Raw genomic sequence first — 56828 nt, 5'->3', positions numbered from 1 at the left:
GCAGGAAACACGCCGGCTTCCGATGCCGAGGCGATCGAGCGCATCCTCGACGCCGCCGACAAGATCATCGACGAACGCGGTTCGGCGCTGCGGATCGCCGACGTGGCGCGGGCGCTGGGCGTCACCCGCCAGACCGTCTATCGATACTTTCCCGGAACCCAGGCCTTGCTGGTGGCCTCCGCGATGCGTTCGGCCGACGGTTTCCTCGATCGCATGGCGGCCCATCTCGACGGTGTCACCGACCCGGTCGTGGCGATCACCGAGGGAATGGCCTTCGCCGTCGAGGAGCTGGCCACCGACAATCAGGTCGAATTCGTGCTCAACCAACGCCATCACGGCGGCCAGAAGGTTTCGATCATCTCCGACACCGCTCTGGCCTTCGGCCGGTCGATGCTGCATCGCTATGACATCGATTGGGAGCGTTACGGTTTCGACGAGGCCGGCCTGGACGAGCTGAACGAGTTCTCGCTGCGGGTCCTGCATTCTTTTCTCGCCGACCCGGGTCGGCCGCCCCGTAGCGGCGCCGATCTGCGGCGCTATCTCACCCGCTGGATCGGACCGGCGATCGCCTACCCGCAGATGGTCCGCGCGATGGATGCGCTGGGCACCGCCGAGCCGCCGCGAACGCGTCGGCGCTCGCCAAAAGCGTCCTGACCGGACCGTCGGAGCCGCCCTGCGGTCGGGCCCCAACCGCGGACCAGCGGACATATCCATTAAAATGGATGGTCACGACCCGCCGAGCCGACGCTCATCGCGCCTCCGTCGCGGTGCCGATCATCGCGTGCACCTGATCCACCGACCACGGTCCGGCCAGATGGTGGTCGCGGTAACCCAGCAGGCGAGGCGTCTGGCGGTCGAAACTGCCGACGAAACCGCCTGCGGCGACGAGGATCTGGCCGGTCACGTCACGGGCCAGGTCGCTCGCCAGGTAGGCGTAGACCGGGGCCACGAATGCCGGCGGGGCGCTGTCGAGCGAGGCCCGCATGGTCATCTCGTCGAGCAGCCCGCGCCGGTGCAGGTCTTCGATGTGTCTTTCGTACTCGACACCCGTCGACAGGCGCGTCCGGGCGCCCGGGCACACCACGTTGGCCCGGACGCCGTGCGGCTTCAGTTCGGCGGCGATGGCCATCGTCAGGCCGTTGACGGCGCCTTTGCCCGCCGGGTAGCCGGTCCCGCCATAGTCGCCCAGAAAGGCCACCGAACTGGTGTTGATGATGGATCCGTGCCCCTGCGCGGCCATGACCGCAGCGGCCACCCGGCACGTGTGAAACGCCGTGCCCAGGTGGGCGCCGATCAGCCGGTCGAACTCGGCCGCCGAGATCGTCAGGATCGACGAGCCTGGCGGCTCGGCGATGCCGGCACAGTTGATCAGCGTGTCCAGCCGCCCGAACGTGCCGACGCACGCGTCGATGAGCGTTCGGGCCACCCGCTCGTCATCCGCGGCCCCCACCACCGCGGTGGCACGCCCACCCGCCGCGCCGATCGCGGCGACCGTCTCCTCCACCGCGTCCCCGTCACGCCCGTTGACCACCACGCCGGCGCCCAGGCTGCCCAGCAGTTCAGCGACCGCGCGTCCGACGCCACGGCTACCACCGGATATCGCCACACCGCGCCCGTCCAGCAGGGCGTGCGCACCATCCCCGCTCACCGGGAACTCCGGCAGGTGGCTACCCCGCGTTCGGCGTAAAGCGTTGCGCGCGAATCGCTCTCGGCATTTGCGCGAAGCGTACCGCTCGCGGGGGTGATGGACATTAGGCGAACGATACCGAAACGAGGATTGAAGCCGACAGTCTCACGGCCACCCCGGCAGCAGTCCGCGCCCGAACCGGGGTGTTTGCGCCGGTTGCCTACCCGCTACCCCGCTGGGGGCAGGGTTCGTTGGCTGCTCACCAGCGCACCTGCAACCGGGTCGCAATCAGCGGGCGTGGGGCGTGTTTTTCGTTTGCCGACGAGGCCGTGGCCCGCGGCGTCGGGCCGGGCGCGGGTGGCAACACCGCAGCTCGATGCGGCGCGCATATTCCAGCGCATCGGCGCCGCCAAACGGACGAAGCGTTGCTGAGCCGCCGGGAATACACAACGGAAACAGTTAAGTGATGGAACGAACCCGCCGCCGGAACCGATCGCCGGGCGATGCGCGGGGGCGTATAGTCTCCACTGAAGTCCGTTTTCGGACCTGTCGCCGTTTAGCTCAAAGCGGCCAGTCAGCCCCACGGCTACTGAGCTCGGTACTGGTTCCGGCGATCACAGCCCCGAGAGTCATCTTCCCGTTGGTAGCGCGTGTGCGGTGGGCGAACGACAAGTCCTGCGGATCAGGATGCAGTGGAGGCGACTGTGCGGATTTCCGCGATGTCTTTCTGCATAGACTCAGGAAAGTGAGTCAGCAATGCAAACTTGTTCTCGCGCAGGTGTTTACACGATTTATCGAGTGAACACAGGGTGCGCCACCCGATGACCAACACGATTGCCCCTACCCCTCCGGCGGCGGCGCCGGCCAGACGTTCCGACGATTCATACGATGACGTCGTCGACATGTTCGTGGCGCTGCATCAGATGCCGGCCGAATCGCATGAGTACGCCCGCCAGCGCGAACGCATCGTGGACCGATGCCTGCCGCTGGCCGACCACGTGGCCAGCCACTTCGCCCGCCGGGGCGAAGGTCTCGAGGATTTGATTCAGGTCGCGCGCCTGGGCCTGATGAACGCCGTCAACCGGTTCGACCCCGCGAAGGGCCCCAGCTTCATCGGGTTCGCGGTGCCCACCATGATGGGCGAGGTTCGGCGTTACTTCCGCGACTACAGCTGGGGGATGCGTGTCCCGCGTCGGCTGCGTGAACTGCACGTGCAGATCAGCAGGGCCACCGCCGATCTCGCCCAGCAGCTCGGGCGCGCACCCAACGCCGGCGAACTCTCACAGATGCTCGAGGTGCCGCGGGAGGAGATCGTCGAATGCCTCGTCGCGGGTGATGCCTACCGGCTCGATTCCCTGGACGCGCCGCTGGGCGCCGATAGTTCCGGAACATCGCGCTCGGTGGCCGACTCGGTGGGCGACATCGATCCGCAGATCGAGCACATCACCAACCGCGAGGCGCTGCGCGTGCTCGTTGCCACCCTGCCGGCGCGCGAACGCGAGGTCTTGCACATGCGGTTTTTCGAGTCGATGACGCAGAGCCAGATTGCGGAGCAAATCGGGGTGTCGCAGATGCAGGTCTCGCGCATCCTGGCAAACACGTTGCGCTGCCTGCGCGACCAACTCGAGTAGCCCGTCCGGCTCCCACCAGTACGCTCCGCGGCGTCGGCCGCCGCGGGGCAATGTACTGTGCGATTCGAAGGACGGCCCCGACGTAGTCGCCGGGAAGACCTGGAAGGGAGCTCGATGCGATGAGGATGTCACGAGCGCTGATAGCGGGTGTTGCGGCGACGACGGCGTTGGCGGTATCGGTGGCCGGTTGCGGCAACAACAAGCAGCAACCGTCGGCCTCGAAGACCGGATCCGCTACCTCGGCAACCTCCGCCACCAGCAGCCCCGCGGCACCGCCGTCATCGTCGGCGGCCCCGGCACAGCCCAACGAGTACGCCAAGCTGCTCATCCAGGCGAGCGACATCAACGCGCCGGTGCCCTTTACCGCCGCTCCGCCCACGAACAATCCCAATGGGCAACCGGGCGTGGCGACAACCTTCAAGGACGACGACGGCAGCCATGCCATCAAGGTCACCATCAGTGTCTACGACGACCCCGAAGCGGCGACGAACGCGCTGAACGCGGCCAAGGGCCAACAGGGCGGTGTCATCAAAGACCCGACCACGCAACCCTCGAACGTCGGCACCGGCGGAACGATGCTGATGGGCAACGCACCCGACCGCAGCAAGGGTGTGGTGGTCCTGCTCTTCACCGAGGGACGGGCGCTCGCCACGCTGCAGTTCGACGGCCCGACGGACACGCTGGCCCCACCAGATTTCGTCGGCGATGTCGGCCAGAAGCAGGATGCGGCCATCAAGAAGGGTCTCGGCGGCTAGGCGGCGCGCGAACCGCAAACCAGGGATGCCATGAACGTCATCAACGGGATGCCGGCTCACGCGCTATTGCTGCATTTCGTGTTGGTGCTCGTTCCGCTGACCGCGGTTCTCGAGATCGTGTGCGGGCTGTGGCCGGCCGCCCGGCGCGGGCAACTGATGTGGCTCACGCTGATTTTGGCGGCGGTCACGCTCGTGTTGACGCCCATCACCGTCAACGCCGGAGCGTGGCTCTATGACCGCCAGGCCAACCCCAGCCCGATCCTGCGCGAACACGCCGCCCGGGGCGGCGTCATGACCTACTTCTCCGCCGCCCTGCTCGTGGTCGCCGTCCTGCTCATCGCGCTGCGCGTCATCGAGCGCCGCTCCGATCGGCGCCGCGTCGTACTGCACGTCCTCGTCGCGATCGTGGTGCTCGCGACCGGCGTCGCGTCGACGCTCCAGATCTACCGCGTGGGTGATGCGGGCGCCCAAGCGGTCTGGGGCGGCTAGGCGTGCTCTGAGGGGCGGTGTCGATCGAGTTTGCCCAGTCCGGTGATCTCCAGGCTGACCGACTTACGTTGTCCGGCAGCGCCAAGCATGAAAAGCATGTCGGCGACCGGTGCGCCCAACCAAAACCGCCAGAACCTTCTGCGGAAGATTGTCCAGGCGTAGCTTCCGCCCCCGATCGTCCAATGCAACGCCATCGTGATCAGGTAGTACACAGCGCGTTTCGGGCGCGCGGTAACCATCTCGAGATTCATCTCCCACGCCTCGAGACCCCAAGCGCGGTACCGCCATTGCAACTCGTACTTGTTCTGGAACTCGTAGAACGCCAGCATTTCGCCATTCGTGACGAGATATTCGTCAAACACAAGGATCGATCCCTCGACGAAGCGATGCTTGCAGGTTTCCAGCGCGTGCAGGCAGCTCTCGTACGTATCCAGATCCATATGGAAAAGCCTGATGGGGGCGCCGGGCCGGTCGGCCAGGAATGGGGCCAGCGTGTCGTAGGTGCTTCCCCTGACGAACTCCACCTTGCGGCCGAGCGCGTCAGGCACGCCGTCGTGCAAGCTGACGCCGGTGTCCCGCAGGAACCGCTTCGCCACCGGGTCCGCCAGTGAAAAGGTCCCGCGCTTGATGACGGTGTGGTCGTCGATTGGCCAGTCCTCGACGAGTCCCGAAAAGGTGTCGAATCCGTACACCGTGCGGTCGGAGGCGTCGGAGATGAGCCGCGTCGACCACCCGGCCCAGACGCCTAGGTCAAGCAGCAATTCGTCGGAGTTGCCGCGGCTGGGCGGCGCCAGGCGCGAGGCCTCCCACAGCAACGTGTGGCCCCCGATCTTGCACTGACGCAGCTCGGTGAGCGTGCGGTCGATAAACGAGCGGTATGCAGCGTCATAAATGTCGATGTCCCGCGCATACAAATTGGGGATATACCGACCCCGGCCCTTATAGACCAAGCGCGCGCACAACAGCGACAGAACAATCGCGGCGACCCCGATGAGGAGAACTGGCTTGAAGTAGCATGCCGCAAACGCAATGAACGCGATGCCGATAAGAATCGCTTTCCATATGCGGTGAAGCCCCGTCCGATCCACGGTCCGCGTGTCGATTGCGACCACCGGTTAGCCTCCCGATTTCTCGTCCGGATTACACATCGCAGGACCAATTTCGTCAAGGGGCGGTGGCACGGTTCCCACGCGGTACGCCGGTAGCAGGGCTTTTGTGGCGTTAGCAGCCGTGCATGACAGCGTCCGACCTGCCCGGATGCGGAGATCCGCTTTCCCGATCAACTAACCGGCTTGGCGAGGACGAAATTCGCCGACGGCAGCGCCGCGAATTCGAATTCGACGGTCTTCCGATGCCCCCGGCCGCGGCGGGCTTAGAGAACGATGTCGGCGAAAAGAATCTGGCGATTAAGAAGGGCCCCGGCGGCCGGATGTCGGCGGCGCGAGCGTCGTCACGATCAGGTGAGCGGCGTCAGAAGAAACAGCCGGAATTGGCGCCGGCCGGCGAGATCTTGCGCCACCCGATAGTTCGGCCAATGATCCAGCACCGCGCCCCAGGCATCGTCGCGCTCCGCGCCACCGAGCAGCCGCACCTTCGCCACGAATCGCCTGCCTCGCCTGCGCGCGGTGACCCGTTGTGCTGCTTTGAGATTCGCCGACCACGAGGGGTGGCTGTCTCGCCCCCAGTTCGATCCGACCAGCAGTAGGCCGGCGCGAAAGGGGACGTACTGCACCGTCACGCTGCGGGCAAGCCCCGTCTTGCGGCCCGCGGTCGTGATGCGCACGTTGGGCAGACCGACGAGGTCCAGGACGCCGAGCCGCCCGCTCGTCGCGAACCGAAGCAGCGACTCGAAGCGTTCGACGATCGGCGGTCCGCTGCGCATCAGCAACCGGTAGACCGTCGGGTTGCGGGCCACCCGACGCAGCGGATTCATGCGGCGACTGTATTCGTCGGGGGCCGCATCCGGGCGTCGGGCCGATGAAATATCCCTGACGACCCGGGTATCGGGACGACGCGCCATTTCGCGGACCACGACTAAATAAACTGCTTGATTTAATAAGGCGGCCGGTGTTCACTGAGGCGATGACCGCCGAGCGGATTGCTCGTTCCGAAAGGTCGACGGGTACCCGAGAGGCGCTCTTGTCGGCCGCCGAAGTGTTGTTTGCCGAACGCGGCATGTATGCGGTGTCGAACCGGCAGATCAGCGAAGCGGCCGGGCAGGGCAATAACGCCGCGGCGTGTTATCACTTCGGGAGCAGGGTCGACCTGTTGCGCGCGATCGAAGCCAAGCACCGCGAGCCGATCGAGGAGTTGCGCGCGCAAATGCTGGTCGCGGTCGGTGACTCCGCCGAGCTACGGGACTGGGTGGGCGCGTTGGTGCGCCCGCTGACCGATCATCTGTCCGCGCTGGGCAGCCCGACCTGGTACGCGCGGTTCGCCGCCCAGGCCATGGCCGATCCCACGTATCGCCACGTGGTCACCAAGGACGCGCTGGCCTCGCCGTTACTGGTGCGGACGCTCGACGGGATCGACCGCTGCCTTCCCGAGCTACCCAAGCGGGTGCGTTCCGAACGAATGGTGATGGTGCGCAACCTGTTGATGCACACGTGCGCCGAGCACGAGGGCGCGTTGGCCGAGCACGGGCCGCGATCTCGTTCGGCCTGGCCGGTCGCCGGCGAAGGGCTGATCGACGCGATCGTCGGTCTGTGGCGTGCGCCGGTCCACGTGGCCGCGGCCGGCGGCCAGCCACCACCGACGACGACCGCGCAAGCCGACCACTGAGGAGCACGATGACCGAAGGATCCACCGCCACCGATATCCCGGAGTTTCCGCTGACGCGGGCGCCGGGGTGCCCGTTCGCCCCGCCTCCGAAGGTGTTGGAGCTCAATGCCGACAAGCAGTTGAGTAGGGTGCGGATCTGGGACGACAGCACCCCGTGGCTCATCCACGGCTACGACGCGATCCGCGCGCTGTTCACCGATTCCCGCACCAGCGTCGACGACCGCCTGCCGGGCTACCCGCACTGGAACGAAGGCATGCTGGCCACGGTGCACAAGCGCCCGCGCTCGGTGTTCACCTCCGATGCCGAGGAGCACACCCGTTTTCGCCGGATGCTGTCGAAACCGTTCACGTTCAAGCGGGTTGAAGCGCTGCGGCCGGCGGTGCAGAAGATCACCGATGACCACATCGATGCCCTGCTGGCGGGTCCGAAGCCGGGCGACGTCGTCAGTGCCTTGTCGCTGGCGGTCCCCTCGCTGGTTATCAGTGAACTGCTCGGCGTGCCGTACGAGGACGCGGAGTTCTTCCAGACACACGCCCAGCGCGGCGTGAGCCGCTACGCGACCGAGGAGGACACCGCCCAGGGCGCCGCCTCGCTGGCCAAGTATCTGGCCAACCTGGTCCGGACGAAAATGCAAAGCCCCTCAGAGGATTTGGTGTCCGACCTCGCCGAGCGGGTCAACGCCGAAGAGATCAGCGTGCGCGAGGCCGCGCAACTGGCCGTCGGCGTGCTGATCGCGGGTCACGAGACCACGGCGAACATGATCAGCCTGAGCATCGCCGCGTTGCTCGAGCATCCCGATCAGCGGAAGCTGCTGTGCGACACCGATGATCCGAATGTCATCGCGACCGCGGTCGAGGAGCTGATGCGCTACTTGAGTATCATCCAGACCGGCCAGCGCCGAATCGCCGTCGAGGACATCGAGATCGGCGGCGAGACGATCCGCGCCGGCGATGGCATCATCCTCGACGTCGCCCCGGCGAATTGGGATGAGCGCCAGTTCCCCAACCCGGATCGCCTCGATCTGCTGCGTGAGGACGGCCCGCACGTCGGATTCGGCTACGGTCGCCACCAATGCGTGGGACAGCAGTTGGCCCGGATGGAATTGCAGATCGTCCTGCCCACGTTGCTGCGCCGCGTCCCGACGCTGCGGCTTGCCGTGCCGCTGGACGAACTTCCGTTCAAACACGATGCGTTGGCCTACGGCCTCTACGAGCTGCCCGTGACATGGTGAAGCCCGATCTCGCGCTGAGCGTTCCCGATCTGCGCGGCAAATTCGCCGTCGTGACCGGGGCCAACAGCGGTTTGGGCTTCGGCCTGGCGAAGCGGCTGACCGCGGCGGGCGCCGACGTGGTGATGGCCATCCGCGACGGGGACAAGGGCGAACGCGCGGTCGCCGACATCCGGCGAGACGTACCGCAGGCCAAGCTCACCATCAGGCAGCTCGACCTGTCGTCGCTGGAAAGCGTGGCGGCGCTGGGTGAACAGCTCACCGCCGAGGGGCGTCCGATCGATGTTCTGGTCAACAACGCCGGCGTCATGACCCCGCCGCAACGGCAGCAGACCCGCGACGGTTTCGAATTGCAGTTCGGGACAAACCATTTAGGCCACTTTGCGTTGACCGGGCGGCTGCTCTCGTTGCTGCGGGCGGCGGAGTCCGCGCGGGTCGTCACGGTCAGCAGCCTGGCCGCGACCCAGGGCAAGCTCGACTTCGACGACGTCAACGCGCAGCGTGGCTATAAGCCCATGCATTCATACGGGGTCGCCAAATTGGCGCAACTGATGTTCGCCGTCGAGTTGGATCGGCGCAGCCGCCAGGGTGGTTGGGGGTTGATGTCCAACGCCGCCCACCCCGGCCTGACCAAGACGAATCTGCTCAGCGGCGCCTCGTACGGCCGCGCGAAGCCGACATTGCAGGCCCGGTTGACGCAACTGACCTGGCGCGTGATGCCGTTCATGTGGCTCAACGTCGACGAAGGCATCAAGCCGACCCTGTATGCCGCGGTGTCCCCGGATGCGCAGGGTGGCAAATACTACGGCCCGCGCGGCTTCTACGAAACGGTCAGGGGCGGAGTCACTTTCGCGGGCGTCCCGCGGCTGGCGCGCAGCGAAACCGATATGCGCCAGCTGTGGCAGCTTTCCGAACAGCTCACCGGCATCCGCTATCCGGATTGACATCAGAAAGTGGTGAGAGATGGCGTTCGTCGGTCGCAGTGACGTCAAAGATCCGGGTGCACAGCAGGACCAATGGGAACGCCTGGCGCGGCGGCGCGAGCGGTTGTACACCGACGATGACCAGTTCCGCACCACCCGGCCCGACGACGACATCGCCGCGGCCGCACGCGCGCCGGGGCTGCGGATCGCTGAGGTGATGGCGACCGTCCTGCAGGGCTACGGCGGGCGGCCGGCGCTCGCGCGACGTGCTCGCGAGGTCGTCACCGATCCGGAGACCGGGCATTCGGCGCTGCGCTTCCTGCCGCGGTTCGAGCCCGTCACCTACGCCGATCTGTGGGCCCGCGTGCGAGCCTTGGCGGCCGATTGGCATCACCACGAACGGGCCCCGGTCGGTGCGGGGGACTTCGTGTGCGTGCTGGGATTCGCCAGCATCGACTACACGGCCATCGAGTGCGCCTGCATCCACCTCGGTGCCGTGGTGGTGCCACTGCAGACCAGCGCGCCGGCCGGCCAGCACGCCCCGATCCTCGCCGAAACCCGACCGCGCATCCTGGCCGTGGGCGTCGACAACCTCGCGACCGCGGTCGAGGCGGCATTGGCGGGCACCCCGCCGGAGCGCTTGATCGTCTTCGACTACGAACCGCGCGACGACGACCAGCGCGCCGGCGTCGAGGCCGCACGGGCGCGACTGTCCGAAGCGGCCAGCCCGCTGACCCTCGAAACGATCGATGCCGTCGCCACCCATGGTGCGGTCCTGCCGCCCGCTCCCCTGCACGTCGCTCCGGCTGGCGAAGACCCCTTGGCCTGGGTGTTTTACACGTCGGGCAGCACCGGAACACCCAAGGGCGCGATGTTCACCGAAAGCCTGTGCATCGGCACCTGGCTCGCGCAGTCCGACCAGCCGGTCATCACCCTGAGCTACATGCCGATGAGCCACCTGATCGGCTACGGCTATGTCATCTTGACTTTGGCCAACGGCGGCACGAGCTATTTCGCCGCCAAAAGCGATCTCTCGACACTGTTCGAGGACCTCTCGCTGGTGCGGCCCACGTCGATGAGCCTGGTGCCGCGCGTCTGCGAGATGTTCTATCACCACTACCAGCGCGAACTGGACCGCCACGTCATGGCCGGCGCCGACCCCGATACCGCCGGTGCACAGATCACCACGGCCATCCGCGAGGAGATCCTGGGCGGCCGCGTGCTGGCGGTCGGTTGCGGCTCGGCCGCGTTGTCTCCCGAAATCAAGGACTTCATGGAAGACGTGCTCGATCAGCACCTGCTGATCGGCTATTCGTCGACCGAGATCGCCGGTGGGATGATCGTGGCCGACGAGCACGTGCTGCGGCCGCCGGTGATCGACTACAAACTTCTCGACGTTCCCGAGCTCGGCTATTTCAACACCGACAAGCCCTATCCGCGAGGCGAATTGGCGGTGAAGTCGGCCCGCTTCATGGCCGGCTACTACAACCGGCCCGACCTGACCGCCACGATGTTCGACGAGGACGGCTACTACAAGACCGGTGACATCATGGCCGAGGTGGGCCCGGACCGGTTGCGTTATGTCGACCGCCGCAACAACGTCATCAAGCTCGCCCAGGGTGAGTTCGTGGCGGTCTCGCGCCTGGAGGCGCTGTATTCGACCAGCGCCCTGGTCCATCAGATCTACATCTATGGCAACAGCGCCCGCTCGTTCCTGCTTGCCGTGGTCGTGCCGGCCGACGGCAGCGCGGACCCGTCGGCGATCGCCCGGTCGCTGCGGGAGATCGCCCGCGACAACCAACTCAACGGCTATGAGATCCCCCGCGACTTCCTTATCGAGACGGAGCCGTTCAGCCTTGCCAACGGATTGCTCTCCGGCGTCGGAAAGTTCCTGCGGCCCAAGCTCAAAGCCCGCTACGGAGACCGCCTGGAGGAGCTGTACACGCGCATGGCCGACGATCAGCTCGGCCAGCTTCGCGCGCTGCGGACCGGCGGCGCGGATCAGCCGGTGCTCGCGACCGTCACCAAGGCCGTGCAGGCGACCCTCGGCGTGCCCGCGGCCGACGTGTCCCCCGAGGCGCGGTTCGTCGACCTGGGCGGCGATTCCCTGTCGGCGCTCACCTTTTCGACACTGCTCGCAGACATTTACGGCATCGAAGTCCCGGTCGGCGTGGTGATCGACCCGACCGGCGACCTGCTCACCATCGCCGGCCACATCGAACGTCGGCGCACCACGGGCGCGGCCGCGCCCACATACGCGTCCGTGCACGACACCGACACCGCCGAGGTGCGCGCCGAGGACCTGACCCTGAACAAGTTCATTGACGACGACATCCTGAAAACCGCGACGCAGCTGCCGAGGCCGACCGCCGAGGTTCGCACCGTTTTCCTCACCGGCGCAACCGGATTCCTCGGCAGGTTCCTCGTCATGGAATGGCTCGAGGGACTCGCGCGCCTGGGTGGCACTGTGATCTGTTTGGTCCGGGGCGCCGATGCCGCGCAGGCCCGTGGGCGCATCGAGGCGGCGCTGGGTTCGGACCCCGCACTGCTGGAGCGCTTCCGAGCCCTGGCCGGCGAGCACCTCGAGGTCGTCGCGGGTGACATCGGCGAGCCGGGGTTCGGGCTGGACGAGGTGACGTGGCGACGCCTGGCCGAGAAGGTCGATCTCGTCGTGCACCCGGCAGCCCACGTCAACCATGTGCTGCCCTATCGCCAGTTGTTCACGACCAACGTAGTGGGCACCGCCGAGATCGTCCGGCTGGCAATCACGGCCAGGCTCAAGCCGATTCACTACGTCTCCACCATGGGCGTCAGCGCCGTCGCACATCAACTCGTCGACGAAGACACCGACATTCGTCGCTCGGTGCCCACCTGCGCCGTCGACGACGGTTACGCCAACGGCTACGGGATCAGCAAGTGGGCCGGCGAGGTCCTGATGCGCGAGGCACACGACCTGTGCGGGTTACCCATTGCGGTGTTCCGGCCCGGCATGATCCTGGCCGACAGCCGCTACGCGGGACAGCTCAACGTGCCCGACATCTTCACCCGGTTGCTGTTCAGCCTGGTCGCCACCGGCGTCGCGCCGCGCTCGTTCTACCGGGGTGACGGCGGCCGTCCCCATTACGAGGGGCTGCCAGTCGACTTCCTGGCCGACGCGATCGCCGCGGTCGGGCCACGGCATGGCAGCAGCTTCCAGACCTACAACACGACCAATCCGCACGACGACGCGATCTCGTTGGACACCTTCGTCGACTGGATCATCGGGGCGGGATATCCGGTCGAGAAGATCGACGACTACCCGACCTGGCTGTCCCGGTTCGAGACCGCGATGCGCGCGCTGCCGGAGAATCAGCGAACGCACTCGGTGCTGACGGTGTTGGACGTCTACCGTGAGCCCATGACCGCGGTCGCCGGGTCGCCGGTGCCTGGAGACCGATTCCGGTCCGCAGTCGAACACGCGGGTCGCACCATCCCCCATGTCTCGCAGCAGTTGATCGAGAAGTACCTCGCCGACCTGGAACGGATCGGTGTGCTCCGCAGGTGATCGCAACGAAGGGACGATGATGTCCAGCCCAGCCCCAACCCTCTACCCCGACGGCGTGATCGGTGCGCCCAAGGACCGTCGCGGTCACGCCGCGGAGTTCAGCACCGGCCTGCCGGCCGGCACCGAAGTCTTTTCCGCTGACAACCACATCTCGGTGGCCGACGACATCTTCTACGAGCGATTTCCCGACGAGCTCAAGGGTCAGGCCCCGCGGATCTGGTATGAGGACGGCGCGTATCTGCTCGGCCCGGCCGGGCAGTCGATGGTGGTCGGCGACTTCAGCGCGGTGCTCATGCAGTACGACGACCTCGCCGGGGCGGCCACCAACAACGTCGAAGCCCGCGTGCGCGAGCTCGCCGAAGACGGCGTGGACAAGGAACTGGCGTTCCCGAACGCGGTGCTCGCGCTGTTCCATCATCCCGACCACGAGATCCGCGAGCGGATCTTTCGGGTCTACAACGAGCACATCGCCGAGGTGCAGGAGCGCTCCGACGGGCATTGCTACGGAGTCGGTTTGATCAACTGGTGGGATCCGGCTGGCGCCCGCCGCACGCTGACCGAACTGAAGTCGCTGGGGCTCACCACGTTCCTGATGCCGATCAGTCCGGGAAACGACCGCGACGGTCGACCCATCGATTACTCCAGCACGCCGATGAGCGCGGTATGGGACGAGATCGAAGAGGCCGGTCTGCCGGTCACACACCACATCGGCGAGAGTCAGCCCAAGTTCCCCAGCGAGGTCAACAGCGTGGCGGTGGCCATGATGGTCAACATCGACTCATTCCGAGAGATGTTCTCCAAGTACATCTTCGGCGGCATCCTGGACCGGCACCCGCGGTTGCGCATCGGCTGGTTCGAGGGCGGGATCGCCTGGGTGCCCACGGCGCTGCAGGACGCCGAGCACGTGCTGGCCTCGTATCGGCACATGCTGGCGCACCAGCCCGAGCGTGACGTCCGCCATTACTGGGACACGCACATGTGCGCCTCGTTCATGGTCGATCCGGTGGGCCTGCGGCAGATCGACGAGATCGGCATCGACAAGGTGATGTGGTCGTCGGACTACCCGCACAACGAAAGCACTTTCGGCTATTCGGAGAGGTCGCTGGCCGCGGTGGTCGAGGCCGTCGGGCCCGAGGACGCCGTGCGCGTTGTCGGCGGGAACATCAAGAAATTCCTGGGAATCTCCGCATGACGAACTCGGCGACCGCCCTCGGCTCGGTGCTCGACATCCCCGACGAGCCGGATTTTCCCCGCATGCGCACCGAGACGGGAGCGCGGCTGCGGGCGGCGATGGCCGAGCACGGCGTCGACGCGCTGATACTGCTGCTGAATGGCTATGTCGGCTACGCCACGGGGGCCAGCTGGCCGCTGTTGGATGCGGGCCTGTCCCACGTGGAGCGCCCGGTTGCGGTCGTGCTCGCCGACGACGTGCATCCGCACCTGTTCATGCCATTCCGCAGCGGAGCGTCGGTGGAAGCGCCGGTGCCCGACGACCACTTGCACGGCCCCGCCTACCTCGAATTCGACCATGGTGTCGAGGATTTCGCGCGACGCCTGGCCGGGATCGTCCCGCCGGGCGCCCGCATCGCCGTCGACGAACTCACCGGGGCGATGCGGCGGGCGGCGCCCAAGCTTTTCCCGGCGGGCCCGCCGACGGATGCGGCGGTCGTGGTCGGCGCGGCGCAGTTGGTGAAGACCCGCGACGAATTGTCCTGTCTGCGCAGGGCGGCCCGCATCACCGAGCAGGCCATCGTGGGCGTGCAGCAGGCGTTGGTGCCGGGGGTCCGCCAGATCGATCTTTCGGCCACCTTCGTCCGGCGCGCGTTCGAGCTGGGCGCCACCACCAACATGCTGGAGGCGATCTGGCAGGTAATGCCGAGTTCCCGGGAGGCCGGGGTGTGGACCACGCACGGAGACCTAGCGCTACCGCTGCTGCCCACCGATCGCGAACTGGCGGCCGGCGATGTGTTGTGGACCGACATCAGCATCACCTACGCCGGATACTGTTCCGACTTCGGCCGAACGTGGGTGGTCGGCGAGCGGCCCACGCCGCGGCAGCAGGACCAGTTCCGGCGGTGGCGCACCGTTCTGGACGCGGTGCTGGCGGTGACGAAAGCCGGTGCGACGTCTGGTGATTTGGCCCGCGCGGCGATCGCCGCCAACGGCGGGCGCAAACCGTGGCTTCCGCATTTCTATCTGGGGCACGGCATCGGCACCTATCCCGCCGAGGCACCGATGATCGGAACGGATCTCGGCGAGGAGTTCGACGACAACTTCGTCTTCCCGCATGGCATGGTGTTGGTTTTGGAACCAGTCATGTGGGAGGACGGCACAGGAGGCTATCGCAGTGAGGAGATCGTGGTGATCACCGAGGACGGCTACGTGCCGATTACCGACTACCCCTACACGCCCTATGGCGACTGAAGTTCTGCCCGACCCCGGGGCGCTGCGGTCCGGGCGCCGGGAACGGGCGCTGGCCCAGATGGACGAGCACGGTCTCGACATCCTGGTGCTCGGGCGACAGGCCAACATCCGATACGTCACCGGCGCGCCGCAGCTGTGGATCGCCGGGACACGACCGTTCGGGCCGATGTGTGTGCTGGTGCGTGCCACCGGAGACATCTACCTCAACAGCACCGACGATGAGGGGGTCCCGGAGGAGATCGACCACGATCACCTCTACGGCCTGGCGTGGAATCCCGTGACGCTCGTCGACGTGCTGAAGAAGGTCGACGGCGCCGAGTCGGCCCGGCGGGTCGGAACCGACGCGATCACACCGACTTTCGCGGCGCTGCTCCCCGGGGCGTTTCCCAACGCCGAACTCGTCGACGCCGAACCGGCGATGCGCGAGGCGCGGCGCATCAAGACTCCCGACGAAATCGCCGCGATGGACGCGGCCCTACGCGTCGCCGAACACGGACTCGCCACGGCACTGGGCGAACTGGCGCCGGGTGCATCCGAGCGGACCCTGGCCGGCGTCATGATGGAGGCGATGGCCGCCGGCGGGGTGAGCACGCCGGCCACCCAGGACGCCGCGTGGGTGACGTCGCGGGAACAGCCGTGGCGCCGCGCTGACGCGCACGAAATCCGGTCGGGCGACCTCGTCGCGTTCGCCGCCGGCGCGCTGGCGGACGGCTACGTCGCCGAGGTGGGACGCACCTGGCCGGTCGGCGATACGGCCGACGCCCGCGCGCTATTCGAACGGTCAAACGCGTTGTACGACAGGATGCTTGCCGCCTGTCGTCCCGGCGCGCCCACCCGTGACCTGCTGGGCGCCTACGAGGCGGTCGGTGAGCCGATACCGCCGATGCCGATCGCGCACGGCCTGGGGCTGGGCTTCGACCCGCCCGTCGTGTCCGAAACACTCGTGGCCGCGGGCGAACACGACCACCTCGAGGCGGGCATGGTGTTGGCGATCACCGGCTACGTGTGGCGACACGGCGTCGGGGCGGTGTTCCGCCGCGACACCGTCCACATCACCGAGGACGGTCCCGACGTGCTGACCCACAGTCCGGTTTGGGCGTAGCTTAACGGCGGCGGGCGCTCCCCGCCTCGCGCGGGCGCGATTACGGATATCGGAAGCGTATACCGAAATACCTTGTGTCACTGTGGTTTCAGTAGTCACAATCCGGGGTTTTCTGTCGGTGGGTGTCGTTGTTTGGCGGTGTGAGTCCAACTGGTCTGCCCGATGTCGATGCGGTGTTCGACGCGCTCGATGCCGAGGTGGACCGCGCGTGCGGGTTGGTGCTTGATGCGTTGACCATCCAGCAGCAGCTGGCGGTGTTGGAGCGCTGTGAGAAACTCCGCCGGCGCCTTCCGGTCATCGAGCATCCGCTGCTCAATTCCCTTGCCCGCCAGGTCCCCTCCCGAGAACTGGGCGCCGGGCTCTCCCACGCGTTGACCGAGCGCACCCTGATCAGCCGCAACGAAGCCTCCCGGCGCATCAAAGAAGCCGCCGATTTAGGTCAACGCCATGGCCTGACCGGTGAACCCTTGCCGCCCGCCCTGGCCGCCACCGCCGCCGCCCAACGCGCCGGCACCCTGGGTGCGGGCCAGGTGGCGGTGATCCGCAACTTCTGCCACCACCTACCCGGCTGGGTCAGCGCCGCGGCCCGCGAGGTCGCCGAAGCCCAACTGGCCGATCTCGGCACCCAATTCGGCCCCGAACACCTCAAAGAGCTGGCCCGCGGACTGGCCAATGCCCTCAACCCCGATGGCTCCTTCACCGATGAGGACCGCGCCCGCCAGCGCGGCCTGATCCTGGGCAACCAACACGCTGACGGCATGTCGCCGTTGCGGGGCCTGATTTCTCCAGAATTGCGCGCCACCCTCGAAGCCGTGGAAGCCAAACTCGGCGCCCCGGGCATGTGCAACCCCGGCGACCCGACCCCCTGCGTGGATGGCACGCCCAGCCAAGAAGCCATCGACGCCGACACCCGCTCGCGCGCCCAACGCGGCCACGACGCCCTGCTGGCCGCGCTGCGCGCGCTGTTGGCCTCCGGGAAGCTGGGCCAGCACAACGGGTTACCGGCCTCCATCATCGTCACCACCACCCTGCGCGAGCTCGAAGCCGCCGCCGGGCGCGGCCTGACCGGGGGCGGCACCATCATGCCGATGAGCGATGTGATCCGCCTGGGCCGCCACGCCAACCACTACCTGGCGATCTTCGACAAAGGCAAAGCGCTGGCGCTGTATCACACCAAGCGCCTGGCCTCACCCGGGCAGCGAATCGTGTTGTACGGCAAGGACCGCGGCTGCACCGCACCCGGCTGCACCGTGTCCGGCTACTACTGCGAAGTCCACCACGTCACCGACTACAGCAAGTGCCACACCACCGACGTCAACGACCTCACCTTCGCCTGCGGCCCCCATCACCGCATGCTGCAACCCGGCGGCTGGAGCACCCGCAAAAACGCCAAAGGCGACACCGAATGGAAACCACCTCCAGAATTCGACCGCGACCAACCCCGCACCAACACCTACCACCACCCCGAACGAAACCTGAACTACGACCAAGACGACGACCCCGTTTGACGCTACGGCAGCACTTCTTCCAGTAGCTCCCCCACGCGGTGCCATTCCCACAAACTCAGCAGATTCGACAGCATCTGCAGCGGCGCGCGCACGCCTTCGTCATCCCGGATGCGCGGATCCTTACGCGTGGCGGGCACGGTGTCGAATCGCTTGCGGATCAAGGCCGGTACGTCCAGCAGCCAGGCGACCCCCATGGCCGCCGCATAGAGCAGCATGTGCCGACGCAACCGGCCGGTCTCGAGTTGCGGACCGCCGCACCGCTCGTATTCGGTGACGAACAGGTGCAGCAGATCGTCGAGATGGCCGTCCCACATCTCGGTCTCGGCACCGGACATCGCGCCCCACAGCGCCATGCCCAGGTTCATCTGGCCGACGCATCCCCAGTCCATCAGACCGCAACGCAACGTGCCGCCGGAGTCGCGCCAGAACCATGCGTTGTCGATGTTGGCGTTCCAGTGACACAGCGCGACATAGTCGGAGTCGTCGGCCAATTGGCGTGCGATCGCCTGCTCGTGGAGCGCCACGCGGGGCACGTCGTCCCGCAAGCGGGTCAGGAATTCCGGTGAGCAGACATTCGCCGGCAGCAACCCGGGATGGGTCTGCGCGAATTCGGCGAGCTGGCTCACCCTTCGGTCCAACTTTTCCGCGGACGCCGGCGTCCGCTCTCCCACCGTCGCGGCCTGCACGTCCACCGGAAAGGGCGCGGTCAATTCCGCCGGGAGCCGGCCGGAGCGGTGGGTGCCGGCGAGGCGAGCGAGCGCGGTCAGTAGTGCGCGGTAGTGCCCCAGGGGTTCGGGCATTTCGTAGTCGAGGCACTTGTGGTATTGGTGCTCGATCCCGTTGCTGCCGAAGCTGATTCGCTCGGTGATCAGCAGGCCGGTGCCGGTGGGACGGTGGTAGTCGGCGAACAGGGGGCTGGGCACGGTGATGGGAAATTCCGCGGCGCGCGACAAGGAAGCGAAGCGGACCTCGGGCTCCATCTGCGTCTTGCCGCGGTCGCGCACGGGATTGTCGAAATCGCGTGAAAACTTCACGAACAGATCGGTGTGCAGATCGGGTGCGGGACGGTCGTATTCGACCGATAGCACCACTTTGCGTCCCGTGCTGCCGCCGCTGATCTCGCGATAGTCGCTGATGCCGATAACGCTGTTGTCGCCGAGTGTCCCGGCGGCGCGAAAGGCCTTGGTGAGCAACGATGCTCCGCCGCTGAGCAAGGTCGCAGGGTCCGCCGGGATCGGCAATCCATACTGATCACCGAGCACCCAATGCGAACTCACACCGCTACCAGGTCTGTTCGGCGGCGCGGACCAGCATGTGGTTGACCGCGACCCGCCGGTCGCGGGTGATCATGAACAGGACCGCGTCGGCGATGTCCTCGGGCCGCAGCATGACCATGCCGGACGTCTGCTTTTCGAAGGCCTCCCGCGAGGATTCGGCCAGATGGCTGAAGATTTCGGTATCGACCGTTCCGGGGCCCACCACGCCGACACGCACGCGCTTGCCGAGCACCTCTTGGCGGATGCCTTCGCTGAACGCGTTGACCCCGAACTTGGTGAGCGAATACACGGCGGTGTTCGGCCGGGCCACCCACCCGGCGGTGGAGCTGATGGTGACCAGGTCCGCCACGCCGCGTGGGGAGTCGGCGGCGGCGTCGATCAGGTGCGGTAGCGCCGCGCGGGTCGCGTAGAGGACGCCCTGCACGTTGACGGCCACCATGTTGTCCCAATCCTGCAGGGCGGCTTCGGTCGCCGGCGCCGGCTGCATCAGCCCGGCGTTGTTCACCAGGGTGTCGAGGCGCCCGAACTCCGCGACGGTGCGCCCCACGGCGGCCGCGACCTGCTCGGCGTCGGTGACATCGGCAGTGGCGACGAGTGCTGTGCCGCCGGCGGATTCGATCTCGTCTTTCAGCTCGGCCAGCCGGTCGCCGCGGCGAGCGAGGAGCGCCACCGTCGCGCCCTCGGCGGCCAACGCTTTGGCCGTCGCCGCCCCGATCCCACTGCTGGCGCCCGTCACCAGAGCCGCGGTGTGCGCCAGTGTCGTCATGATCCACCCATCGGTCGCGATCCGGCCGCGCGTGAAGGCGCCCGCAAGATCTCGTGTAGAACGTAGTCCGTATCCTCGCCCAGGTCCGGCGCGCCGCGCGCGATCCGCGCGGGGTTGCGCGTCATCCGCCAGGCCGGCCCCAGCACCGGTCGCTGGCCTTCGCGATGATCCGAAACGAATCGATACAGTCCGCGGTCCCAGAGCTGTTGATCGGCAATCACATCCATGGCGGTGGCGCTCTTGGTGGCCGGCACTCCCGCCGTCCGTAGCCGGTGCGCGAGTTCCTCGGCATCGAGATTGCGGGTCAGTTCCGCGAGATCGGCGTCGAGGGCGTCGGAATGCCGGTGCCGGTCCTCTGAGGTGAGGTAGCGCGGGTCGTCGGCCAGTGACGCGGCACCGAGCACGCCGCACAACCGCTGCCATTCGATGTCGTTGGTGACGGCCACGCTGACCCAGGAGCCTTCCGCGCACGGGTAGCAGCCGTGCGGGCACATGTCGGGGTGGTGGTTCCCGTCGGGCCCGAGTCGTCGCCCGGTGAGGCTTTGTTCGAGCAGGCAGTCCCCGATCATCGAGGAGAGGGTTTCGACGGCAGACACGTCGACGAATTGCCCTGCGCCGTTGAGCTCGCGATGCAGCAGCGCCACCATGGCAGCGTAGGCGGCCGCCGCGCCGACGGTGGAATCCCCGTAGCGCATGCTGGTTCCGAGCGGGGGCCCACCGGGATAGCCGACCAGCGGCGCAAGTCCGGCGAGCGCGGCGAAGCAGGGCGCATAGCCGGTCTGATGCCCTAACGGTCCGTCGTTGCCCCACATTTTGATCGATACCGAGATGATGTCGGGTTTGATCTCGGTGAGCTGCCGATACCCGAGGCCTTGGCGTTCCATCGCCCCCGGCCGCAGGTTGTTGATGACGATATCGCTGCGGGCGATCAGGTCCCGCAGTTGCGCCATGCCCTTGGCGGACTTGATGTCGATGTCCACGCTCAAGATCTCGGGGTTGATGCTCAGAAAGAACGGCGCGTGGTTGACGTCGGTGCCGCCGTAGGCGCGCATCTCCTCGGGCATCGCCGCAGTTTCGACCTTGATTACCTCGGCGCCCAACAGCGCCAGCAGCTTGCCGGCATACGGGCCGGCCCAGACCTTGGTGAGCTCGACGACGCGCACGCCCTCCAAGGGTCCCCCACGCGGTGTCTTCGGCGGCTTCAGCTGCGCCGCCCTCGTTGCCGGTGGCGCGTGCGGGGCATCGAGGCGGTCCAGGACCGAGGCGGTGTGCTGACCGAGAGCCGGTGCCGCAGAGCGGATTTCCGCCGGGGAAGCGCTGAACAGGTACGGCACCGTGGGGTATGCCGCATCGCCCACCACGGGGTGGCTGACGTCGGAAAAGAACCCGCGGTGGAGGTACTGGGGTGAGCGGTGCAGGTCGGCGGCCTCGTTGACCGGCACCAGCGGCACGCCCAGGCGCTGGGCCTCGTCGGCCGCGGTCTCCTTGGACAGATCGCGGACCCATGCCGCAAAACCCCGCTGGAACGCCGCGACCTTGGCCGGGGTGACGGAGAACTCCAGCCAGTCGTCGTCGAAGTCGTCGAGCCAACCGGGGTGGCCCATCAGCTGTTTGACGCCGAGCCAGTGGGCGCGGCTGGTCATGTACAGATAGACGAAGCCGTCGGCGCACGCGAAGAACGACGCCGGGCCCTGCTGGTCGTAGTCGTCGCGGGCGCCGAGGGCGGGGACTTCGCCGGTGACAAGGCGTCCCAGAATGCAGTCGGCGCGCGAGACCAGGACGGCGTGCTGGGAGACGTCGATGCCCTCGCCCCGGCCGGAGTGCAGGCGCCCGAACAACGCCGCCGCGATGCACAGGGCCGCCTCCAGCCCCGCCTCGTAGTCGGCCAGGAACCGGCCGGGCCCCCGCAGCGGCGGCCTGGTCGGGTCCGGATGACTGGGGGTGTGATAGCCCCAACCGCTGGCGTGGAACACGTTGATGCTCTTGGCATTCGCGTACTCGGCGGAAGCATTCCCGCCGAACGGTGTGATCGAGCAGAACACCACGCTCGGGTGCCGCTGCGCCCAATCCGTGGCGCCGTCGTCGATGACCGCGTCGGCGGTGTCGATGAGCTGTCGCAGCCGTTCGGCATCCACAACCACCGATTGCTTGTTCGTGTTGAGGTACGCGAACAGGCCGCTGCCCTCGCACCCGTCGGCGAGGCGGGGCGCCATGGCCCGGGTGGGGCTGCCGCGCCCCGGCGCCTCGACCTTGATCACCTCGGCGCCGAAGTCGGCCAGCAGCTTTCCGCAGTACTCCCCCGCGACCGATCCCGCCAACTCGATGACCCTGAAGGCCGTCAGCGCCGACATGCGCGCCCTCGCAATGCGGTCAGGGCTTCGCGCGCCCGGAGCGGCTCAGCCGCCACTCCGGCGGGAAGTTCATGTCGTTGTCCTTGACCACGTTGTTGAGGCCCTTCTCGAAGGTGCCCGCGGTCAGGTCGACCTCCTGCGCATCATTGGCGATCATCGGCAGCATGCCCTCGACCATGCCGGTCAGCAGGCTGCCGAAGTACTCACCCTTGTGCTGCTTGTAGAGCTCGAGGAAGGTCTTCTGGACGGCGACGGTGTCGGTCGGGCGGGCCTTCGAGCACGCCAGCGCGTACTTGAGGGTCTCGTCTTCCAGCTTGTCGCGGGGCACCACGCTGTTGACGAAGCCGCAGTCGTACATCTCCTTGGCACTGAACGGCCTTCCGGTGAACAGCATTTCGGAGAACTTGCGCAGGCCCATCGTCTCGGCCCACCACCACAGCCGGGGTCCCCAGCCCACGTACCGGAACGCCGGGTGGCCGAAGAGGGCGTCGTCGGAGGAGATCACCAGGTCGGCGTCGCCGGCCTGGTAGAAATGCCACCCGTAGCAATAGCCCTTGGCCTCGATGATGCTGATCTTCCGAAGTTCTTGCAGCGGACGGTTTCCCGCCTTGGCCTTGGCGTAGAAATCGGTGACGGTGGAAAGGTAGCGGTAGGAGCCGCCCGGCGGGTACTTGACGTCGTCATCGTTGATCGCGAGCTCGTGCAACAGCGGCATGCCCGGGTTCTCCAGCATCCCACGCTGCTCGGGCAGGTCCCCGCCGCTGCCGAAATCCTCACCCTCGCCGCGGATCACGACGACCTTGACGTCGTCATCGACGTTGCACTTGTGGATCAGGTCGGCGTAGTTCTGCCGCATCCCCAGCGTGGTGGAGTTCTGCGCGTCGGGACGGTCGAAGGTGATGTAGGCGATGCGGTTCTTCTTGTCCTTCTCGAACTTGATGTACTGCTCGGCTTCCTTCTTCATTTCTTCGTAGTCGTATTCGGGCATAGTCTTCTTCCTTCAGTTGAATTTGTGTTAACGCCTACTTGAGCAAAGCGCCCGCGTCGACGGGTAGCGAAACGCCTGTGATGTAACGAGATTCGTCAGAGGCGAGGAACAGGACGGCATTGCTGATGTCGACCGCTTCCACCCACGGTACCGGCAACATGTGCATCATTTGTGAGAACGGCGCGAAATCGTCCGGCCCGGGATTTTCCAGGTCGGGCCGGAACAACCGGAACGTCACCTCGTTGATCGTCATCGGGGTGTTGACCTGGCTCGGGTGTACCGAGTTGACCCGAATACTGTGCTCGCCCAGCTCGACGGCGAAGGCCCGCATCAACCCCATAACCCCGTGCTTTGCGGCGATGTAGTGGCCGGTGTGGGCCATGGCCTTATGCGATCCGACAGAGCCGGTCAACACGATGGAACCGCCGCGTCCACCCGCGATGAGGTGTGGCACACCGGCTTTGACGGTATGCCAGACGCCGGAGAGGTTCACGTCGATCATGTCCCGCCAGATGTTCTCGCGGATCTTGTGCAGCTTGTTGCCGAAGGTTCCGATGCCGGCGTTGGCGACGATGATGTCGAGTCGGCCGAGCTGCTCCACCCCGCTGTCCACGGCGGCCTTCAGCGCGTCGTAGTCGCGGACGTCGACTTGTGCGGTCACGATGCGGCGGTCGAGAGCCTTGACCAGATCGGCGGTTTCGTCGAGGTCTTCCGGTGTCGAGTGGGGATACGCCAGGTTCTCGATCGGCCCGCAGACGTCGATGGCGATGATGTCGGCGCCCTCTTGCGCCAGGCGCACGGCGTGGCTGCGGCCCTGACCGCGGGCAGCGCCGCTGATGAAAGCTACCTTCCCTTCGACCCGCCCATTCACCCGACTTGTCATCGCGACACCAGCGCCGGCATGCACTCCCAGCCCCGCACCGTGGAGGTCGGGCTGAGGGTGGCTTTGCTCAGATCGACCTCCCAATCGGGGAACCGCTTGAGAATCTCCTCCAGGGCGACGCGGCCCTCCAGGCGCGCCAGCGCCGAGCCCAGGCAGAAGTGCGTGCCCATGCTGAAGGTGAGGTGCGGACGGACCGAACGGTGGATGTTGAATTCGCCCGCGTCGGGCCCGAATTGGGCCTCATCGCGGCATGCCGATCCGATGAGCATCATCATCACGCTGCCTTCGGGCACCGTTTGGTCGTGCACGGTGACGTCGCGGGTCACATACCGGGACACGTGCGGGGCCGGCGGCTCGTAACGCAGCAGCTCTTCGATGGCCTGCGGGATGAGTGCGGGGTTCGCGACGAGATCGCGGCGCTGGTCGGGGTGCTCGGCGAGAACCTTTCCGGACCAACCGATCAGCCGTGTGGTCGTTTCGTTGCCCGCGCCGGCGACGACATTGAGGTAGACGAGAATTTCTTCGCGGGACAGCCGCCGGGTCGTGCCGGTCTCGTCGACGAACTCGACGTTGAGGAGTTCGGTCATGATGTCGTCGGACGGATGCTCGGCGCGCCAGTCGATGTACGCCTCGAACTGCTCGCCCACGGACAGGCCGTGCTGGGCCGCGTCCATGGGCTTGCCGGCCTCCGTGCGCAGCTGCGCGTTGCCCCGGTCGCGGATGTACTCCTGGTCGTTTTCGGGGATGCCGAGCAGCATGCTGATGACCTTCATCGGCATTTGCGCGCCCAGGTCGGTGACGAAGTCGAAGTGTCCCGAGCCCACCAGCGGATCGAGGAGCGCAGCGCAGAAATCGCGGATCATCGGCTCGAGCGCGGCGATCCTGCGTGGGGTGAACATCCGCGAGAGCAGTTTGCGGTGCACGTCGTGAATCGGCGGGTCTTCGAAGATCAACATGCCCGACGGGATCTCGAGGTTGGCCTTGATCAGCTCCAGGATCGCGCCGCGCGCCGAGCTGTACGTCTCGTGATCGACGAGCGCCTTGCTGACGTCGGCGTAGCGGCTCACCGCGTAGAAGTCGAATTCGGCGTTGTAGTAAAGCGGCGCCTCTTCGCGCAACCGCGCGAACATCGGATACGGGTCGGCGATCAGCCCGACGTCGTATGGATCGAAACGAACATGGCTGTCGGTGCTCGCCGTCACGAAACCCCTCCTACCGCCGCAGTTTTGGATACCCGCATTACCGTCCCCAGGGCTCGCGCTGCCAGCGTGGCAGCGCTGGATTCGGTCCGGGGCAATTTACACACTCCGCTTAATTGCGTCGCTCTGGCATGTGCACAATTTCGGCTGAAAACGGCGCATGAACGTGGGCTCACTCTATTCTCGTAGAGAACCATACTGCGGGTGCCGTGGCAAGGCCCAGACGCCCGCGCGCCATATCCGGCCGGGGCGCTCATCGGGATCCCGCCGCCCCGCCGCGCAGCACCCGCAGACCGCCCGCCTGGGTGAGCCGGCCCTTGTCCGAACTCCTCAAGATCCCGGCCGCGATCGCCGACAAGACGCCGTCGAGCTGTTCGGCGCTGTCGACGATCCGGTCACCATGGGCAAACCGCTGCAGCAGGCCGTTGATGAACGTCAGCGTGACGTTGCTCAGATCCTCGACGACGGCCGGATCCAGGTCCGCGCCGTGCGGCATGAGCTGCACGAGGATCTCCCGGTGCAGCTTGGTGAACTCGTCGGTGGCCTGCTGCAGGATCGCGGCGAGCGCGGGGTCGCGGGTGGCCTGCATGGTCAGCTCGTATCGAGCCCTGGTCCGGTACAGCTGCGGGTCGCTGCCGGCCTGGATGACGACCTGCGACAACCTCGAGGGTGTGGCAGCCTCATCGTCGGCGTCGGAGCTGTCCGCGATCGCTTGCAGTTCGGCGAGGTCGAGCTCGGCCGAGCGCTCCGCGACGGCCCGCAGCAGCGCCGACCGGGTGCGGAAATAGAAGGACGTGGTGCCGTCCGGTACGCCCGCCTTGCGGTCCACCTTCAAATGGCTCAGTCCTTTGGCCCCGTCATCGGCCAACAACCGAATCGCCGCATCGCATAGATCGCGGCGGCGCTCGGCGGGATTAGGCTTTCGTCGTTTGTCCATTGCTATTCAGGATGGAGACCCTACTCTATATTCGTAGTGTCAGTAAAGGATGGCTTCCGCGGAGCGCGTCGACGCATCGGCGGCGGCCCGGTAGGCGCGTCCCGGCGGGCTCGCACCACGCGTCGCCAAAGAAACTGCGGTGCAAGAGTTCCGAGGTTCCGACGAATACCTGGGTAGAGTGTGTTTCGATGAGCCCCCGTCGAGTTCGCGTGTGCAATGCCGTTGCCTGGCTTGGGTCCATCGGTCTACTTGCCGCGTTGACCAGCGGCTGCCACCAGGCACACCCGCCCGCGCCGCCCAGCACGGCGACCAAGGCGCCCACCACTTCCGCCCCGCCGCCCGCGCCGCCGCCGATCGTGAAGATTGCGCCGCTGCCCGTTCGGCCGGTGACGAAGTCACATCCGACAACGCCCGCCACGAAGTGCCCGGACATGGGTCCGGACGTTCCGGTCGCCCCGACCGACGTCCTCAACACCTGCGACACAGGCCGGGCCAACGTGTACACGCTGGGTCCGGAAGCCCTGCAGCTCGGGCTGATACACGTGGAACCGCCCAAGGCCCTGACGGCGGATTTTTACGAGGTGACCCTGGTGCTCGACCCGCCGTCGACGGCGGCCTGGGCGTCGTTCACCGCCGCGCATCTGAAAGACCACGTGGCCTTCATCCGGGACAACCTGGTGCTGGAAGCGCCGATCATCGAGGAACAGGTCACCTCCGGGCGGATCGTGTTCACCACCCAAACGGCCGACGGGGCAACACAATTGGCCCAGCTGGCGGGTCGCCCCGCGTGACCGCGACGGGGCGTTTCGATCGCCTCGCCCTCGGCATGCTCAGCGTATTCGGTCTTCCTCCAATCGAATTCGTGGATCTGGCAGCGCAGCTCGGCTGCCGTCACATCTCGGTCGCCGTTCAGGGGATGCCGCTGGTGCCGCTGGGCTACCCGCCCTTCTCGCTGAAGGACGACGCGCTCAGGAAGGATCTGCTCGCCGCGATGGATGATCGCGGCGTCACCATTTCGCTCGGCGACGGATTCCTCGTGCTGCCCGGGGCCGACGTGGACGCGCTGCAACCCGACCTCGACGTGCTGGCCGCGCTCGGCGTCCCCCGGATCAACGCGGTGAGCCTCGAGCCGGACCTTGCGCGCACCCTTGACCAGTTCGCGGCGCTGACCGAGTTTGCCGCCCAGCGCGGCATCGGTACCGTCGTCGAACCGGTGCCCGGCCTGACCATCGGCGACCTGGCGGCCGGCCTGGCCGCCACGGAGTACGTCGGGCGAAGCGAATTCCGGCTGCTGATCGACACGATGCACCTGGTGCGCTCCGGCGCCGGGGCCGCCGAACTGGCCGCCGTCGATCCCGAGCGCATCGGCTATGCCCAACTCAACGACACGACGCTGCGGCCGCGCATCGACAACACCTACATGGAGGAGGCCATGTTCGAGCGCATGGTCCCCGGCGAGGGGGAACTGCCGCTGCGCGACATCTTGTCGGCGCTTCCCGGTGACACAGTCATCGAGATCGAAGTCCCTCGAAGGTCGTTGGCGCTGGCTGGGGCGAGCCCGATCGAGCGCCTGCGCCCCTGCGTCGAGGCGGCGCGCCGGCTCCTGGCCGACGTTCCGGCCGGATAACCCAGCGCAACGCGCACAACGCACGGACAACCCTGTCGCCGGAGCGTTCCGCAGTTTAGAGTCGGCGTATGGGGCAGGTAACGGACCGCTGGCGGGCCGCTCGGGTGGCATCGGCGCTATATAACACGGCGGCGATGAATGACGGTATCGCTGCGGTGGGCGCAAAAGCGTTGTGGGGATTGGCGTTACCCGATCTGTTGGCGGTGGTTGAGCGCGTCGCTGATGCTCCCCCCGGCGCCCATGTACTTGACATCCCGTGCGGTGGGGGCTTTGCCTTCCGCGGCTTGCGCCCCGGCCAGGACTGCCACTACGTGGCCGCTGACATTTCCCCGGACATGCTCGGGCGCGCGCGCAGCCGGGCAGCTCAGTTGGGCGTGGCGGCCCTGATGGAGTTCACCGAAGCTGATGTCACGGATTTGCCCTTCCAGGACAACACCTTTGACCTGATCTTGACCTTCAACGGTCTGCATTGTCTTCCGGACCCGCACGCCGCGGTCGTCGAGCTTGCCCGCGTGATGAAGCCGGGTGGAGTTCTTCGCGGCAGCACGTGTGTGCGCGGCCGCGGCTGGCGCCAAGATCGTTTTGTGACGGCGCTGCAGGCGGCCGGCTTTTTTGGGAATACGCCCCAGGCCGGTGACGTGGAGCGCTGGCTCAGGGATGCGGGACTCGACGTCGTGGCCGCACGCCACAGCGGTTCAGTCGAGTTGTTCGAGGCCGTCCGACCCAGCCCCGCCGCCACCTAGAGCTCGGTGTCGAAGACGGACACCGGGTCGAGGATCACGCCGGTTTCCTCGACGTAGCGATCCCACAGCGCCACCAGCTCGGCGAGCTTGTCGGGATGCGACGTGGCCAGGTCGTCGACCTCGCCGGGGTCGGACGCCAAATCGTAGAGCTGCCAACGGCCCGGGCCGTACGGCGCGGGCAGGTGCAACGCCTTCCAGTCGCCCTGCCGGATGGCGCGTCGGCCGAACAGCTCCCAACCGGTACCGGTGTCTGCGTCGTGCACGCTCTCCGCGTCGCCGTTCAGATACTCCACCAGGGAACGGCCGCGCATGGGCGCCACCTCGCGACCGCGGTAGGACGTGCCCGGATGTGCCGCGCCGGCCAGCTCCAGCACGGTGGGCGCTATGTCCATGACGGTGCTGAACGCCGTGCCGATCTGCTGTTGCCGGGCGAAGCCCGGCCACGTCATGAAGCCCGTCACCCGGATGCCGCCCTGGGTGGTGAACGCCTTGTGCAGCCGCGACGGCGCGGTCGCGGCTTGCGCCCAGCGCGGCCCGTACCAGATGAAGGAGGTGGGCCGGCCGAGGTTGTCGAGGCTGTTGTCGCAATGCTTTTCGATCTGCGCGGCGATCTCGGCGCCCCGCAGCGGCATCGCCTCCACGATCGCGCCCTCGGCGCCGTTGTCGGACAGGAAGATGACCACGGTGTCGTCGAGTTCGCCGCTGGCCGACAGGTAGTCGATCACCCGGCCGACGTTGTGGTCCATCCGGTCCACCATCCCGGCGTAGACCTCCATGCTGCGGGCCGAGCGCGCGCGCTCCTCGTCGGTCATGTCGGCCCACTCCGGCGCCCCGTCGGCCACCACCGGGTGCGCGGTGACGTCGGGTGGGCACAGGCCGAGCCGCTTGAGGGCGGCCAACCGCTCCTCGCGCAGCGCGTCCGGTCCCTCGTCGTAGCGGCCGCGGTATTTGGCGACGGATTCGTCGGGCGCCTGCAGGGGCCAGTGCGGCGCCTGGAACGGCAGGTAGGCGAAGAAGGGGCGGTCGTCGTCGGGCGCGCGCTCGCCCAGGTACCGCAGCAAGGTGTCGGTGTAGGAGTCCGACGAGTAGAAGTCGTCGTCGACGGTGACGAATTGGTCGTCCTCGGTGTAAAGCGTTGGCACGGGCGAAAACCCGCGCGCCCCCGCACCCCCGTAGTGGCTGGCGCCGGCGGGCAGCAGCGCGAACGAACGCTCGAAACCACGCGCCCACGGCGACCTCTCGATGGTGGCGCCCAGGTGCCATTTGCCCGACATCAGCGTCAAATATCCGGCGTCGCGCAGGAGTTCGGGCAACGCCGCCACCCGGTCGTTCAGGTAGCCCTCGTAGCCGGGCGCGCCGCGGAACTCCGGGGACGCGACCTCGAGCATGGTGCCGATGCCGGCGATGTGATGGTCGGTTCCGGTCAACAGCATCGCCCGGGTCGGCGAGCAGGCCGGCGCCGAATGGAAATCGGTGAGCCGGATCCCGGCGTAGGCCAGCCGATCGAGGTTGGGGGTTTCGATCTCGCCGCCAAATGCACCGAGGTCGGAAAACCCGAGGTCGTCTGCAACGATCACGAGGAAGTTGGGGCGCTTCACGCTCAAGCATCCTGCCAGGTCGACGGGCGGGGTGGAATGCTGGCGCACCTGTCGCACCGCCGATATCCGCCGATATTGTCGAGGCATGGAGACGTTGGCGCAGTTCGGGATGTCCATTCCGCTGGTTGCGGCCCCCATGTCGGGGGGACCGACCACGCCGGCCATGGTGTCGGCCGCCGCCCGTGCGGGCGCCCTGGGCATGCTGGCCGCCGGCTACAAAACCGTGGAGGCCCTCGAAGCCGAGATCAAAGCCGTTCGCGCCGAAGGGATCCCATTCGGGGTCAACGTGTTCGCCCCGAACCCCGTGCCGGTCGACTTGCAGCGCTACCGGTCCTACGCCTCGATCATTCAGGCCGAGGCCGACCAGTTCGGCCTGACGCTGCCGGCCGAGCCGATCGAGGACAACGACAGATTCGACGAGAAGATCGAATTACTGCTCGACGACCCGGTTCCGATGGTGTCCTTCACGTTCGGAATCCCACCGCGCGACGTGATCGCGGCGTTGCAACGGGCCAAGAGCGTGGTGGTCCAGACGGTCACCACGGCCGAGGAGGCGGCGCAGGCGCGCGATGCCGGGGTCGACATGCTCGCCGTGCAGGCGGCGGACGCCGGCGGGCATTCGGGCACCCTGTCGCCGTTGCGACCTGTGGCGCCCGTCGGGATTGTCGACCTCGTCAGGCAGGTCGTGGCGACGGTTCCCCTGCCGGTGCTGGCCACCGGCGGGATTGCCACGCCTGCCGCGGTGGCCGAGGTGATCCGGGCGGGGGCGGCCGCGGCCGCCGTCGGGACCGTGCTGCTGCGCGCCACCGAAAGCGGCGCGTCGGCCACTCATCAGGCGGCACTGGCCGATCCCGCGTACACCGAGACGGTGCTGACCCGGGCCTTCACCGGCCGCCCGGCCCGGGGCCTGCGCAACGCGTTCATCGACGCCCACGAAGCCGAGGCGCCAATGGGTTATCCCGCCATCCACCACCTGACCAGCCCGCTGCGCAAGGCGGCCGCGGCGGCGGGGAGGCCGGACTACGTACACCTGTGGGCGGGCACCGGCTTTCGGCACGCCACCGCCGAACCCGCGACCGACATTCTGCGCCGGCTGGCATCCGACCTGTGACAGTTCAGTATGCGAAGCGGTTGAGGACGTCGTAGCCGCGCCCGCCGCTCACCCACGTGACGTGATAGAGCAACCGCACCATGCTCGACGGGATGTGCTCGTAGCCGGCCAGCGCGGGCGTCTGCTCTAGGAACCGCAGCCGGGGATGCCAGGCCGCCATCCTGCGCGCATCCCGAATGCCCCAGGTGATGATGCCCCTGGTGAAGACCTTGGACAGCAGCGGCGCCAGGGCCGAGAGCGTATCGAAATGCATTTCGCCACCGGGGAATCGGTCGATCAGACGCTGCAGCAGGCGACGGACTTCCTCTTCGTGCAGATACATCAGCAGGCCCTCGGCCACCACCAGGGTGGGACGCCCGGTGGGGACTTCGTCCAGCCACTGCAGTTCGGTCACCGACGAGCCGACCATCCGGTAGCGCTCGGTATCGTCGTAGAGCTGCCGCCGCAGCCCGATGACGCTGGGCTGATCGACGTCGAACCACGAGACCCCCGGCGGTACGTCGAGCCGGAAGGCTCGACCGTCAAGACCGCAACCCAGGTGCAGGACAACGGCTTCGGGATGACGGGCGAGGAAATCGGCGCTCCAGTCGTCGAATTTCCTGGCGCGCAAGGCGACCAGGTACTGGTTCGAGGCGGGCAACGTGCTCCGCCGCATGCGCTGGAAGTCGTAGCTGATCCGGTCCACCGCGTCCGCGGCTACCCTGTCCCCCAAAACCGGCTGCTTCGAACGACTTTCACACGCGCGCAGATACAACGTGACGAGGTTCGTCCATTCCACCGAGCCCCAGGCGACGGAGGTGAAGTCGACTTTGTCCGTTGCGGTCATCGCTGCTTCCTTTTCGCGCGGTATTCCGTCCACATTTCCATGAGCTGGTCGCGGTAGGCCTGCGTGCAGAACTCGCAGAAATCGCGGAAGTCCTCGACACGTTGCCGTTGTTCGGCGCGGTCGTCTCCCAGCACGGACAGCGCGAATTCGGCGGGTTCGATCCCCCGCCGCATCAGCGACAACTGGGTTTCCAGCACGCTGGTGAACCCGCCCGGCGTGACCCGGTAGAGGTGCTGGCGATTCGGGCTCGGCAACCGCTCCACCATGCCGCCCTCCAGCAGTTGGCGGGCAACGGTGCTGACCGACGCCTTGCTCACGGATAACGCGGCGGCCAGCGCGGTCAGCGACTGCTGCGGCGGATCGCAGATCAACAGCCACCCGTAGAGCCGGCCCATGGTGCGGGTTGCCCCCAGCAGCTCGAAGAACAGCCCGAGGCGGTCGACGAACTCGGCCTCTTCCGGCGACATGCGACTCCATCAGATCGTTCAGTACATACTAAACGTAACGTACACCAAGCGGCCCGCGCACGGAACCCCGCCGGGAACTCAGGGTTCGGACCGATACGGTCCGAGTCAGAACGCCTCGGGATCCTGCTGCACCGCGACCGGCACCGGGTGCCGATACAAGCGGGATGCGTTCTCCCAGGTGAATTTACGGATGACGTCGGGCGGCAGGTCGCCGATCTGTTCGTGGATGGTTTGTTGGGTGTGCGGCCACGTCGAGTCGCAGTGCGGGTAGTCGGCCTCCAGCATGATGTTCTCGACACCGATCCGGTCGCGCTGCACGAACGACGACTTGTCCTCGACCGCGCAGAACCAGAAATTGCGGGTCAACACCTCCGCGGGGGTCAGTCGCTCACCGAGCGCTTGCCAGGTGCCATACATCGCGTGATAGCTGAGCATGTGGTCGAGCCGGTCGAGCAGCCCTGCCACCCAACCGATTCCGCCCTCGGACAGACAGATCTTGAGATCGGGGAACCTGCTGGGCAGTCCCGAGTACAACCAGTCGACGGCCGCGGAGATGGCATAGGCGAAGAACAGCACGCCTTGCACGTCGGGGGGTGCGTCCGCGGTGGTGGACGGCGACGAGCCGGACGAACCGATGTGCAGGTTCACCACCGTGCCGGTCTCGGCGCACGCGGCCATCATCGGATCCCAGTGGTCGGTGTGGATGCTCGGCAGGCCGAGCATCGCCGGGTTCTCGCTGAACGTCACGGCGTGGAAGCCGCGCTCGGCGTTCTCGTAGATCATCGCCGCGCCGAGCTCGGGATCGAGCAGCCAGGGCAATTGGCATCCGATGATGCGGTCGGGGTACGAGCCCGCCCAGACCTCGAAATGCCAGTCGTTCCACGCCCGGACGGAGGCCAGCGCCAGGTCGCGATCGGCGGTTACCTGCTGTAGCCGCTGTCCGGCGAAGCCCGGCAGAAACGAGGGGAAGTTGAGCGAGGCGTAGATCCCGTTGAGGTCCATGTCCTTGACGCGCTCGTGGATATCCCATGCGCCCCTGCGCATCTCGTCGAACCGGACGGGCTCGAAGCCGTACTCCGCCACCGGCCGCCCGACCACGGCGTTGAAGCCGACGTTGGGCAGCTCTCGGCCGTCGTACACCCAGGTTTGTCCCCCGGTGTCGGTGTCGACGACCTTGGGCGCGCGGTCGGCGAATTTTCGGGGCAGGCGGCCGGTGAACGTGTCCGGGGGTTCGACGATGTGGTCGTCGACCGAGATCACGGTATAGCGGCGTTGCGCCTTGGGTGGGTCGGGCAACAAGGTGACCGAACGCTCGGCGCCGGTCTTCGCCGTGGTGAACGCCAAGTCGGTGGCCAGTTCGTCGATCGATTTCACGCGTCACTCCCGTGAGGTGGCCCGAGGGCGTTAGGTGAGCACATCGGGATCGGCCTTGATCGTCATGCGTGCCGCGCCGGCCCAGTACACGTCGGCGGCCCGTTCGATCAGCGAGCGTTGCATGCCGGCCATGTCCGACCACTGCATGGCCACCGGCTCCTTGCCGGTGAGCATGACGTCGTAGGCCAGCTTGCAGACTCGTTCGATCGAGGCCGCGCGATACACGGCTTCGGACAGGTTGCGGCCGGTCGCGATGACGCCGTGGTTGGCCAGAATGGTCAGGTTGGCCCCACCGATGCGGGCCGCGAGATCCGCGGCCCGTGTGGGGCTGTCGATTTCGCCGTCGTAGGTCTCGACCAGGCACAGGTCGTCGAGAAACAGCGCTCCGGTTTGGTGCACCAATTCCGGCAGCCTGCCCAGCGCGGCGAGCACGCACACGTAATACGGGTGGTTGTGGATGACCACGCGGGCGTCGTCGCGGACGCGGTGCAGTTCGGTGTGGATGTGGATGGCCGGGGTGACGTCCCAGCGACCGTTGACCACGCGCGCATCGACATCCACCACGCAGATGTCGGAGGCGGTGATCTCCTGCCACCACAGACCCCAGGGATTGACGAACATGTCCGTCTGGCCGTCGAGCTGCCAGGTGATGTGTCCGGCCATGTTCTCGGCGAACCCGATCCCGGCGAGGTGACGGAACGCGACGGCAAGCGCCTGCTCGTAAGAGAGCTCGACGCCGATCGGCGGAACCACCGACGGCGCCCAGACTTCCAGCCCGCCGCGGCGTGCGTCAGGTGCGTTCATGACCAGCCTCCATCCTGGCTCCAATATCCTCGCGAAGTCGGCCTTTGGCTATCTTTCCGCCCGACGACCGGGGCAATTCGTCGAGAATGATGAGCCGTTCGGGCAGCAATTCCTTGGAAACGCCCAGCGCCAGCAGGTGTTCGACGAGCTCGGGGAGATCGAGGCCGGCGCCGTCGGTGAGTTCGGCGTAGAGGCAGACCTTTTCGCCGAACACCGGATCGGGCATGGCGACCGCCGCCGCCACCGCGATGGCCGGATGGGTGGTGACGGCGTCTTCGACCTGGCTCGCGCTGATGTTCTTTCCGCCACGCACGATGAAATCGGAGGTGCGCCCGGTGACCCGCAGATAGCCGTCGGCGTCGATTTCGCAGATGTCGCCCATGCGCATCCACCCGTCGCGGGTGAACAGCTTGTCGTGGTCGGCGCCGCCGAGGTAACCGAGGCTGGTCGCCGGGCCCCGGCACGCGGGCTGGCCCCGCCCGGTACCGGTGACGTCGCGGTCCCCGTCGAAGAGCCGGACCGACATCTCCGGGATGATGCGGCCCCCGGTGCGGAGCCTGCGTTCGCGCGGGTCGTCGACGGTGGTCGCGCTGAGCATCCCCGTTTCGTTCGAGCCGAAGAACTGCAGGATCGTGGCGCCGGTGAGTTCCTCGAATTCGGCCGCCGGCCGATACGGCAACGCCTCCCCGCCGGTGTAGACGACGCGCAGCGAGCTCAGGTCGTGTTCGCGACTGGCCGGGTCCGCCATCAACATCGTCAATTGCGTGCTGACACAACATAATACGCTGACCTTGTGTCGGGCGATCGCCTCGCACGTGGCCTTGGTGGCGAACCGGTCCAAGAGCACCGCGGTGGCGCCGAGGTAGATCGGGGTGGTGTGACTGGTCCACAGCCCGAACCCGAACGGCGTGGGTATCACCGGCAGGAATACGTCGTCCGGCGTCAGCAGCCCGTTGGCGACGGCCTTCTGATGAAAGAAATACCAACGGTTCTGGGTGTGCACGACGCACTTGGGCAGCCCGGTGGTCCCGGAGGTGGAATTGATCAGGAAAACGTCGTCGGGACCGAGCCGGGACGCGGCCGCGAGCGCCCTGGGTTCGGCGTCGACGTCGAGGCGAAGGTTCCCGCTCAGCAGCAGCGCGGGCACCCCGAGTCCGTCGGCGACGCCCGCCGCGGCCTCGCGGTGGGTTTCGTCGCTGATCAGGGCCTTCGGCTGGGCGGTGCGCAGGATCGCGGTCGCCTCGCGGGTGCCGGCCCGCGCGCCGACGCCGACGACCACCGCCCCGCAACGTTCGATCGCGACGAACAGGGCGTGGATGGCGGCGGAGTCACCGTGCCATACCGCGACCCGATCCCCGCGGGCCACGCCGACACCGGCCAGGGTCTGGGCCAAACGCGTTGCGGCGGCGTCGAATTCGCGCCATGTCAGCGATACTCTGGCATGGTCGACGTAGGCGGGACGGTCCGGCGTCTGTGCGGCGTTGCTACACACCGCGTCCGACAGCGTCGTATCGGACCACCAGCCCGCGGCGCGAAACCGGGCCGGGTCCTGCTCGGAGAATGCCGGCGACGACTCGATATCCAGCCCGTCGGCGCTCATTCGATCAATGATAGGAAAGCGACGCGCGCCGTGGTCGCACTCCCGTCGAGAATCAGCAGGCTAGGGATTCCCCGGCGCGGGAGTGGAGCGTTGCGTTTTGGCGGGAACATTCGGAGGGCGGGGATGCGACTTGTGGCAATTGCGCAGGCACCCGCAATTGAGGCCGATGATGCATCCGTCTCCGCCGGTGGGTTGCACGGGCAGTGCGCCCACCGAGCCGCTATGCGACACGGATACGGGGGTCATGGACAAAGCGGTTGAGGTCGTGGGTCCCGTCGTGCCGCCAGGCGAGGAACCCAGCGCGAAGACAAACGCGGCTACCCCCACGCAGAACGCGGCTGCTGTCCTTTCGCTATAGCTCCCCACATGGCGCGAGTTTAGTTAGTCCCGCTGGAATCAACAGGACCCGCGCGGGCCCGGTAGGACACTGCCAGGAGTCACAAAGAAACCTTTAAGGCCCATCGCCGGGCAACTGATTCGTTGTCCGAGGCGCTATTTCCCGCGCTCGCGTCCGCCGCCGCGCCATCGCCGTCCGGAGGGCATAGATTCCGGCGCTGACCGTGAACATCGCCGCGGTCAACAGCAGCCACCGAGCCAGGAATGGGTCCTGGGTCTGGCCGGTCGCCGCCCGGTAAGTGGCGCCGCCCTGTTCGATGATGCCGGGAAGGAACACCAACAGGGTCAGGCCCGCGCCCAGCGCGGGCACCCGGAGGTGATTGAGGACGGGAACATGGGGAGCAGCGCGCCACGGCCGGCGGGACAGTAGCCTGTCGAGGCACGCGTAGACCGGGAACAGCACCAGGTCGTGGGCGACGACGGCCGCGGCGAACCACACGACGATCGACTGCCACCACACCCCGGCGTTCCACAACGTGGCGGGTTTCACGGTGGCGACCACGTAGCCAAGCAGCGCGAATCCGGCGATCATCGTCAGCAGGTGCAGCGGGCGGGATCCATAGAGCCGAGCGAACGCGTTACGCACGTGCGGCCGTCCGGAAGTCAACGGCGGCCACCCATTTCGTGTTGTGGACGCCCGGCAGCGCGGGCACGATGATGCGCGCGGGGAAGCCGTGATCCGGCGACAGATCGCTGCCGTTCACGCGCAGTGCCAGCAGCGCGTCCGGGTGCATCACCTGGCTGCCCTGCAGGGTGGCGCCGGCGAAGGCACCGGCGCGTTCCAACGACGACACCCGCGCCGAGTCCGGTGCGGCCACACCGGCCAGCCGCGCCAGGTCCGCCAGCCGCACCCCGCTCCAGGATTGGGTGGTCGACCAGCCCTCCACGCAGGCGATCGGCAGCACGGCCGTGTGTTGCGGCATCGCGAGCAGCGCGGCGCGGTCCACGGACACCGGCCGGGGCCCGCCGCTCAGCGTCAGCCGCCATCGGTCGGCGGTGTCCTCGGGCGAAATGCCTGCGGCCTTCGCGGTCCGGTTGACCTGGAAGTCGGTGGGCCCCTTCCCGCGGCCGCGCCCGCGCGGCAGGAGTAAAGCGGCCGGCCGGGTGTAGCCGCCGACGGTTTGACCCGCGGTGATGATCGCGAGAAACAACGCACCGCCGCCCACCAGCGCTAGCGCGCCGCGCCGGCTCATCGTCGCGGGGCCGGGGTCGGCGGCCACCAGCCCGTCGGGCTGCCAGGGCTGCGGCTTGGTGTCCGCGCGGGCGGTGCCCAGCACGTCGCGCAGGGACATCGAGCGCAGGCCCGACCACATGCGACGGGCCTTGATCGCCACGTGCATGACGAATCCGGTGATGAAGACCCACGCGCCGAAATAGTGGGCGGTGTAGAAGCTGAACCCGAAGATGTAGTCGTACTGGATGTTCAGCACTCCGGTGACGATCTCGAACAGGATGCCCCCGACCAGCATCAGCAGCGAAAGCCGTTCCAGCAGTTGGGCAATCGACCGCGCGGGCGGCACCACGAATAGCCTCGGTATCACCGACCACAGCTTGGCGAGCACCACGGGGATGAGGACCAGCCCGAGTCCGACGTGGAGTCCCTGGGTCAGCCGGTACAGCCAGGACGGGTGGGTGGGCCAGTCGAAGGTCGGCAGCTTCAACCAGCCGACGTCGGCGGGGATGGCCTGGCCGAATCGCGGCCCGTAGGCGATGTAGGACAGCAAGCCGGTGAGGATGACGATCGGCAGCGTCACCAACAGCACCGAGGCGAATACTGACGTCAGCCAGGGACCGCGCAGCGGGCTGCGCCACAGCCGCGCGGGAAAGGCGCTGGCGGTCCGGATGATATGCACCATCGATCATCATTCACGAGGGGCCGGCGATCGTGGTTCATTTCGATGATCGTCGCAGTTGATGCCGTCAGTCTTCGCCGCGCGGTGGCGGCTGCACCTCGACGCCGGTGGCCTCGTGTTCGGGACCGGCGGCCGGGTGTTCGGCGGGGACCCGCTCCCTGAACCGGGTGCCTTCGCTGGGCCGGGCGGGACCGGACCGGCCGCCCGGATCGTGGTACGGGCCCGGCTTGGGGCGGGCCTTGCCACCGGGAAATGCCAACCGCAGGATGCTGCGCTGCACCATCAGCCACTGCTTACCGAACGGGCCGGAGTTGTAAGGCAATTCGTAGCGCTCGCAGATGTCCTTGACCTTCGGCGCGATCTCCGAGTATCGGCTGCTGGGCATGTCGGGGTAGAGGTGGTGCTCGACCTGGTAGCCCAGGTTGCCGCTGATGATGTGGAACAGCGGACTGCCCTCGATGTTGGCGGCGCCCAGCAACTGGCGCACATACCAACCGCCGCGGGTCTCGTCCTCGACCTCCTCCTGCGTGAAGCTGTAAGCCTGGTCCGGAAAGTGGCCGCAGAAGATGATGGCGTTCGACCACACGTTGCGGATCAGGTTGGCGACGGCGTCGGCGCCCAGGGTGCGCAGGTAGGTGCTTTCCACGCCGGGCGCGGTCTTGTCGAGGAAACCGGCGAGCGCCGCGATGCGACCCTTTTTCGACACCTTGCGCATCCGCTTGCCCAGGCGAGACCGCGCCGGCTGCTCGAGCCTGCCGCCCAACGCCAGCTGGGCCAGGGCGAATGCACCGGCGCTGATCAACGGCCAACCGAGGTAGTCCTTGATGATCTGCGCGCGCGCCTTGCCGCTGATGCCCTTGAGGTCCTTGCGCACCTCCGACCACGGCTTCTCGCGTTTGCGAATCGCGTCGATGTCCATGTCGTGAATGGCCACGCCCCACTCGAACAGGAGCATCAGCAGCACGTTGGAGATCGGCTGAAACAGGTAGCGCGGCACCCACTTCTGCGCGGGGTCGATCCGCAGGAGTTCGTAGCCGAGGTCCTTATCCTTGCCGAGGATATTCGTGTACGTGTGGTGGATGTAGTTATGGGAGTGCTTCCAGGATTCCGCGGTCGACGCGGTATCCCAGTCCCACACCGAGGAATGGATATCGGGATCGTTCATCCAATCCCATTGCCCGTGCATCACGTTGTGGCCGATCTCCATGTTCTCCAAGATCTTGGCCATGCCGAGGCAGGCGGTGCCCAGCACCCACGCGGTCTTCGACCTCGAGGCCAGCAGAAGCACCCGGCCGACGACCACGATCTGCCGCTGCGCCGAGATGACGGTCTTGATGTACCGACGGTCCCGGTCCCCCAGGTCGGCGAAGACCTCGTCATGAATCGCGTCCAGCTCTTTGGCGAGCTTTTCGATTTCCTGCTCGCTGAGCCGGCTCAGCGGGCTTTCTCCCCTGGATTTCTTCACGGCACTGGTCATTGGCCGCTCCTTTCGATCACAATTCGAGTTTCACGTCGCCTTCTGCGGTGTTGATGCAGATCCGGACGTCCTGTTCGGTGGGCTCGATGACGTCACCTGAGCGCAGGTCACGCAGCTTGCCCGACTTCAGCGTCCCGACGCAGGTGTGGCAGATGCCGATTCGACAGCCGTAGGCCAGGTTGAGGCCGGCTTTCTCCCCCGCCTCCAAAATCGATGTGCCGCCGTCACATTCGACAGATTTCTCGCTGTCGAGGAAGCACACCGTGCCGCCCTCGCCGGCGTTGGCGTCGCCGCCGATCTTGGGCTGGAAGCGTTCGAAGTGCAGCCGGTCCCGGTCGGCGCCGCCTTCCCAGTGTTCGATCAGTGCGTCGAGCATGTCGCCGGGACCCGAGCTGAAGGTCTCGCGTTCGCGCCAGTCCGGGCAGGCTTCGTCCAGGTCGTCCGGCTTGAGTCGGCCACGCTCGGAGGTCAGGCGCAAATCCAGCCGCAGGCCGGGGTGGCGGCGGTCGAGGTCTTCGAGGACGGGCAAAAACATCACCTGCTCGCGTGTGCGGGCGGAATGGATGACCACGACGTCCCCTAATGCGCCGCGATGGTCGAGGCTGCGCAGCATGCTGATCACGGGCGTGATGCCGCTGCCGGCGCTGATGAACAGCAGCTTGGGCGGCAGCGGGTCGGGCAGCGTGAACACGCCTTCGATCTCACCGAGCCGGACCAGATCCCCTGGTTGGATGCGCTGCACCAGATACGGCGACACCACGCCGCCGTCCACCTTCTTGGGTGTCACGCTGATCAGCCCGTCTTCGGGCACCGGGTCGGACGTCAGCGAATACGCGCGCCAGTGGTAGACCCCGTCGATGACGACGCCGAGCCGCACGTACTGTCCGGGCTTGTGACCAGGCCATTCATAGCCGGGTTTGATCAGCACGCTGGCGGCATCCGAGCCCTGCGGCTCGACGCGCTCGACCTTTCCGCGCAGCTCCTTGGTGGTCCACAGCGGGTTGATCATCTCGAGGTAGTCGTCGGGCTGCAGCGGGCTGAACAGGCGGCGGACCGCCCGCAGGAACATCCGACGTCCGCGGGGGACGTGGGGCTGGGCGCCGCGTTCAGCCATAGCCCGAGAGTACACAGATGTACACCGACGCTAAACATTCATCTGAATATCGTTGCAGCACAACGTTTGACATATGCGCAATGCAAAACGTCTCATCGCATATTCGTTCACTGGCGATGGTCGGGGCGGTCCCGGGCCGGCGAGAGACGCAATGTCAGACGTGCCCTCGGCAGCCGGCGCCCAAACATTTGTTCAGTGCTGGGCGCTGAGCGGCCGCGCGGGCACGGCGACGCCTATTGTCTGTGAGTGTGCTGATCGGCTTCATCCTCGCGTTGGGCTGCTCGGTCTGCTACGGCACCGCGACCGTGCTGCAAGCGGCCGGGACACGATCGGTGGAAGCGGGTAGCGGGTCGGGCGTCGACACGGTGTTGCTGTTGCGAGCCGTCCGGCAGTGGCGCTACCTGGTCGGCGTCGGCCTGGACGTCGCGGGGTTCCTGCTTCAGGTGGCCGCGCTGCGCTTGGTTCCGATTTACGTCGTCGCGGCGGCGTTGGCCGCCTCGATCGCGGTCACCGGCGTAGCGGCTGCTTCGGTGTTGTCGGCGCGACTGTCCGCGGCCGAGTGGGTGGCCGTCGGCGTGGTCTGTGCCAGCCTCGTCGTCCTCGCTCTGGCCGCCGGACCCGGGCACTTTCGACATGCCCCGGCCGGGCTCGGTTGGGGGCTGCTGGGCGTGGTGGCCGCGATATTCATCGCCGGTGCCGCCGCCGGTCGTCTGCCCGATCGCGCGCGTGCGCTCGCGTTGGGTCTGGGTGCCGGAAGTGGCTTCGGCGTCGTCGAGGTCGCCGTTCGCCTCATCGATGTGTTCGATCCCACCAGGCGCGAGTTCTACACCAACCCCGCCCTCTACGCGGCGGCCGCCGGGGGCGCCGCGGGATTCCTGCTGCTCACCTCTGCCTTGCATCGCGGATCTGTGACCACGGCGGTCGCGGGGATGGTGGTCGGCGAAACCGTCGCGCCCGCGTTCGTCGGAGTGGTGTGGTTGGGTGACACCGCGCGCGACGGGCTCGGCTGGCTGGTGATCGCGGGATTCGCCGTCGCGGTATCCGCGACACTGGTGCTGGCGCGGTTCGGGGAAGCGCCCGGACCCACCGAGGCCGCTGAGTCTTCCCCCGTTTCAGGCCTCTGACTCAGGCGCGCCCGATGGTGGATCCCCCGCTGCCGCAGGCGTTTTGCGCCGCCGACGCGTACGTGGTGCCGCGCGGGGGCCGCGCCCACAGCACCCCGCCCGCCGCGCCGACGCCCTCGGCGATGAGCGCGCGCTTGAGGATCTTGTTGGTCGCGGTCGCGGGCAGCTGGTCGTTGATGCGCACGTAGCGCGGCCACGCCTTGGGCGACAGGTCGGGCTGCGACGCCAGGAACTTCTCGAACTCGTCGGGGGCCAGGTCCGCCCCGGCGCGCAACACCACCGCGGCCATCACCTGGTCGCCGACTTGGTCGTCGGGAACCGCGTACACGGCGACCTGGCTGATGGCGGGCAGTCGCGCCAGGATGCGCTCGATCGGTGCAGCCGCCAGGTTCTCACCATCCACCCGCATCCAATCGGAGGTCCGGCCGGCCAGATAGATCCAGCCGTCGGCATCCCGGTAGGCCAGATCGCCCGACCAGTACATCCCGTGCCGCATACGCTCGGCGGTAGCGCCAGGATCGTTGTAGTAGCCGACGAAGGGCCCCGCGCCCGCGGTGTTGACGAGTTCGCCGACGGCCTCATCGAAGTTGGTCAGCGCCCCGTGCGCGTCGAACGTCGCGACGTCGCATTCGGTCAGCGTCGTCGGGTTGTAGACGCTCACCCCGGGATACGGCTTGCCGATGGACCCGGGCGGGGTGCCGTCCTCGCGCACCACGATCACCGCGAACTCGCTGGATCCGAAGCTATCCACCACGCGGCAACCGAAACGCCGTGCGAATTCGGCGATATCGCGATCGGTCGCCTCGTTGCCGTAGGCCACGCGCAGCGTGTTCTCGGCGTCGTCCGGGCGTTCCGGGGTGGACAGGATCAACGCCAGGGGCTTGCCGACGTAGTTCAGGTAGGTCACGTGGTAGCGGCGCACGTCCGCCAGGAAGCGGGACGGCGAGAACTTGGCGGGGACCATGGTGGCCCCGCTGCCGACGGCCACCGCCCAGCCGGCGGCGACGCCGTTGGAGTGAAACAGCGGCATCGCCAGATAGCACACGTCGGCGGCGGTGACGTCGTACTGGAAGATCAGGCTGGCACCGCACATGATGGCCATCCCGTGCGCGAACCGGACCACCTTGGGGTCACCGCTCGTCCCGGAGGTGAAGATCATCATGAACGTGTCGGGGCCGGCGACCTCGCGGTGCGGAATCAGCGGTGGGGCCGCGGCGACCGCATCGGCGTAACTCGTCCCGCCAACGTCGAAGACCTGGATTCCCTGGAGATCCAACCCCTCCAGCAAGGGCAGGTGATCGCGGTCGACGAGCAGGATCTGGCAGTCGGAGCGCCGGATGTCGGCGAGCAGCGCGGGTCCGCGGCGGGTCGTGTTGAGGCCGCACAGGACGTAGCCACCGAGCGCGGCCGCGGCCATCGCGCGCAGCATGGCCGGTGAATTGCCCAGTGCGGCACCGACATGCAGCGGCCGGGTGGGATCGGCGCGCCCGATCAGTGCCGCCGCTTCGGCCTCGGCTTCGGCGACGTGCTCGCGCCAGGTCCACGTCCGGCCGCCGTGGGCGATCGCCGGGGTGTCCTCCTGCCTGCGCTGCCGAAAGAGCTGCTGAACCGTCTCCAGCACTGTCTCACTTCCTCTGTGACGTCATCGGGTCGTGAACACCAACCCGGCGTAGTTGCGGGCGGCCACGTCGTCGCAGTGCCGCCGGTAGGTACCGAAGCCGCCGATGTAGGGCATGAAGACCCGCTTCTTGCCCTCGATGTTGGCGCCGAGGTACCACGACGATGCCGCCTTCGGGAACAGCGTCCGCTCGGCCGCCTCGGCCACCTGCTCGGTCCATGCGACGGCGGCGTCGCGGCGGGGTTCGACCTCGCTCACGCCGAGTCGCCGGGCGGTCTGCACCAGGTCGATGACCCAGTCGACCTGAACTTCGGCGTGCAGCACCATATTTGCCAGGACCGACGGGCTGCCCGGCCCGCTGACCGTGAACAAGTTCGGCAGGCCCGGCACCATCAGGCCGAGAAAGGTGACGGGGCCGTCGGACCAGATGTCGCGCAGCCGCTCTCCCCCGGGCCCGCGGGGGTTGATTCTGGTCAACGCCCCGGTCATGGCGTCGAACCCGGTCGCGAACACCAGCACATCGCAGGGGTACGTCGCCGCCGCGGTCCGCACGGCGTCGGCGGTGATCGCCTCGATGGGCTCGCGGCGCAGGTTCACCAGCCGCACGTTGTCGCGGTTGAAGGTGGCGTAGTAGCCGTCGTCGGTGCAGATCCGTTTGGTGCCGATCGGGTGATCGACCGGGATGAGATCGGTTGCGACCGTGGGATCGGTGACGATTTCCCGGATCCGCTCCTCGGCGAACTTCCTGGCGACCTCGTTGGCGGCCGGGTCGCTGGTCTGGTCGGGGAAGGTCTTGGCGAACAGGACGCCGCCCTCGCGCCAGCGCTTCCACAGCGCCTCGGCCCGCTCCCGGGGGTCGGTGTCGACGGCGTTCTTGTGGTAGGTGCCGTGCGGTGTGCCCGACGTCGCGTAGGCGGAGGCGCGGCGGCGCTGGGGGTATTGCTCCTGGATCTGCCGCTGTTCGTCGGCCGACCAGGGCCGGTTGGGCATCGGGATGGTGTAGTTGGCGGATCGCTGGAAGACGACCAGGTTTTCGGCTTGGGCGGCGATGATCGGGGCCACCTGGATGCCCGACGATCCCGTGCCGATGAGCCCTACCCGCTTGCCGCGCAGATCCGGATCCTCGCGCGGCCACGCGGCGGTGAAGTACACCTCGCCCGTAAAGTTCGCCACGCCGGGGATATTGGGCCGGTTGACCGCCGACAGGCAGCCGGTGGCGCACACGAGGAACCGCGCCGCATGGCTGTCGCCGGTCGCGGTGTCGACCTGCCAACGGCCCCGCTCGAAGGCCGCGGCGACGACGTCGACGCCGAACCGGTAGTGGCGGCGCAGGTCGAAGCGGTCGGCGACATGCCGAAGGTAGGCCAGGATCTCCGGTTGGGCGGCGAAGCGTTCCGTCCACTGCCAGCTGCGCTGCAGTTCGTCGTCGAAAGAGTAGGAGTAGTCCACACTTTCGACATCGCAACGCGCGCCCGGATAGCGGTTCCAGTACCAGGTGCCGCCCACGTCGGGCGCGGCCTCGAGGGCGGTCACCGACAGGCCCGCCGACGCGGCGCGGTGCACGGCGTAGAGCCCGGCGAACCCGGCGCCGATGACGATGACGTCGCTCGCCTCGGTCATGCGGGCCGGTACTTCAGTAACGTGACGCCGTCTTGGAGATCGCAGAACACCGGCCGCAGGCGCATCCCGATCCGGATGTCACCGGGCTCGACGTCGATCAGCTCGGTGCTGAATTTGGGGCCGGCGTCCCACTGCACCACCGCGAGCAGCTGCGGCAGCGCGTCGGCCCAGGGCGGGCCGGTGGGCCGGCGCGCGATGGTGAAGGTGTACAGCGTTGCGGCGCCGTCGATCTCGCGCCATTCCAGGTCGTCGGCCAGGGTTCCCGGGGCCAGGGTGCGCGGGTAGAACACGTGGCGCTGCAGCGATGGCGAGTACTGCACCAGGATCCGGTGTTGCGCCAGGCCGTCCCAGAACGGTTGGGAGACGGGTGTGGGCTCGGGGATGGGCCGGCTCATCGCTAATCGCCCCGCATGAGCAGCGCGACCTGCTCGCTCATGATGCCGCCGTTGCCGGTGATGAACGCGGTGTGGCAGTCGGGCACCTGCGCGCCGGCGGCGCGTCCCATGATCTGGCGCGCGCCGTCGACCACGTGGTGCATGCCGCCGGCCATCCCGGCCTGGCCAAAGGACAGTTGCCCGCCCGCGGTGTTGAGCGGGAATTCCCCGCGATGGGTCAGGTCGTGTTCGGTGATCCACGACATGCCCTTGCCTTTCGCGCAGAACCCGGCGTCCTCCAAGGTCATCAGCACCGTGATGGTGTAGCAATCGTAGATCGAGGCGACGTCGACATCGGAGCGGTTCAGCCCGGCCATCGCGAAGGCACGTTCGGCGGCGCGTGCGATGGGTGTGGACAGCAGGTCCTCCGCGTAGGTGGGGGTCTTGAAGGCGATGTGTTCGCCGAATCCGGTGATCCAGACGGGGCGGTGGCGGGCGCGGCGCGCGATGTCGGCGTTGGCGATCAGCACCCCTGCTCCGCCCTGCACTCGCATCACCGTTTCCAGCATGTGGATGGGGTCGGCGATCATCGGGCTGTCCAGCACGTCCTTCACCGTTATCGGGGTGCCGTGAAAGACCGCGCCGGGGTGGGCGCACGCGTTGGTGCGTTGGTCGACGGCGATCTTGGCGACCGCGGCGGGGTGGTAACCGAATTCGGCCGCGTACCGCTGAGCGATCTGCGCGTAGGGCGCATTTTGGCCCACGTTGCCGTAGGGGATCTCGAATTCGGCCTGCGGCGAGCCGTAGTTGTTAGAGGAGGCGCCATACCAGTTCGGATCGGGCGGCGGCCGCCGCTCGGACTGCGGGACCGAGGCGGAGCCCGGCACCACGGCCAAGGCGGCCTCGCAGATGCCGAGTTCGACGGCGGCCGCCGCCCGCCAGATCATGCCGGCCGCGGTGGCACCGCCCAGGTCGACGCGTTCACCGAAATCGAGTGCCAGGCCCAGGTATTCGCACAGGGTAGCGGGGGCGAACATGGCCGACTCGGCGACGCCGTGGGTCAGCAGGCCGTTGACACAACCCGGATCGACACCGGCGTCCTCGATCACCGTTTTCGCCAGCAGCGCGTATTGATCCAGGGTGAACAGCGCCGGCCGGGTGGGACGCCGTTCGGCCGGTAGCTCGGCGATGCCGACGATCGCGGCCTCGCCCCGCAGCCCGCTCATGTCTGGTTCCCCCGCCGCGGCAGCGCGACGGTGGCGGTGCCGGGCATCAGCATCGTGTCGTCGCGCCGCCCGGCGATGTCCAGATCCACCAACCCGGCTCCCCTAAAAACATTGTCGCCCAAGCGTTTGCCGGTGACCGTGCCACCGAAACTCAGCGGCTCGCCGGGATAGGCGATCGCCCGGTTTTGCACCGAGAACGTCACGAGCCGCCCCCGCCCGCCGATCCAGTCCCCGAGTGCGCGGGCCAGCAGCGCCGCCTGCAGCGGACCGTGGACCAGGACGTTGTCGTATCCTTCGGTGTCGCGGGCCCACTGCTTGTCGTAGTGGATGCGGTGGCCGTTGTACGTGGCGGCGGAAAAGAAGAACATCTGGGTCTCATCGACGGTGACCGTCAACGTGGGGATGCGGTCGCCCACGGCGATGTCGTCATAGTACGGTTGCTGATCGGTCATGGACGGGCGATCATCGACGTCGTCGCCTCGGCCAGCAGCTCGCGGTCCTGGTTGCGGTACACCGTGTGCCAGGTGACGAGGACGAATCTGCCGGAGCGGCCCTGCTTTTCGACGATCGAGGAGATCGTGCGGACCATCTCGATTTCGTCGCGGTGGTAGGCCGGCAGGTGAAAGGTGAAACTCTCCCCGCCGGCCATCCGCTTGGGGGCACGGGGAAACGCGAGGCCGCCGGAGACCGCACCGGAGGATCCATCCGGGCGCAGCGACTCGAGCCGCGACACCCCGAGGATCGCGTACTGCAGAAACAGGGGCGGGCAGATGACGTCGCGAAAGCCGTTGGCCCGGGCGTACTCCGGGTCGAAATACAACGGGTTGTCCTCGCCCACCGCGGCCGCCCACCGTTGCCAGTCGCGCCGGTTCACCTCACCGGTCGCCGACGCGGCGACCGTGCCCACCCGCGCGGCCGACTCGGCGTCGATCAAGCTGTCCTCACTCACCGGCGCTCCTCTCGTGCATGCTCTCCTGCAGCCACGACGCGGCGACGTCGGCGCCGCCGCCGAGCGTCGAACCGACGCGGGCCCGTTCACTCCACAAATGCAGGTCCGTCTCGGTGACATAGCCCATCCCGCCGTGCAATTGGTGGGCGTCCAGTGTGATCAGCCGGGCGGCCGTGGCCGCGTGCATGCGCGCGACGGCCGTCTCCCTGCTCGCCGTGTGGCCGCGCCCCAGCCAGAACACCGCCGCATGCGCCGCCAATCGCGCGGCCGCCAGGGCGATGTGCATGTTGGCGATCAAATGCTGGGCCGCCTGAAACGAGGCGATGGGCCGGCCGAACTGATGACGCAGCTTGGTGTAGTCGACGGTGCGGTCCAGCACCGCCTGCCCGACCCCCACCAGGTCGAGCGATCCGAGCGCCACGGCGGTGTTGGCCAGCCGGCGCAATCCGGGCGCGGTGACGCCGTCGAGAACGGCATCGTCGCGCACGACCACGTCGTCGAAGCGCACGGTAAATGCTCGGTGCGCACCGGCCATGTCGAGCGGCTCGAAGGTCACGCCGCCGGCGTGCACGTCGACGACGAAGGCCAGGGTTCGTTCGGCGCCGTCCCGCGAGGAGGCGCCGGAAACCACGATGAGATCGGCGACGTCGGCGTCGGCGACGTAATCCGCGGTTCCCTTGAGCCGCCAGCGTTTCGCGGCGGGTTCGGCGCGCAGCGGCGGGGCGACGAGCGCGGCGTCGCGGGCGTTCCAGAGCGCGGTGGTGGCGCGGACGCGCCCGGACGCGAGCGGCGGCAGCCATGCGGCCTTGGTATCCGGGGAACCGAACTGGTCGACGGCGAGGGTGGCCTGCACGCTGCCGTGCACCGTCGTCGGGCACAGCGCGCGACCGGCTTCGGTGTAGAAGACGGCCAGGTCGTCGAGCGAGCCGCCGGCGCCGCCGTACTCCTCGTTGACGGCGAGGCCGAAGACACCCGCGTCGGCCAGCGCCTTCCACAACGCCGGTGTGCGGCGGTCCGCGCTTGGTTGGTCGAGGGCGCGCACGGCGCTGACGGGGTTTTCGGCGGCCAGCAGGGCGCGCAAGGCCGCGGCGAACTCGCGCTGTTCGGCGGTGGGAATCGTCTTCATCGGTGGTGTGCGGGTTCGGAGTCAGCGTCCATAGGAGGGCATCCCGTGGCCACGCTGGGCGATGATGTCGCGAAGCACCTCGTTGGTGCCCCCGCCGAAACGCATCAGCGGGGCGGCCCGGTAGAGCCGCTCGAATTTGCCGGCCAGCGGGGCCTGTTCGCTGCGGTGCGCCAGCAGGCCGTCCGGGCCGAGGAGATCGAGGGCCAGGGCGGCGATGCGCTGCCGCAGTTCGCTGGTGAACACCTTTTCGACGCTCACCTCGACGGTCGGGATGACGCCGCTGTCGAGGATCGACGCCGCCTCATAACCCATCAGGGTGGCCACCGCGACGTCGGCTTCGGCCTGCGCCAGGCGACGGCGAAGCGCCGGGTCGTCGGCGGGGACCGTCCCGTCCCGGCGCGGACTGCGCGAAAGGTCGTGCAATTCCTCGACGGCGCGGCGCAGGTCCCCGGCGTTGGTCAGGGCGCCGCGTTCGAGGTCGAGCGCGCCGGTGATGTAGGTCCAGCCGCGGTTGACCTCGCCGACCAGGTTGGTGGCCGGCACTCGCACGTCATGGAAGTGCACCTCGTTGGTGCGGTAGCCCGACCACGCGTAGAGCGGGCGGATCTCGATGCCCGGGCTGTCGATTCCGACGATGATGACCGAGATGCCGCGGTGGCGGGCACCGGTCGGATCGGTACGCACGCAGAGCCATTCGTGCGTCGCCCGCTGCGCGCCGCTGTTCCAGATCTTGGTCCCGTTGATCACCCATTGATCGCCGTCACGGGTCGCGCTGGTCCGCAGGCTCGCCAGGTCGGTACCGGCCTCGGGCTCGGAATAGCCGACCGCACAGATCATTTCGCCCCGGGCGATCAGGGGCAGCCATTCGTTCTTGTTCCGCTCCGTGCCGTGCCGCATGATCATCGGCGCCACCGACGTGACGGTCAGGTCGGGTCCGGGCACACCCCAGTATTCGAATTCGCTCATCAACAGGTGCAGGTGAACGGCGCCGAGCCCAAGTCCGCCGTACTCCCGCGGCCAGTTCAGCCCGAACCAGCCCTTGGCGCCGATCTTGCGGCGGAAGCGCGCCACCTCGCCGTCCGGAAATTCCAGGTCGTGCGCGGCGAGCTCGGCGCGCAGGGCGGGCGTGACGTTGTCGTGCAGAAATTCGCGGACCTCGGCCAGCCAGGCGTGCTGCCCGGCGTCGAGTTCGAAATCCATTCCCGCGCCTGTGCCTTTCTCGGAGCCTCGAGGGCCTTACATCGAGCAGCGCCAGCGTAACGCCGGCGTGAGTTCACGCGTGGCATTCCGCAGCGGGTCCGTTGCGAACGGCCGGGGGCCGGACTGTAAATCCACTGTCAAACCCCCGTTAAAACCCGTCGACGCTCTGGCGGATTCGGCCGAGTACTGCGAAGATTTTCGAATCGGTTGGTCGACGCGGACCCGGCCCTCTGCCCTAGCCCGAGGGAGAAATCATGCCCACTGTTGAGACGCGCCTCCGCGAAGATTTGCGCAACTACGCCGTCGAGCTGAGGCAGCTGGCATACACCCTGCCGCTGGGCGTAGCCGAGCACAATCTGCTGCAATTGTCCGACCGCATGCGCGCCGCGGCCGACCAAGTGGTCCGCAAAGGCGCCTGACGGACGCGACCCCCGCCGCGCGGGATCAGCCCCCCTTGAGGCGAATCTTCCAGCGCACGAAACCCAGATAGACGGCGCTGATGAGCGCCAGCATGCCGACGTCGAACCACCACGTGGCCGGCGTGTGCTGCCAGTGCGAATCCTTCGGCGTCAGGGGGCCGGGCACGAGTTTGGTCAGATCGGCGGTGGACGCCGACGCCGCGAATCCCCATCGGGCGGGCGTGGCCCACGCCATCTGATCCAGGCCCACCCGGCCGGTCACCGGAATCATCCCGCCGGAGAACACCAGCTGCGACATGACGGCCACCACGAGCAGGGGCATGATCTGCTCGTTGGACTTGGCGACGGCCGACAGCGCCAGCCCCAGCATGGCGGAGGCGACACACGTCAGCGCGACGTCGACGAACAATTCCAGGCCGGGCTTGCCCAGCGCGACCGCACCCTGGGTGGGCGCTCCCTTGCCGAGTACCGCGATGATGCTCACGATCGCCGACTGAACGATCGCGAAGATCGTGTAGACGCACACCTTCGCCAGCAGATACGCCGACGTGGACAGGCCAACCGCCTGCTCGCGCAAGAAGATCGGGCGTTCCCCGATGAGGTCGCGGATGGTCAGCGCGGTGCCCATGAACACCGCGCCGACGTTCAGCAGCACCAGGATCTGACCCGGCTCGTTGGGCGCGGCGCCCATCGGGTTCGGAATGCCGAAGCCGACGTCGCCGGGCACCGACATCGACAGCGAACCCATGATGAACGGCAGCAACGCCAGGAACACGAAATAGCCGCGGTCGGAGACGATCAGCCGCATCTGGCGCCGGGCGATCGTCGAGAACTGGCGGAACAGGCTGGTGTGTGAGGGGTCGCCCAGTTCTGCGGGTTTCTCCGCCGGCGGCGGCGCCGGAGGTGGGCCCGTCCGCGCCAGGTAGCGCGCCCGGGAGCCGTCGGGGTCGTTGGCGACGGTGCTGAAGATGTCGGCCCAGTTGGTGGTGCCCATGGCGGGACCGATCTGGCTGGGCGGCCCGCAGAACGCCGTCTTGCCGCCGGGGGCGAGCAGTAACACCTGATCGCACACGTCCAGGTAGGTCAGCGAGTGGGTGACGACGAGCACGACCCGGCCGGCGTCGGCCAGCTGCCGCAGCATGGTCATCACCTGCCGGTCCAGCGCCGGGTCCAGCCCGGACGTCGGCTCGTCGAGGATCAGCAGCGAAGGCCCGGTGAGCAGCTCCAGCGCCACCGACGCGCGCTTGCGCTGGCCGCCGGACAGCTTGTCGACCCGCGTGTGCAGGTGCTGGGTCATCTCGAGTTCCTCGAGCACCCGGGCCACCACCTGGGCGCGGTCGTCCTTGGTGGTGTCCGGCGGCAGACGCAGCTCGGCGGCGTACATCAACGCCTGCTGGACGGTCAGCTGGCCGTGCACCACGTCGTCCTGGGGCACCATCCCGATTCGGCTGCGCAACGAGGCGTACTCGGCGTGGACGTTGTGGCCCTCGAACGCCACCGTGCCCGTGGTGGGGTGGGTGTACCCGGCGACCAGCCGGGCGAACGTCGATTTGCCGGCGCCCGACGGCCCGATGATCGCGGTCAGCGTCCCGGGAAGCGCGGTCAGCGAGATGTTGTCCAGCAGCGTCTTGTTGTTCTCGATCGTCCAGGTCACCCCGCGCACGTCGAGGCCACCGGTCCGGGTCGCGGTGGCGGTCTGGTCACGACGGGCCAGGGTGCCGTCATGGAAGACCAGGTCGATGTTGCCGATCGTGACGACGTCGCCGTCGTGCAGCACGGCCGAATCGACCCGGGCGCCATTGACGAAGGTGCCGTTGATGCTGCGGTTGTCGTGGATCTCGGTGCCGGTGGGCGCCGGGACCAGGGTGGCGTGGTGGCGCGACGCGAGCACCTCGGGGATGACGATGTCGTTGTCGTTGGCGCGCCCGATCTTGATCGCGCCGGGCACGTCCAGCCCGGCTTTGCCCGGCCGCAGGATCTTCATCATCGAGGTCGCGATGACCGACGAGTCGCCGCCGATGCGGCCCGTCTGGGAGGCCGCCGGCTGCGCGGCGGTGGGCGGGGCCGCGTGCGCCGATGGCGCCCGGTAGATCTGCGGCGCCGGCTGGGGCGCGCTGGGCGGCGCGGCCAGGGGGCCGCTGGTCGGGTAGCGGGGCTGTGGCCCCGACGGATAGCTCGGGGTCGGCCCGCTGGGCGGCTGGCTCCCGATGGGTCCGCTCGGTGACTGGCCGGGCTGTGTGGCGGTGGGTGGGTGCACCGGGTGCCGGAACGAGGCCGACGCCGGCTGCTGAGGCTGGGCGGGACGCTGCGTGCCGGTCGGCGGGCCCTGCGCCACCCCCACCAGCGGCCCGCCGGCCGCGCTGACGATCGGTATCGACGTCGTCAGCGGCGGCCGCCCGGCCGAACCCTGGTGGCGGCCGACCTCGAAGGTCAGCGCCGGGCCGTCGGGATTGCCGACGTTGACGCGCAGGTCGTCCTGGATGTCGACGACGGGCACGCGGCGGTTGTTCACGTAAAGGCCGTTGAGGCTGCCGTTGTCGATGGCGATCCATCGACCCTGGTCGTACCTCACGATCAAATGGGTGCGGGAGATCAGGGGGTGGGCGACACGGACGTCCGCGCGAAGGTCACGCCCGATCACTACGTCGTTGCCTGCCGCGAAGGTGCGCTCGGCTCCCTCGTAGCGCACGGTCAGCGCAGGCGGGGCTGGTGGGCTCATCAGGACCAACTGTAACGGCCGCGCTGCGGGTCGGGCGCGCCGTTGGTTCCCGGCCGCCGCCTTCCGCGCGCGGCAACGCTGGGCAACGACGACAGCGCGCGAAATCTAAGAAGGGCGCCGCCCACCGAATTGCCCTGCAGCACAATTAGTTTCGTCTTTTTCAACCGGCCGCCGCGGCGCCGCGCAGGCGGCGCGCGTTGCGCGCCTTACTCCGGGCCGCGTCCGCGGTCGGGGTGACGTCCTTGACGAAATCGCCGAGGTATTTGATGGCGCGCCTGCCCTCGGGCAGGATGTCGGCCGCCAACGGGAAGTCGTGAATCTGCCCATCCCAGAGGTGCAGATCGCACCGGATCCCGCTGGCTTCCAGGCGCTTCGCCATCAGCTCGGCGTCGGCGAGCAGCAACTCGTCCGCGCTCGCGTGAATGGTGACCGGCGGCAGCGACGACAGGTCAGCATCCACCGGCGAGGCGACCGTGGACTCTTCCCGACCTTCCACCACCTGTGCGTCGCCGAGGTACTGGGCGAACCTCGAGAAGGCGCGGCGGGTGAACATCGAGCACTTGCGTGCGTTGCGGTGCTTGAGTTTTCGCGCCGGGTCAGCATCCGTGAACGGCGAGACGGCCGCGACCCCGGCCGGCTCCATGACGTCCTCGCGAATCGCCAACAGCGTGGTCATGAACGCCAGGTATCCCCCGGCCGAGTCGCCGGCCACGACGACCCGATCGCCGTCGTAGCCGCGATCCTGTAGCCACCGCAGGCCGTCGACCCCGTCGTCGATGGCATCGGCGATCTGATGCGTGGGCAACTTCCGGTACGCGACGGCGAGCACAGGGGCGTCGGCCGCCTCGGACAAGCGGGTAACCATCGAGCGGTGCGTGTTGAGGCCGCACGTGAGGAACGCGCCGCCGTGCAGATACAGGATCGCCCGGTCCCCAGAGACGCCGGGAGCGCGAATCCACTCCGCGGCGCAGTGCTCGAGCCGCACCGATTCGGTGTGCGCCGCAGATCCGGTACGGGGGAACATGCCCGCCAGCGCGTCGACGTACTCGAACGGCCAGTGCAGGTTGGGCGTCATCGCCCACGCGCGGACCGCGTTCTTCACGATCAGGCGGCTGGCGAGCGACACCGCGACCGACTGCGGGCTATGCCCATGGTGCATGCGCCGTGTCGTCGCCACGCTCGGCAAGATGTGGGCCGGATCGATTGTGCTCACCATGTGTCATCAACTCCTAAGTGGACACCGGGTACCCGGCGTACCCGTTGGCCCCGCGCGCAGCAACTGTCGCGTGCGTCACGTTTGCCGGCGGCGGAGATGGGTACCACTCGTTGATCGCGATCGCGGTTGCCGCGCGGCCTGATTTCGGCCCGACCGGCTGTGTCCGGGCTGCCGAATGGCCCAAGATATGAGCGATGACACACGCAGAGCGCTCCGACTTTTTGCTGGCCGACCGGGTGGCGGTCGTCACGGGCGGCGGGGGCGGCATCGGTTCGGCCACCGCGCGGCTTTTCGCCCGGCACGGTGCGCACGTCGTCATCGCGGACATCGATGGCGAGTTGGCCGGCGCGACTGCCGACGCAATCACGGCGTCCGGCGGCGCCGCGCGGTCCGTCGTCACCGACGTCCGGGATCCCGACCAGGTCGCCCGCCTGGCCCGCGCCGTCCTGGACGGGTATGGCCGGGTCGACGTCCTGGTCAACAATGTGGGCCATTGGCTGCGCCACCCCGGAGACTTCGTCGACACTGACCCGCAGCTCTGGGATGAGCTGTACCAAGTCAACCTGCACCACGTTTTCCTGCTCACCCGGGCGTTCCTGCCCGCCATGGTGGACCGGCACGCCGGTGCGATCGTGAATGTCTCGTCGGTTGAGGGGCTGCGCGGTTATCCGGAGGATCCGGTGTATGCGGCGTTCAAGGCGGCCCTGATCGGGTTCACGCGCAGCCTCGCCGTGCAAGTGGGCCACCACGGCGTACGGGTCAATGCGATCGCCCACGACGTCACCGAGTCCCTGCAAGTGCCCTACTCGCAATGGCTTTCGCCCGACGAGCAGGCGCAATGGCCGCAGTGGGTCCCGGTCGGCCGGATGGGTCTGCCCGAAGATCAGGCCCGCGTGATCCTGTTTCTGGCCTCGGATCTGTCGGCGTTCGTCACGGGTCACACCATCGCGACCGACGGCGGCACCGGTGCGGCCGGCGGATGGTTCCGCTCGTCGCGCCGGCCCGGCCGCGCGTGGACGAATCGGCCGGTCGATCCCTGAGTCTCTGCGGGCGTCCTCAAAGCGCTTGTGCGGGGCGGAATCTGGCCGGATTGTCGGACTGCCGATCGGCGAACATCGACGGGAACAAAGACACGGGCCGCCTAAAGTGGTGGCCCGGCCACGCACGTGACCGGGCCACCACCGATCGCCGCTACTGTTCGGCCTTCTGGCGTGCTTCGTTGATATCGGCGGCCTTTCGGGCGCTTTCGGCCTCAGCCTCCTTCTGCGCGGCCTCGCGCTGCGCATCGGCCTTGTCCTGTTGGGCCTGGCCTTCGCGCATCAGGTCGTCGCGTCCGGCGACCGCGCCGGCGACTTCCTTCACCTTGCCCTCGACTCCCTCGACGACGCCTTCGATGGCTTCCTCGGGACCGCTCCTGTCCGACATACGTATTCCCTCCGTGTCGTGTGTCCTGCTCAGCGTTTATTGCCCAACCGGTCGGTTCCCAAAACCTCGGTCGAAAGTCACCTTCGCCACAGCGCTAATTACTTTGCCGTTCAGTGTGTTTGGTCAGGCCCCACCGGAGTGCCCCGGCGTGTCGGTTACGCTGGTCACTCGATAGCGTGGCGACCCGGTCCGCGGCGGGAGGAGCCGTAACAGTGGAAATGTGGGAGCTAAAGGCCCGTGAGCACATCCGCGACACCCTGGCCCGCTACAACTGGTCCGGTGACGCGGGCGCGCTCGACGGCCTCGCGGAGACGTTCTGCCGGGACGGCGTCCTCGAGATCCGCGGTTTCGAGCCACTGCGCGGGCGATCGGCGATCGCGGAGTTCCTCGGCGGTGTCACCGGAAAGA

General features: G+C 67.6%; 51 protein-coding genes (2 of these 51 only partly in view). 20 read left to right on the top strand and 31 right to left on the bottom strand.

Annotated elements, in window-relative coordinates; genetic code table 11:
- Nucleotides 1–654, top strand: partial view of a TetR/AcrR family transcriptional regulator gene (locus tag ACZ50Z_RS07675; protein ID WP_464483006.1) — the 3' portion only. Its footprint begins 18 nt before the window's first position; only the last 654 of its 672 coding nucleotides appear in the window; its start codon lies beyond the left edge, outside the window; it ends in the stop codon at nucleotides 652–654.
- A gap of 94 nt (nucleotides 655–748) precedes the next feature.
- On the opposite strand, the gene ACZ50Z_RS07670 is transcribed toward ACZ50Z_RS07675, so the two are convergent.
- Nucleotides 749–1648, bottom strand: coding sequence for an SDR family NAD(P)-dependent oxidoreductase (locus tag ACZ50Z_RS07670; protein ID WP_464483005.1), 900 nt, complete (start codon nucleotides 1646–1648; stop codon nucleotides 749–751).
- A gap of 800 nt (nucleotides 1649–2448) precedes the next feature.
- On the opposite strand from ACZ50Z_RS07670, the gene ACZ50Z_RS07665 reads away from it, so the two are divergent.
- From ACZ50Z_RS07665 to ACZ50Z_RS07655, 3 genes are all read left to right on the top strand, one after another.
- Nucleotides 2449–3258 carry a SigB/SigF/SigG family RNA polymerase sigma factor gene (locus ACZ50Z_RS07665; protein ID WP_464483004.1) on the top strand — a complete coding sequence of 270 codons (810 nt, stop codon included), beginning with the start codon at nucleotides 2449–2451 and terminating at the stop codon, nucleotides 3256–3258.
- 119 nt (nucleotides 3259–3377) lie between these two features.
- Nucleotides 3378–4013: a hypothetical protein gene (locus tag ACZ50Z_RS07660; protein ID WP_464483003.1), complete on the top strand. Its 636-nt coding sequence runs from the start codon at nucleotides 3378–3380 to the stop codon at nucleotides 4011–4013.
- Between the two features lie 30 nt (nucleotides 4014–4043).
- The gene (locus ACZ50Z_RS07655; RefSeq protein ID WP_464483002.1) at nucleotides 4044–4502 is read left to right on the top strand and encodes a DUF2231 domain-containing protein; all 459 of its coding nucleotides are present in this window, start codon (nucleotides 4044–4046) and stop codon (nucleotides 4500–4502) included.
- On the opposite strand, the gene ACZ50Z_RS07650 is transcribed toward ACZ50Z_RS07655, so the two are convergent.
- Both ACZ50Z_RS07650 and ACZ50Z_RS07645 read right to left on the bottom strand, forming a co-directional pair.
- The gene (locus ACZ50Z_RS07650) at nucleotides 4499–5614 is read right to left on the bottom strand and encodes a class I SAM-dependent methyltransferase (RefSeq protein WP_464483001.1); all 1116 of its coding nucleotides are present in this window, start codon (nucleotides 5612–5614) and stop codon (nucleotides 4499–4501) included. The genes ACZ50Z_RS07655 and ACZ50Z_RS07650 overlap by 4 nt on opposite strands.
- 344 nt (nucleotides 5615–5958) lie before the next feature.
- Nucleotides 5959–6435 (bottom strand): nitroreductase family deazaflavin-dependent oxidoreductase, encoded by a 477-nt coding sequence (locus ACZ50Z_RS07645; RefSeq protein WP_464483000.1) that lies wholly within the window; start codon nucleotides 6433–6435, stop codon nucleotides 5959–5961.
- Nucleotides 6436–6569: 134 nt separating this feature from the next.
- Between ACZ50Z_RS07645 and ACZ50Z_RS07640 the strand changes: the two genes are divergently transcribed.
- The 8 genes from ACZ50Z_RS07640 (at nucleotide 6570) to ACZ50Z_RS07605 (ending at nucleotide 18013) form a co-directional block, all read left to right on the top strand.
- Nucleotides 6570–7283, top strand: coding sequence for a TetR/AcrR family transcriptional regulator (locus ACZ50Z_RS07640; protein WP_464482999.1), 714 nt, complete (start codon nucleotides 6570–6572; stop codon nucleotides 7281–7283).
- Nucleotides 7284–7291: 8 nt separating this feature from the next.
- Nucleotides 7292–8515, top strand: coding sequence for a cytochrome P450 (locus ACZ50Z_RS07635; protein ID WP_464482998.1), 1224 nt, complete (start codon nucleotides 7292–7294; stop codon nucleotides 8513–8515).
- Entirely contained in the window at nucleotides 8509–9456 is a 948-nt protein-coding gene (locus ACZ50Z_RS07630) for an SDR family oxidoreductase (protein WP_464482997.1), read from the top strand. Before ACZ50Z_RS07635 ends, ACZ50Z_RS07630 begins: the two co-directional genes overlap by 7 nt.
- Nucleotides 9457–9475: 19 nt before the next feature.
- Nucleotides 9476–12979, top strand: a complete 3504-nt coding sequence (gene car / locus ACZ50Z_RS07625) for a carboxylic acid reductase (RefSeq protein WP_464482996.1) — start codon at nucleotides 9476–9478, stop codon at nucleotides 12977–12979.
- 19 nt (nucleotides 12980–12998) lie between these two features.
- Nucleotides 12999–14171, top strand: a complete 1173-nt coding sequence (locus ACZ50Z_RS07620) for an amidohydrolase family protein (protein WP_464482995.1) — start codon at nucleotides 12999–13001, stop codon at nucleotides 14169–14171.
- Nucleotides 14168–15403, top strand: coding sequence for a M24 family metallopeptidase (locus ACZ50Z_RS07615; protein WP_464482994.1), 1236 nt, complete (start codon nucleotides 14168–14170; stop codon nucleotides 15401–15403). Before ACZ50Z_RS07620 ends, ACZ50Z_RS07615 begins: the two co-directional genes overlap by 4 nt.
- Complete coding sequence (locus tag ACZ50Z_RS07610; RefSeq protein WP_464482993.1) at nucleotides 15393–16505, top strand: M24 family metallopeptidase; 1113 nt, start codon at nucleotides 15393–15395, stop codon at nucleotides 16503–16505. Before ACZ50Z_RS07615 ends, ACZ50Z_RS07610 begins: the two co-directional genes overlap by 11 nt.
- Before the next feature lie 140 nt (nucleotides 16506–16645).
- Nucleotides 16646–18013 (top strand): HNH endonuclease signature motif containing protein, encoded by a 1368-nt coding sequence (locus tag ACZ50Z_RS07605; protein WP_464482992.1) that lies wholly within the window; start codon nucleotides 16646–16648, stop codon nucleotides 18011–18013.
- 2 nt (nucleotides 18014–18015) lie between these two features.
- On the opposite strand, the gene ACZ50Z_RS07600 is transcribed toward ACZ50Z_RS07605, so the two are convergent.
- From ACZ50Z_RS07600 to ACZ50Z_RS07570, 7 genes are all read right to left on the bottom strand, one after another.
- Entirely contained in the window at nucleotides 18016–19275 is a 1260-nt protein-coding gene (locus tag ACZ50Z_RS07600) for a hypothetical protein (protein ID WP_464486131.1), read from the bottom strand.
- Nucleotides 19276–19294: 19 nt separating this feature from the next.
- The gene (locus tag ACZ50Z_RS07595) at nucleotides 19295–20056 is read right to left on the bottom strand and encodes an SDR family NAD(P)-dependent oxidoreductase (RefSeq protein ID WP_464482991.1); all 762 of its coding nucleotides are present in this window, start codon (nucleotides 20054–20056) and stop codon (nucleotides 19295–19297) included.
- Nucleotides 20053–22407, bottom strand: a complete 2355-nt coding sequence (locus ACZ50Z_RS07590; RefSeq protein ID WP_464482990.1) for a CaiB/BaiF CoA transferase family protein — start codon at nucleotides 22405–22407, stop codon at nucleotides 20053–20055. The genes ACZ50Z_RS07595 and ACZ50Z_RS07590 overlap by 4 nt, the downstream gene beginning before the upstream one ends.
- Nucleotides 22408–22426: 19 nt before the next feature.
- Complete coding sequence (locus ACZ50Z_RS07585; protein ID WP_464482989.1) at nucleotides 22427–23395, bottom strand: enoyl-CoA hydratase/isomerase family protein; 969 nt, start codon at nucleotides 23393–23395, stop codon at nucleotides 22427–22429.
- A 34-nt stretch (nucleotides 23396–23429) separates the two neighbouring features.
- On the bottom strand, nucleotides 23430–24266 hold the full coding sequence (locus ACZ50Z_RS07580) for a mycofactocin-coupled SDR family oxidoreductase (RefSeq protein WP_464486130.1): 837 nt from the start codon (nucleotides 24264–24266) through the stop codon (nucleotides 23430–23432).
- Between the two features lie 8 nt (nucleotides 24267–24274).
- The gene (locus ACZ50Z_RS07575) at nucleotides 24275–25480 is read right to left on the bottom strand and encodes a cytochrome P450 (RefSeq protein ID WP_464482988.1); all 1206 of its coding nucleotides are present in this window, start codon (nucleotides 25478–25480) and stop codon (nucleotides 24275–24277) included.
- A gap of 250 nt (nucleotides 25481–25730) precedes the next feature.
- Nucleotides 25731–26414: a TetR/AcrR family transcriptional regulator gene (locus tag ACZ50Z_RS07570; RefSeq protein ID WP_464482987.1), complete on the bottom strand. Its 684-nt coding sequence runs from the start codon at nucleotides 26412–26414 to the stop codon at nucleotides 25731–25733.
- 188 nt (nucleotides 26415–26602) lie between these two features.
- Between ACZ50Z_RS07570 and ACZ50Z_RS07565 the strand changes: the two genes are divergently transcribed.
- The 3 genes from ACZ50Z_RS07565 (at nucleotide 26603) to ACZ50Z_RS07555 (ending at nucleotide 28784) form a co-directional block, all read left to right on the top strand.
- Nucleotides 26603–27205, top strand: a complete 603-nt coding sequence (locus ACZ50Z_RS07565; protein ID WP_464482986.1) for a SecDF P1 head subdomain-containing protein — start codon at nucleotides 26603–26605, stop codon at nucleotides 27203–27205.
- Nucleotides 27202–28041, top strand: coding sequence for a sugar phosphate isomerase/epimerase family protein (locus ACZ50Z_RS07560; RefSeq protein WP_464482985.1), 840 nt, complete (start codon nucleotides 27202–27204; stop codon nucleotides 28039–28041). The genes ACZ50Z_RS07565 and ACZ50Z_RS07560 overlap by 4 nt, the downstream gene beginning before the upstream one ends.
- A 68-nt stretch (nucleotides 28042–28109) precedes the next feature.
- Nucleotides 28110–28784: a class I SAM-dependent methyltransferase gene (locus tag ACZ50Z_RS07555; protein WP_464482984.1), complete on the top strand. Its 675-nt coding sequence runs from the start codon at nucleotides 28110–28112 to the stop codon at nucleotides 28782–28784.
- On the opposite strand, the gene ACZ50Z_RS07550 is transcribed toward ACZ50Z_RS07555, so the two are convergent.
- Entirely contained in the window at nucleotides 28781–30382 is a 1602-nt protein-coding gene (locus ACZ50Z_RS07550) for an arylsulfatase (RefSeq protein WP_464482983.1), read from the bottom strand. The two genes, ACZ50Z_RS07555 and ACZ50Z_RS07550, sit on opposite strands and share 4 nt — an antisense overlap.
- A gap of 85 nt (nucleotides 30383–30467) precedes the next feature.
- Here ACZ50Z_RS07550 and ACZ50Z_RS07545 point away from each other — a divergent pair, with 85 nt between their 5' ends.
- Nucleotides 30468–31493 (top strand): NAD(P)H-dependent flavin oxidoreductase, encoded by a 1026-nt coding sequence (locus ACZ50Z_RS07545; RefSeq protein WP_464482982.1) that lies wholly within the window; start codon nucleotides 30468–30470, stop codon nucleotides 31491–31493.
- Between the two features lie 4 nt (nucleotides 31494–31497).
- On the opposite strand, the gene ACZ50Z_RS07540 is transcribed toward ACZ50Z_RS07545, so the two are convergent.
- From ACZ50Z_RS07540 to ACZ50Z_RS07500, 9 genes are all read right to left on the bottom strand, one after another.
- On the bottom strand, nucleotides 31498–32319 hold the full coding sequence (locus ACZ50Z_RS07540; protein WP_464482981.1) for a class I SAM-dependent methyltransferase: 822 nt from the start codon (nucleotides 32317–32319) through the stop codon (nucleotides 31498–31500).
- Nucleotides 32316–32786 carry a GbsR/MarR family transcriptional regulator gene (locus tag ACZ50Z_RS07535; RefSeq protein ID WP_464482980.1) on the bottom strand — a complete coding sequence of 157 codons (471 nt, stop codon included), beginning with the start codon at nucleotides 32784–32786 and terminating at the stop codon, nucleotides 32316–32318. Before ACZ50Z_RS07535 ends, ACZ50Z_RS07540 begins: the two co-directional genes overlap by 4 nt.
- 105 nt (nucleotides 32787–32891) lie before the next feature.
- Entirely contained in the window at nucleotides 32892–34160 is a 1269-nt protein-coding gene (locus tag ACZ50Z_RS07530) for an amidohydrolase family protein (protein ID WP_464482979.1), read from the bottom strand.
- A 30-nt stretch (nucleotides 34161–34190) separates the two neighbouring features.
- Nucleotides 34191–34964, bottom strand: coding sequence for a class II aldolase/adducin family protein (locus tag ACZ50Z_RS07525; RefSeq protein WP_464482978.1), 774 nt, complete (start codon nucleotides 34962–34964; stop codon nucleotides 34191–34193).
- On the bottom strand, nucleotides 34951–36564 hold the full coding sequence (locus tag ACZ50Z_RS07520; protein WP_464482977.1) for a class I adenylate-forming enzyme family protein: 1614 nt from the start codon (nucleotides 36562–36564) through the stop codon (nucleotides 34951–34953). Before ACZ50Z_RS07520 ends, ACZ50Z_RS07525 begins: the two co-directional genes overlap by 14 nt.
- Nucleotides 36565–37015: 451 nt before the next feature.
- Nucleotides 37016–37546 (bottom strand): hypothetical protein, encoded by a 531-nt coding sequence (locus ACZ50Z_RS07515; protein ID WP_464486129.1) that lies wholly within the window; start codon nucleotides 37544–37546, stop codon nucleotides 37016–37018.
- A complete protein-coding gene (locus ACZ50Z_RS07510; protein ID WP_464482976.1) occupies nucleotides 37539–38816 on the bottom strand; it encodes a molybdopterin-dependent oxidoreductase in 1278 nt (425 codons plus the stop codon). Before ACZ50Z_RS07510 ends, ACZ50Z_RS07515 begins: the two co-directional genes overlap by 8 nt.
- Nucleotides 38817–38880: 64 nt before the next feature.
- A complete protein-coding gene (locus tag ACZ50Z_RS07505; protein WP_464482975.1) occupies nucleotides 38881–40290 on the bottom strand; it encodes a fatty acid desaturase family protein in 1410 nt (469 codons plus the stop codon).
- Between the two features lie 16 nt (nucleotides 40291–40306).
- Nucleotides 40307–41404, bottom strand: coding sequence for a ferredoxin reductase (locus tag ACZ50Z_RS07500; protein ID WP_464482974.1), 1098 nt, complete (start codon nucleotides 41402–41404; stop codon nucleotides 40307–40309).
- A gap of 236 nt (nucleotides 41405–41640) precedes the next feature.
- Between ACZ50Z_RS07500 and ACZ50Z_RS07495 the strand changes: the two genes are divergently transcribed.
- A complete protein-coding gene (locus ACZ50Z_RS07495; RefSeq protein WP_464482973.1) occupies nucleotides 41641–42528 on the top strand; it encodes a DMT family transporter in 888 nt (295 codons plus the stop codon).
- 1 nt (nucleotide 42529) lies between these two features.
- Here ACZ50Z_RS07495 and fadD1 read toward each other — a convergent pair whose 3' ends face one another.
- Genes fadD1 through ACZ50Z_RS07455 form a run of 8 tightly spaced genes read right to left on the bottom strand, consistent with a single transcriptional unit; the run spans nucleotide 42530 to nucleotide 50641 of the window.
- Entirely contained in the window at nucleotides 42530–44149 is a 1620-nt protein-coding gene (gene fadD1, locus ACZ50Z_RS07490; RefSeq protein ID WP_464482972.1) for a fatty-acid--CoA ligase FadD1, read from the bottom strand.
- Nucleotides 44150–44170: 21 nt separating this feature from the next.
- Nucleotides 44171–45766 (bottom strand): flavin-containing monooxygenase, encoded by a 1596-nt coding sequence (locus ACZ50Z_RS07485; RefSeq protein ID WP_464482971.1) that lies wholly within the window; start codon nucleotides 45764–45766, stop codon nucleotides 44171–44173.
- Nucleotides 45763–46161 (bottom strand): Zn-ribbon domain-containing OB-fold protein, encoded by a 399-nt coding sequence (locus tag ACZ50Z_RS07480; protein WP_464482970.1) that lies wholly within the window; start codon nucleotides 46159–46161, stop codon nucleotides 45763–45765. Before ACZ50Z_RS07480 ends, ACZ50Z_RS07485 begins: the two co-directional genes overlap by 4 nt.
- A 2-nt stretch (nucleotides 46162–46163) precedes the next feature.
- Entirely contained in the window at nucleotides 46164–47366 is a 1203-nt protein-coding gene (locus ACZ50Z_RS07475; RefSeq protein WP_464482969.1) for a thiolase family protein, read from the bottom strand.
- Complete coding sequence (locus ACZ50Z_RS07470; RefSeq protein WP_464482968.1) at nucleotides 47363–47818, bottom strand: MaoC/PaaZ C-terminal domain-containing protein; 456 nt, start codon at nucleotides 47816–47818, stop codon at nucleotides 47363–47365. The genes ACZ50Z_RS07475 and ACZ50Z_RS07470 overlap by 4 nt, the downstream gene beginning before the upstream one ends.
- A complete protein-coding gene (locus ACZ50Z_RS07465) occupies nucleotides 47815–48315 on the bottom strand; it encodes a MaoC family dehydratase (RefSeq protein WP_464482967.1) in 501 nt (166 codons plus the stop codon). Before ACZ50Z_RS07465 ends, ACZ50Z_RS07470 begins: the two co-directional genes overlap by 4 nt.
- Nucleotides 48308–49441 carry an acyl-CoA dehydrogenase family protein gene (locus ACZ50Z_RS07460; protein ID WP_464482966.1) on the bottom strand — a complete coding sequence of 378 codons (1134 nt, stop codon included), beginning with the start codon at nucleotides 49439–49441 and terminating at the stop codon, nucleotides 48308–48310. The genes ACZ50Z_RS07465 and ACZ50Z_RS07460 overlap by 8 nt, the downstream gene beginning before the upstream one ends.
- Before the next feature lie 21 nt (nucleotides 49442–49462).
- On the bottom strand, nucleotides 49463–50641 hold the full coding sequence (locus ACZ50Z_RS07455; protein ID WP_464482965.1) for an acyl-CoA dehydrogenase family protein: 1179 nt from the start codon (nucleotides 50639–50641) through the stop codon (nucleotides 49463–49465).
- A gap of 254 nt (nucleotides 50642–50895) precedes the next feature.
- On the opposite strand from ACZ50Z_RS07455, the gene ACZ50Z_RS07450 reads away from it, so the two are divergent.
- On the top strand, nucleotides 50896–51060 hold the full coding sequence (locus ACZ50Z_RS07450; protein ID WP_464482964.1) for a hypothetical protein: 165 nt from the start codon (nucleotides 50896–50898) through the stop codon (nucleotides 51058–51060).
- 25 nt (nucleotides 51061–51085) lie between these two features.
- Here the strand turns inward: ACZ50Z_RS07450 and ACZ50Z_RS07445 are convergent, their stop codons facing one another.
- On the bottom strand, nucleotides 51086–53779 hold the full coding sequence (locus ACZ50Z_RS07445; RefSeq protein ID WP_464482963.1) for an FHA domain-containing protein: 2694 nt from the start codon (nucleotides 53777–53779) through the stop codon (nucleotides 51086–51088).
- A 160-nt stretch (nucleotides 53780–53939) separates the two neighbouring features.
- On the bottom strand, nucleotides 53940–54995 hold the full coding sequence (locus ACZ50Z_RS07440) for an alpha/beta hydrolase (protein ID WP_464482962.1): 1056 nt from the start codon (nucleotides 54993–54995) through the stop codon (nucleotides 53940–53942).
- A gap of 194 nt (nucleotides 54996–55189) precedes the next feature.
- On the opposite strand from ACZ50Z_RS07440, the gene ACZ50Z_RS07435 reads away from it, so the two are divergent.
- On the top strand, nucleotides 55190–56035 hold the full coding sequence (locus ACZ50Z_RS07435; protein ID WP_464482961.1) for an SDR family NAD(P)-dependent oxidoreductase: 846 nt from the start codon (nucleotides 55190–55192) through the stop codon (nucleotides 56033–56035).
- A gap of 151 nt (nucleotides 56036–56186) precedes the next feature.
- On the opposite strand, the gene mbp1 is transcribed toward ACZ50Z_RS07435, so the two are convergent.
- Nucleotides 56187–56420, bottom strand: a complete 234-nt coding sequence (gene mbp1 / locus ACZ50Z_RS07430; RefSeq protein WP_464482960.1) for a microaggregate-binding protein 1 — start codon at nucleotides 56418–56420, stop codon at nucleotides 56187–56189.
- 212 nt (nucleotides 56421–56632) lie between these two features.
- Here mbp1 and ACZ50Z_RS07425 point away from each other — a divergent pair, with 212 nt between their 5' ends.
- Nucleotides 56633–56828: the start of a nuclear transport factor 2 family protein gene (locus ACZ50Z_RS07425; protein WP_464482959.1), read on the top strand. The gene runs 239 nt beyond the window's last position; only the first 196 of its 435 coding nucleotides appear in the window; its start codon is at nucleotides 56633–56635; its stop codon lies off the right edge, out of view.

Source organism: Mycobacterium sp. NTMscope_MAC_269, assembly GCF_976985695.1.
This window is presented reverse-complemented; position numbering and strand designations above follow the sequence as displayed.

Bases quoted from the DNA above. Each gene is read 5' to 3' on its own strand.
- ACZ50Z_RS07630 (WP_464482997.1), top strand. From the start codon at position 8,509: ATGGTGAAGCCCGATCTCGCGCTGAGCGTTCCCGATCTGCGCGGCAAA.
- ACZ50Z_RS07615 (WP_464482994.1), top strand. From the start codon at position 14,168: ATGACGAACTCGGCGACCGCCCTCGGCTCGGTGCTCGACATCCCCGAC.
- ACZ50Z_RS07445 (WP_464482963.1), bottom strand. From the start codon at position 53,779: ATGAGCCCACCAGCCCCGCCTGCGCTGACCGTGCGCTACGAGGGAGCC.
- ACZ50Z_RS07435 (WP_464482961.1), top strand. From the start codon at position 55,190: ATGACACACGCAGAGCGCTCCGACTTTTTGCTGGCCGACCGGGTGGCG.
- ACZ50Z_RS07595 (WP_464482991.1), bottom strand. From the start codon at position 20,056: ATGACGACACTGGCGCACACCGCGGCTCTGGTGACGGGCGCCAGCAGT.
- ACZ50Z_RS07660 (WP_464483003.1), top strand. From the start codon at position 3,378: ATGAGGATGTCACGAGCGCTGATAGCGGGTGTTGCGGCGACGACGGCG.
- ACZ50Z_RS07460 (WP_464482966.1), bottom strand. From the start codon at position 49,441: ATGAAGACGATTCCCACCGCCGAACAGCGCGAGTTCGCCGCGGCCTTG.
- mbp1 (WP_464482960.1), bottom strand. From the start codon at position 56,420: ATGTCGGACAGGAGCGGTCCCGAGGAAGCCATCGAAGGCGTCGTCGAG.
- ACZ50Z_RS07645 (WP_464483000.1), bottom strand. From the start codon at position 6,435: ATGAATCCGCTGCGTCGGGTGGCCCGCAACCCGACGGTCTACCGGTTG.
- ACZ50Z_RS07475 (WP_464482969.1), bottom strand. From the start codon at position 47,366: ATGAGCGGGCTGCGGGGCGAGGCCGCGATCGTCGGCATCGCCGAGCTA.
- ACZ50Z_RS07635 (WP_464482998.1), top strand. From the start codon at position 7,292: ATGACCGAAGGATCCACCGCCACCGATATCCCGGAGTTTCCGCTGACG.
- ACZ50Z_RS07590 (WP_464482990.1), bottom strand. From the start codon at position 22,407: ATGTCGGCGCTGACGGCCTTCAGGGTCATCGAGTTGGCGGGATCGGTC.
- ACZ50Z_RS07450 (WP_464482964.1), top strand. From the start codon at position 50,896: ATGCCCACTGTTGAGACGCGCCTCCGCGAAGATTTGCGCAACTACGCC.
- ACZ50Z_RS07545 (WP_464482982.1), top strand. From the start codon at position 30,468: ATGGAGACGTTGGCGCAGTTCGGGATGTCCATTCCGCTGGTTGCGGCC.
- ACZ50Z_RS07610 (WP_464482993.1), top strand. From the start codon at position 15,393: ATGGCGACTGAAGTTCTGCCCGACCCCGGGGCGCTGCGGTCCGGGCGC.
- ACZ50Z_RS07540 (WP_464482981.1), bottom strand. From the start codon at position 32,319: ATGACCGCAACGGACAAAGTCGACTTCACCTCCGTCGCCTGGGGCTCG.
- ACZ50Z_RS07505 (WP_464482975.1), bottom strand. From the start codon at position 40,290: ATGACCAGTGCCGTGAAGAAATCCAGGGGAGAAAGCCCGCTGAGCCGG.
- ACZ50Z_RS07665 (WP_464483004.1), top strand. From the start codon at position 2,449: ATGACCAACACGATTGCCCCTACCCCTCCGGCGGCGGCGCCGGCCAGA.
- ACZ50Z_RS07585 (WP_464482989.1), bottom strand. From the start codon at position 23,395: ATGCCCGAATACGACTACGAAGAAATGAAGAAGGAAGCCGAGCAGTAC.
- ACZ50Z_RS07500 (WP_464482974.1), bottom strand. From the start codon at position 41,404: ATGGCTGAACGCGGCGCCCAGCCCCACGTCCCCCGCGGACGTCGGATG.
- ACZ50Z_RS07570 (WP_464482987.1), bottom strand. From the start codon at position 26,414: ATGGACAAACGACGAAAGCCTAATCCCGCCGAGCGCCGCCGCGATCTA.
- ACZ50Z_RS07655 (WP_464483002.1), top strand. From the start codon at position 4,044: ATGAACGTCATCAACGGGATGCCGGCTCACGCGCTATTGCTGCATTTC.
- ACZ50Z_RS07440 (WP_464482962.1), bottom strand. From the start codon at position 54,995: ATGGTGAGCACAATCGATCCGGCCCACATCTTGCCGAGCGTGGCGACG.
- ACZ50Z_RS07480 (WP_464482970.1), bottom strand. From the start codon at position 46,161: ATGAGCCGGCCCATCCCCGAGCCCACACCCGTCTCCCAACCGTTCTGG.
- ACZ50Z_RS07565 (WP_464482986.1), top strand. From the start codon at position 26,603: ATGAGCCCCCGTCGAGTTCGCGTGTGCAATGCCGTTGCCTGGCTTGGG.
- ACZ50Z_RS07485 (WP_464482971.1), bottom strand. From the start codon at position 45,766: ATGACCGAGGCGAGCGACGTCATCGTCATCGGCGCCGGGTTCGCCGGG.
- car (WP_464482996.1), top strand. From the start codon at position 9,476: ATGGCGTTCGTCGGTCGCAGTGACGTCAAAGATCCGGGTGCACAGCAG.
- ACZ50Z_RS07455 (WP_464482965.1), bottom strand. From the start codon at position 50,641: ATGGATTTCGAACTCGACGCCGGGCAGCACGCCTGGCTGGCCGAGGTC.
- ACZ50Z_RS07470 (WP_464482968.1), bottom strand. From the start codon at position 47,818: ATGACCGATCAGCAACCGTACTATGACGACATCGCCGTGGGCGACCGC.
- ACZ50Z_RS07520 (WP_464482977.1), bottom strand. From the start codon at position 36,564: ATGAGCGCCGACGGGCTGGATATCGAGTCGTCGCCGGCATTCTCCGAG.
- ACZ50Z_RS07620 (WP_464482995.1), top strand. From the start codon at position 12,999: ATGTCCAGCCCAGCCCCAACCCTCTACCCCGACGGCGTGATCGGTGCG.
- ACZ50Z_RS07535 (WP_464482980.1), bottom strand. From the start codon at position 32,786: ATGTCGCCGGAAGAGGCCGAGTTCGTCGACCGCCTCGGGCTGTTCTTC.
- ACZ50Z_RS07525 (WP_464482978.1), bottom strand. From the start codon at position 34,964: ATGAACGCACCTGACGCACGCCGCGGCGGGCTGGAAGTCTGGGCGCCG.
- ACZ50Z_RS07510 (WP_464482976.1), bottom strand. From the start codon at position 38,816: ATGGTGCATATCATCCGGACCGCCAGCGCCTTTCCCGCGCGGCTGTGG.
- ACZ50Z_RS07555 (WP_464482984.1), top strand. From the start codon at position 28,110: ATGGGGCAGGTAACGGACCGCTGGCGGGCCGCTCGGGTGGCATCGGCG.